Source organism: Fulvimarina manganoxydans, assembly GCF_900176465.1.
GTDB classification, from domain to species: domain Bacteria; phylum Pseudomonadota; class Alphaproteobacteria; order Rhizobiales; family Rhizobiaceae; genus Fulvimarina; species Fulvimarina manganoxydans.
In genome coordinates, this window is record NZ_FWXR01000005.1 from 1 (window position 1) to 57,671 (window position 57,671).

The window sequence follows — 57,671 nt, forward strand, 5'->3', positions numbered from 1 at the left end:
GCGAGCGTCGGCGCCTGGGGCCAGATCGAGGCCGGGCCGAGATCGAGCCCTTCGCCCTGGCCGATGGCAAAGCGGCGTGTCGCCAGAAGCGCGAGGATCAAACCGGCTGCCGCCGCGAGAAGCGCCACCGGGACCGAGGCGGCGGAGGCCACCTGGCCCCACATGATGGAGCCGAGCGCCATCGATCCGAAGAAGGCCATCAGATAGACGGCCAGCCCGCGTGCCCGCACCCAGTCGGGCAGAGCCGTCTGGGCGGACACATTGAAGGCGGTGAGGACGGCAATCCAGCTCAGCCCGACGAGAAAGGTCGCTGTCATCAAGACCGGCGGTGTCGCGGAGATCGCCAGCAGAACAAGCGCCATCGCCGTCCCGAGCGTGCCGGCCTGGGCGACCTGGTCCGACGAAAGCCGCGTCTGCAGCCTCGGCAGCACGAAGGCGCCCGTCACCGCCCCCGCACCGATGAGAGCCATGAGCGTGCCGTAGAGTTCCGATCCGCCGCCTTCGCTCCCCCGGGCGATCAAGGGCAGGAGGGACCAGACCGCCGAGGCGAAAAGGAAGAAGGCCAGCGCCCGCACCAGTGTCGCCAGCATCGCAGCGTTGTGGCGCACATGGCGCAGGCCTGTCGCCATTTCCGAAAGGATGGAGCCTGCCGGCTGTCGCCGGGGGCGCGGCTCCGGCCGCCACATCAACAGGGCGGCGATGATCACGAGGAAGCTTGCGGCATTGAGCGCGAAGGGCGCTGCGAGGCCGATGCCGAACTCGCGGCCCTGGAATCAGGCTCGGACCTCGATCGCCAGCTTCTCGAAGCCGGCATAGGCGGCAAGTCCTCTTCGGCCGACGACGTCCTCGCCCAGATCATGGGCGGCTCCTCGCAGCCCGCGATCGGCTCATCACGTGACCCGCTCTCGATCGAACGCAAGGGCGAGTAATACCGCCGGACGAATGAAATGATCCGTGAGGATAATATTCACGTCCGGCGAGAGGGTCAAACGCCGATCGGCCTTCCGACTTGCCTTTGAAAGCGATGCTTTCAAAGGTCTGTTGGTATTATAGCGAGATGCAAGGGTGGTGATCCATCCGCATATTGAAGCCTTCAAGTGCCATGACGGCTGAACCTCATCACAATGAGTCCGCCTCATTACGGTTTGATATCGGCCCGCCCAATTCGTCGTCGATCGCTCCAGAGCGGCTCAACAGATAGCGGCCCCGGTCTGAGACTGGAGCCGCTATCTTTCGTGTCTAGGACGCGTGGAATGATGGCTCGGACTGACAGTCTTGGCCGCGACCTGCGAATTTCAGGCCCATCACGGGACGAGCTCTGTTCCGGGCATATCCTCAAATTGCGGACGTCGATTCATCCGTTACGCAATCAGGAAGATCCCGTCGTCGACGGCGTTTTCGACGAGTGTATGAAGCTCCGTTGCGTCGGAGAAGGCAGTAAGGAAATCGGCAGTTTCCAGACCGTTCTGGAACGCGTCGAGCCAGAAGGCTTCACCGGCTGGATCAGGCTCTCTGCCGAAGATGTTGGCATAGATTCCGTCGACCAGGGTCTCCGGCGATGGGTCCACCCCATATGTTGTCTGAAATTCGTCCGATTGAGCGAAGCTCGTGGCAATGTCGTGCATTGACAGTCCCTTCTCTGCCTCGTTGAACCAGAACGAAAGGCCATTAATCTCCGCCGCTCTGCCGAAAACCGTTTGATAGAGGGAATAGAGACTGACCGCCTCAGGGTCGTCATGGCGTTCGAGGGTGATGTCGTCGAAACGAATCGCTTCAACATCCGAGAAGAAGATCGATGTTTCCGAATCTGAGGCCTTCGTGAGGGTGAAGCCGCCTGGGGCCGGCGTGAGGATGAAATCAGTGATATTGCCAGGCAGGACGATCGCGTCGAAGCCGTCGCCACCCGCGACATTCGAGGGGAAGGAGAGATCAGAGAACACATCGTCTCCTGCTGTGCCGGTGACGATTTCATCTTCCACATTGTCGCTGCCATTGTCCGTAACGACAGCTCCGCCCGAATATACGGGAACGCGCAGTTCGATCTGGACCGTTCCCTCGCCGTCATAGGAGGCTGTGAAGAGCTTCCCGCCATAATCGCCGTCGAGCTGCAGCGTAGCCTGACAGACATTGTTGGCCGTATCGATCAGTTGGAGGAGATCGCTGGCGTAATCGAAGGAGAGCGCCACATTGGAGCCGATGCCGCAGACTTCGATCACGTCGCCATCATTGGCGAAGTCTGTGATCAGATTGGCGAAGCTATGGTCCTCGTCCTCGCTCAAAGCCAGATGATCGATGCGCAGGGTCTGGGCACCGTCGGTGAACTCGATCGCACCGGTGCCGGCAGCGCCGAGAGCGCCGACTTCGAGCGTCCCGCCTTTCAGAACGGTGCCGCCGCTATAGGTGCTGCCTTCACCCATCAGCGCCAGCGTGCCGTCGCCCATCTTGATCAGGCTGCCCTCATAGACACGGTTCGCGGCCGCCTCGGCCCGGGCGGTGCCGACTTCATAGGCCACCTGATCCTCGATGCTCGAAGCCTCGGTCGGCGGGGTCTCGTCCCACCCCTTGTCGGCGAGCGTCTGCTGCCATGTGGCCTGCTCGGCGATATCCTCGCGATGGCGCTGGATGAGAGCATCTTCGGTGATGGTGTTGTACCAGACGTCGGACTGGGTTTCGTCCATATCGACTGTGAAGGCGCCGAGGAACTGGCCGGGCCCGTTCATGGCGGCTTTGAGATCGATCGCACCCCAGCCCCAGATCTCGTTGGGGGCGTCGTTTCGGGCCAGCCCCGTCGTGTCGTCCGGCGTGCCTTCGACCGCATCCATGTGCTGGGCCGTGGTCAGGAGGACGTCGCGGGCCTCTTGATTGCCCAGATAGGCATAGCGCTGCATGACGAGGCCGAGTGCGCCCGTGGCGTGAGGGGCCGCCATCGACGTGCCGCTGGCCGACGTGTAGTTGGGATCATCCGGATTGATACTCCAATCTTCAGGAGACCATAGGTCATCCGTTCCGGAAGGGGGGACGGCGCTGTAGATCTCGAGACCCGGCGCAAACACCGTCCAGTATTTGGCAACGCCCGCTCTGTCCGAGAAGAAGCCGACGCCTGTGGAGTCCGGGCTGGGTTCGTCCGATCTATGGCTCGCGCCGACACTGATCCAGTGATCTTCGTAGTCGGGCCGGAAATAGGGAATGGAATTGCGAATATCCGGATTGGACGCGAAGTCGTTACCGGCTGCTATGACCTGAAGAACTCCGGTATTCTCGGAGACATCGTACATCGCATCCAAATGCGTGAGGCTTCCGAAGAAATCGCTATAAGCATCGGTCAGGCCTTGCAGGGAATCGTAATCGTGGTCGCCTGGCGCTGTTCCCCACGACGTATTGATCGCTCGCGCGCCTGCCTCGGCATTGGCACCATAGGCGGCAAGGAAGTAATTATAGTCCGAATTGGCACCATACACTTTTCCGTCTGTGCCATGGGTATTCGCCAAGAATAGGTTGGCGTCGAAAGCGACGCCATGCATTCCTTCGCCATCGCGGTTGGCCGCGATGGTTCCGCCCACATGCGTGCCGTGCGGATCATTGTATTCATTGCTGTAGACACCGGGCGTTTCGAACTCATCGCCGGCACTGAAGCGACTTTCCTCTATGGGGCCTTTGAAAATCCATTCCCATTTCCATTCATCATAATTGAATACCCATCCGGCTTCTTCATAGCTGTAGCCGTCATTCAAATAGGTTCCCGAAATATCGAGTGGATGAATGCGATCGCCGGCAAATTCCGGATGAGCGGCATAGATGCCGGAATCGACCTCTCCGAGCTTGATGCCCTCTCCCGTATAGCCGAGCGCATAAGCATAAGACGCGTTCATGCCGGCAAGGCCCCAATCGGCCTCGTATTCCGCGCTCTCCCACGTCTCAGCGGCTTGCGCCCAGAGATCTATGTTGTCGGGGGATCGAAGTGCATCGGAGATTTCGATAGCCTGCAGTTCGATCTGGACCGTTCCCTCGCCGTCATAGGAGGCTGTGAAGAGCTTCCCGCCATAATCGCCGTCGAGCTGCAGCGTGGCCTGACAGACATTGTTGGCCGTATCGATCAGTTGGAGGAGATCGCTGGCGTAATCGAAGGAGAGCGCCACATTGGAGCCGATGCCGCAGACTTCGATCACGTCGCCATCATTGGCGAAGTCCGTGATCAGATTGGCGAAGCTATGGTCCTCGTCCTCGCTCAAAGCCAGATGATCGATGCGCAGGGTCTGGGCACCGTCGGTGAACTCGATCGCACCGGTGCCGGCAGCGCCGAGAGCGCCGACTTCGAGCGTCCCGCCTTTCAGAACGGTGCCGCCGCTATAGGTGCTGCCTTCACCCATCAGCGCCAGCGTGCCGTCGCCCATCTTGATCAGGCTGCCCTCATAGACACGGTTCGCGGCCGCCTCGGCCCGGGCGGTGCCGACTTCATAGGCCACCTGATCCTCGATGCTCGAAGCCTCGGTCGGCGGGGTCTCGTCCCACCCCTTGTCGGCGAGCGTCTGCTGCCATGTGGCCTGCTCGGCGATATCCTCGCGATGGCGCTGGATGAGAGCATCTTCGGTGATGGTGTTGTACCAGACGTCGGACTGGGTTTCGTCCATATCGACTGTGAAGGCGCCGAGGAACTGGCCGGGCCCGTTCATGGCGGCTTTGAGATCGATCGCACCCCAGCCCCAGATCTCGTTGGGGGCGTCGTTTCGGGCCAGCCCCGTCGTGTCGTCCGGCGTGCCTTCGACCGCATCCATGTGCTGGGCCGTGGTCAGGAGGACGTCGCGGGCCTCCTGATTGCCCAGATAGGCATAGCGCTGCATGACGAGGCCGAGTGCGCCCGTGGCGTGAGGGGCCGCCATCGACGTGCCGCTGACCGACGTATATTCAGGATTATTCGGATCTACGCCCCAAGCCTCAGGGGACCAGACGTCACCGTCCTCATGATGCGCAACGGTGCTGTATATGTTAATGCCCGGTGCGAAAACCGTCCAATATTTCGCGACCCCCGCTTTTGTGGACCATGACTCTGCATAAGTGCTATCCGGAGAGTGCCCGCCAGTGTCGCCGGATGCTCCGACGGCGATCCAATTGCGTTCGAGTTCCGGTCGGAAATAGGGTAGAGACGCCTCGACGACCGGTGAGAAGCAACCGTTATTGCCTGCCGCCCAAGTCTGGATTTCACCATATTCCTTCACGACGTCGGCAACGGCATCGATCCAGGTCAATTTGCCGAAATGGGTCGAATAGACCGTCATGAGGCCTTCGAGCGTCGAAAAGTCGTCGGAGGCGGCGTCCTGTCCCCATGACGTATTGATGACACGGGCACCCGCTTCGGCAACGGCCCCATAAGCGGCTTTGAAGTAGTTGTAGTCTTCGCTGGGGCCGCAGACCATGCCGTCCGTACCGCCCGTATTGGCGGTAAACAGATCGGCCAAGTAGGCGACGCCATGCATGCCTTTTCCATCTCGGGCCGCTGCGATCGAACCGCCGACATGGGTTCCGTGCGTGCCATTGATGGAGCCATCATAGACGCCCGGCGTATCGAAGCTCTCATTTGCTTCGAATCGGCTCGGGTCCCACGGTCCCTCGCTCACCAAATGCCAACTATTTCCGTCCCATTCCCAGTGTAAATTTTCGTAACGATATCCGTCGTTCAAGTAAGTGCCGGAAATATCGAGGGGATGGATGCGGCCGTCGGCAAATTCCGGATGAGCGGCATAGATGCCGGAATCGACCTCTCCGAGCTTGATGCCCTCGCCCGTATAGCCGAGCGCATAAGCATAAGATGCATTCATGCCGGCAAGGCCCCAATCGGCCTTGTATTCATCACTTTCCAAAATTGCAGCCGCCTCTGCCCAATCCTGACTTTGAGAAGGCGAGCGAAGATTTGCCGAGTCGTCTGTTCTGTTCTGTTTCAACATGGGAACCCTATGAGGAAGAGGATCGAGGAGGACAGGCATGGGGCGGCCATGCGGGCGCAATACGCGAAAGCGTCCGTTGACCTTCGAAGCAAAAATTTGGAGGAAAACTGGTTTTCTATGCAGAATTGCCGAAGGAGCGATCGGTTGAAGCAGATCGTTTCAAGTCTTCATCATTCGCATAGTCTAAACCAGAAGGCGCTTCTGCTGCGTGAAGCCAATCACGTCTTGGGCGATCGGCCATTTGCAGGATAGCGTCTCGCTGTCTATCCCGGAGCGGAAAACAGACGCCCAAGTAGATCTGGCGGCAATGAGCGCAAAGCTGCATCGAAGGGCGTAAACGCACTTATGAAAAGGCGTGTCAGAAAGCGCATCCGAGACATAGAAGGATCGTTGGGTCGGCCGGATTGTTGGGTCGGTCGATCATCGAGAAGGGTGGTCAACGGCGGAGCAAATGCCCGCAATGACTTTGCAGAAATATCGAAGATTTGCCTTGGCTTGGTCAGTCCCGATTTACACAACATGAACTCAACAGACTCCATACCAGTCACACGCATTTCGTTGCGCGATACAATCGCCTCATTTCCGAACAATAATCATTAGGGAAATTTACATTTTTAAGCACATATTGACGGGGTATTTCTGTCAATTTGCGCTTATAAATTATTGGTTGCATATCCAACGCATCGATATGCGGCCATAACATCGGCGTGAACGAAAATTTACACTTTCTTGACCACTGTGCAAGACTAATTTTTGAGCATTCAGTTGAGATTTTCCGCCCAGGGCCGAATATTCCCAGTAGCTCTCAGTAAATATAATGCGGATAGATATTTATAAATCTAGATAAATATTGTCATCTTGTAGGATAATCTATGTGCGACGTATGAGGTGGGTCTTCCCCATGCATTTCGGATCATGGAGCGCTGTGCAACTGGGCCTCTGCCAATGGAAGGCGTTCATTCGCTCATGATGACCCCGCCTCCCCTTCGCTGTCGCTCTCGCTGTTCAGACCAAAGAAGAGCAGCGACCGGCAGATCCGTAGACTAATACCAACGGGTGCTGATCAGACCCTATGCGCCCAGTCCCGCATTCCGATTGAGATGATAATCCATGGCTGCTCGACGAGCTTGTTCCAGGCATGGCAGCAATGGGTGAGGATGTCTTGGTAGTCGAGGAAGATGCGGTTCGAGAGCCAGTTCTCGCGCATGAACTGCCAGATGTTTTCCTGCGGGTTCAATTCGGGCGCTTTTGAGAGCAGGAACATCAAGGTGATTTTGTCCGGCACCTTCAGCTTCGGCGTGGTATGCCAGCCGGCCTTGTCGACGATGAGAACGGCATGGGCGGCGGGATCGACCATGAGACTGATCTCGCTCAAATGCTCGTTCATGGCAGCGGTATCGCAATAGGGCATGACGAGGCCAGCGCCCTTTCCCTTTTTCGGGCAGATGGCGCCGAAGATGTAGGCTGATGCGGTGCCGAGGTCGCTTGGCGCCGAGGGGCGCGTGCCACGTCGCGCCCAGCGTCGTGTTCGCTTGTTCTTCTGTCCTATCCGAGCTTCGTCGGCCCATCAGAGTTCGATCTCGGTGCCTTTGGGGAGGCTTTGCTGGATCGCCGGCAACTCGGCTGGGAAACTTTCTTAAAATCCTCTACTTCGAACTCGTTCTGGGCGTGGTGGCGCGGCCGGGCCGAGAGCTTGGCAAAGCCCATGGCGCGCAGCTCTCGGCCGACAGTCGTCTCATCGACCGTGATCCGGAATTCCTCGAAGATCGGGAGTGTCAGGAATTCCATGTGTGGGCGGGCGGTCGAACATTGTCAGGCCATGGCCTTGGTGAAGCGCTCGCCGTAGAGGATGGCGAACTGCACCTTGGCCATTGCCCACTCACGCGGCGCCATCTTCCACTCCTTTTCGGCCCGGTTCAAGATGAGAAAGAGCAGCTTCATCGCAGCGTCGTCGTTCGGGAAGTGGCCGCGGGCCCGCACCGCCCGTCGCAGCTTGGAGTTCAGCGCCTCGATCTGGTTCGTGGTGTAAACGATTTTGCGGACTTCCCCCGGGAAGGCAAAGAACGGGATGACCTCGCTCCAGGCCCTTCTCCAGCTTTGCCCTATGGCCTTGTATCTCTTGCCCCATTCGCTGCCCTCGAACGCCGTCAGGGCCTTTTCGGCCGCCTCGGCGTCGGTGGCCCGGTAGATGTCCTTCAACGCGGTCGCGACGGGCTTGCGATCTTTGTAAGAGACGAAGTCGAGGCTGTGGCGCAGAAGATGGACGATGCAGGTCTGGACCGTAGCGTCTGGAAGTGAAGCGGTGAACGTCAACAGTCAAGTGGACTGTTGACCCGCTGAACGCGACGATCGCCTCGGGAAAGCCCTTCAGGCCATCGACGACGGCGAGCAGAACGTCCTCAACACCGCGGGTTTTCATCTCGTTCATGACGCGGAGCCAGAACTTGGCACCTTCGTTCTGCTCCAGCCAAAGGCCGAGAACCTCCTTGGTGCCGTCGGCGCGCACGCCAAGGGCGATGTGAACGGCCTTGTTACGGACGAAGCCTTCATCCCGAATTTTGACCCGGAGGGCATCGAAGAAGACGATCGGATAGACCGGCTCGAGCGGCCGGGCCTGCCAAGCGGCAACCTCGTCCAGAACGGCGTCGGTGACAGCCGAGATCAGGTCGGGCGAGACGTCGACGCCGTAAAGATCATGGAGATGACCGACGATCTCCCGGTTGCTCATGCCCCGGGCGTACATCGAGATCGTTCGCCGGGAAAACAGTCACGGGCCTGTTTTCGTTCACAGGCTCACTCTCGTCGAAACCTGGAAAGCGGCGCTGATATTTGGCATGAGCTGTAGGTCGAAGCTCGATTGCCGGTCCCGGGGAACGGACAGCTCGAACTTGCCGCTATCGCTCGTCACCGTCTTCTTGCCGTAGCCGTTGCGACCGTTTCCCACGCCGTTCTCGCCGGCAAGATGGTGGTCCATCTCGGCGTTCAGGGCGCGCGCGGCCAAAGCCTTCTTCAGGCCATCGAGCAGGCCGCCGGGGTCAAAGGCGTTGTTCGGATCGGCGCCCGACAAAAGCTGGTTGAGCAATGCGTCTGGAATGCTGGGTTCCTTGCGGCGGGCCATGGGTAATCTCCTTCGGGCCCATTATGCCCCGCCCACACACAAAATTCCTGACAGTCCCCGGGGCCGGCTATCATACAAAGCCCAATCTCGTCGTTCCGCCTGGCATGCGTCTCGTCTATCAGCCGGCCTACACGCCAGAAGTCCAGCCCGCAGAACACCTATGGCCGGTCCTCGACGAACCGATCGTCAACAGGTACTTCGAAACGCTCGAGGAGCTTGAACCCGTCCTCGAAAAGCGGTGTCGCGGACTTGATCAACAGCGAAAAGCCGTCGCAGCGAATACAAGCTTTGCAGGGTGGCCAAAACCCGTCGTATTGGATAGGCCGATGGGGGGAACGGGCTGGCCTGTTCGTTCGGCACGCTCCCTTTCTTCTCTTGCGAAGGCTCTGAGCGCAGCAGGTTTGAGGTTGCGCAACCGCGCACTTTGGCTGTGGCGAGGCGGGATCAGGTTGAAGTGGTCACGCAGGGCAGCGATGTCCCTGCGCGCCGCGCGGCGAATGCGATGTCCTCGAGATAGGTGTTCATGCGCTCGATCTCGGCGCGGAAGATCTGTTCGAGCTGCCCCTTCGTCGTCATGCCGGCAGTCGGTCTCACGGTCAGGTCGGCAAGGAGCGTTTTCAGACGCTGCGCCATGTAGTTCGCCTTGCGATGATCGGACAAACGCAAGGGAGAACGACAGGCACGCCCGCCGAGGCATGCGCCTGAAGCGCACGGGCACGCCAATAAAACGTGCGCCCACGCCGTTCGAGATTGGGAATGTCCTACCGCCGAGCTACCGACCGGGTCCCTCTGTCCGAGAGCCCGGACGGTCGGCAATGGCCATCACCTCTGGGCTGCAGGTTTAGGCCCAAGTGCGAGAAACGACGGATGACGGATTCTCAGCTACGAGAAAAAATAATAATAATATTTGGGGAGTGTTGGCTGGGGAACCTGGAACATAATCCAACTCTTTTTAAGCCCCTGTCATCTTTAGAACTATATGGATTTGTTGCCCTTTTCAAACGAAATTGCTACACCGAATTGCTACACTGCACCCTTCCAAATGGTCTTCAAATTGGCGCGAATTTCCTACCTCACCCGGCGCGGCTCCTCCTATTACGCTCGCTTGAGAGTGCCAGCCGAACTGGTCGCGATTGTCGGCCGAAGCGAATTCACAAAGGCGCTCGGCACGAAGGATGAGAATGAGGCCAAGCGGCGGCTATGGCCGGTCATCGAAAGATGGCGGGCGCAACTCGACGACGTGTCGCGGCGGCGGACATTGAGCGAAGACGACCGTGCGGCCGCACCGTGGTCGCACTACGAAGGCACCCCTGATCGTGACGACGCTAGTCGGGCGGCGAGGCCGACGCAAACGGACATAGACGCAGCAACGCGGTCCCTTTTCGCCAATGCCGGCACGATTGACGCCAGCGATCCGCTCGCCATGCTGGACGCCACCATAGAGGTGATGGCGATGCAGAGCGCGGGCGCGCTTGACGCCGCGCGAAGGCAGGCCAAGGCTGCCGATCTCCGCAAGCACCTTGTCTCCGGCGAGCTCGCCCTTGTCCGGCACGAGATCGACGAGTTTGCCCGCAAACATGATCTCATCATCCCGCGTGGATCGCCGGAAGAGGCCGAGTTAGGCCGGCGCATGATCCGTGCCGAGATTGAGGCGCTGGAACGCACCTTTGAACGCGACCGGGGCGATTACGGCGGCACCCCGCGCGACCCGATCGTGAAGCCGGCGACGACGCAGGTTCGCGAGCGGGCCAAGCCCGGCGAGACGATCCCAGAACTCTTCGAAGCCTACGCCCGTGATAATCCCAAGGGGATCGCGGCAGACACGCTGAACCAAGCGCGGCGCGACATCGGCACGTTTCTCGATCTTCACGGCCGGACGCTTCCCGTTCGCCGAATCGACGCAAGGCCATTCGTGAATGGAAGACGCTTCTTCGCGAGTATCCGGTGAAGGCGACCGAGACAAAGGCGTTCGCCGGAATGGGGCTTGCGCAGATCATTCGGGCGAACAAAGAAGTTGGAAAGCCCGTAATCACGCCGCGCACGGTGAACCGATATCTCGCAAGCATGGGCGCCTTTTGCCAATGGCTCGTCGTCAATGGATACCTGGACGCCAACCCCACCGCCGACATGTCGCTTCCAAAGGCCAAGAACTCAAAGAAGGCGATCTTCACGACTGAGGAGCTCCAGCAGCTTCTCGCCTCTCCACTGTTCACCGGGTGCCAGTCTGATGACAAATGGCGCTTCATCGCCAAGCCGGGCAATGTTCGGATCGAGGATCATCGGTATTGGCTGCCGCTCGTAATGCTCTACAGCGCCGCCCGGCCGGCCGAAATCGCGCAACTCAACATCGCGGACGTTCGCAAGCTTCATTGCCATTGGATCATGCACATCATGACCGAGGGTAACGACGACAAGAGCGTGAAAACTAAAGGATCGATGCGCGTCGTGCCAGTTCACCCAGAACTCATCCGGCTTGGCTTTATCGAGTATCGCGATCGCATGGCTGCGGCAGGGAACGTGAGGCTCTTTCCTGCTGCAACCCGTAATAGCCGAGGCCAGATGGTTGCAGACTTCTCGCGCGAATTTCCTCGCTATCTATCCCGGCTAGGCTTGATGAACCGCAAAGGTCTGAGCCTTTACAGCTTTCGCCACGGCGCGACAGATGCATTCCGCCGGGCCGGTTATCTTGACGAGAATTTCGGCTTTATTCTTGGACATGCAAAGGCGAGCATGACCGGACGATACGGCCATCTTCCTGAAGGCATGCTGGACCAACGTGTCGCGCTGATCGAGAGCATCGCCTATCCCGGTCTCGATTTGTCTCATCTTCATGTGGGCAAGGCCTGATCGTTCGAATTTCCGCGCTTGCTGATCCTCGCGATCGTGGCGCGGCTTGCTCCGGTAGCGTTCTGGATCGCCGTATATGACATTCTGTTGGCCAGCATCTGCGCGATGCCTTCGTTGCGCTTCTTGTTCGCCGGCCGGCCGCGATAGCGCCCTTCATCTTTCGCCTTGGCGATCCCCTGCGCCTGACGGCGGCGACGGTCCTCATAGTCCTTCCGGGCGACGGCCGCGAGCATGTCGAGCAACATTCCGTTGATCGCTTCGGCCATGCGGGCGGTGAAGCTCTCCTTATCAGGATCGGCGAGCATGTATGAGGTCGGAAGATCCAGTGCGACGACGCGCACGCCCTTCGCCGCGATCTCGGCTCGAAGCTTGTTCCAGTCCCCTGTCGTGAGCCGTGAAAGGCGATCGACTTGTTCGACGAGAAGCACGTCGCCCGGCCGGCTATCCTTGAGCAACCGGAAGAGCTCGGGCCGTGCCAGGCGCGCACCGCTCTCGTTCTCAACGAAGGTTCCGGCAATCGTCAGGCCGCGCTCGGCAGCAAACGTCTCAAGCTCGGCTTGGGCTCGCCCCGCGTCCTGGTCTTGGGTCGAAGCGCGAAGGTAGAGACGAGCGAGCATGGTGTGAGCCCATTGGTTCGTTTTGAGTGGTTCACACCATATCAGTCTGCTTTAAGTGGTCAATCGAATTTATTGAACCAGGTGTCTGTCCGGTATTTATAGGGCATACTCAAATTGAACCAGATGGTATCATGGAGATCATGAACGCCAGGAGACCATCGTCATGCCCGATCCAGAACGCCCTAAGCGCCGCTACACCCGTCTATCAGATGAGGAGTGGGCGAGTGCACGCGAGGAATGGGCAAGCGGAGAAGTCACCCTCGCTGAGCTCGCCGACCGAACCGGTGCATCAGTCCGGGCGCTCCAACTTCATTTCGACGCTCATGACGTTACCAAGGGCAGCGCTGCACGCGAGAAACTGGCGGCCTACGCTCAGGTGCCGCTTCCTCCTGTTCCTTCATGCGAGGACGACCCGGCAACGAACGCCAAGCTAGTGAAGGAGACAGCCCTTCGAGGCGCATGTGAGGTCGAAGCCGGAATTCTGGAGCAGATCGCCATCGCGCGTGCCGATCCGACACTCGCATATCGCGCCGGTTCAGCGATCAAGGCGCTTGCAGCCGCAGCCGATGCCCTCGGTAAGATCCACACACTGAAGCGAGCTGTGCTCGGGCTCGATGAGATCGCCGGGGCCGAAATGCCCGTGCTGACGTTGCGCGTCCTGACCGACGAGGAGGTGACTCAAATGCGTGATGCGCAGGAGGCCGAAGACGAAGATCTGGGAATGGTTGACGTCGAGGATGATGTCATGACGCTCGCCTGACGCCGCTCGCTTGCTTTGTGCCTCTCCTCGTGAAGGCGCAAATGCAATCGGACCGAAGCCCTAGAAAGATTGGCTTTGGCTGAAGGGGGTCCGCACTGTGCCCGATCCCCATTTTCGAAGGCGCAATCTTTGAAAGAATCGCAAATGGCAATAGCACGCGATCTTATGATGAGTTATACTAAAGGGGCGTTTAGAAAAGGAGAAAGACGTCTATGGTATCCACCACTTTGATGAGAGTGCCGAATGAGATCGGTGCCAAGCTCGGAGAGCTCGCCAAGACCATGGACCGAACGGTCCCTGAAATTCTGGCTCAGTTCCTTCGCAACCAGATCGAAAAGAGGACCGTAGACGCCTCGCTGGAGAACGTGATCATCGAAGCCATTGGGGGCGCTGTTCATTTCGTTGTGGGAGACGACCAGGGTCGGGCGATGGGGCTTAGTCCACTTTCAGCGAAGGGTGCAATAGACCTTGCTGACAGCATTGACGCCGTCGCGACTATGGGAAAGGCTTACCGGGCAACGATCGAAGAATTCGAGCTGACGGTGCATCGTCGTGGTCGAGCAACGATCTTCTTACAGGCCGGACGTCGGCGCACAATGGCATCAAGCGTCATACCTCTTCTGACGCACGCTCTGAGGCAGGCCGCATCTGACCTTCGAGGTCCCAACTCCTGAGGTCGAACCGAAGCCGCCTTCTCCCAAGGGGGCACGAGAATATTTTCCCACGTTAACTGAAAGCTGCGTCTTTCTAAAGGGCCTGCCTGTAGCACCTGAGCTAATTGACTTTGGCGCCTCCGGCTCATCTGAGTATCACTAATTGTAATCGTATAGAAACGAACACGCAGAGACTAGTTTTCAATGCCTAAGCGAAAATCAGCAATTGCTTACATCAGGGTGTCGACAAAAGGCCAGGAGGAGAACGGCGGCGGCCTCAATTTACAGCTCGTGAGCATCGAGGCATACGCAAAGGCGGCGGGCTACGTCATTACTGATACGTTTAGAGATGCTCAGTCTGCAGTTGGCGAAGATAGTGTCAGAAACAGACCTGGGCTTCGCTCGGCTATTGAAGCGTCGCATAAGACGGGCCGGCCGATCATCGTCGATGGTCTCGACCGCTTTGCCCGTAATACGAAAGCGCTGGAGGAGATGGTTGCGAGTGGCCGGCTGGCAGTCATCAGCACTCGATCCGGCGAGGATCCGCGTCATGCTGTAACGATGGCCGAGGCGAGCCGAGCACAAGCCGAAGCCGAGCGCATCAGCCGCACAACCCGCCAAGGGCTGGAGAAGGCTCGGAAGCGCGGTGTGACGCTCGGCAATACCAAGAACCTCCCGGAGGCTCGCGAGAAGGCGGCAGAGGCTCGCACAAGCAAGGCGAGAAAGCTGACCGATGCGATCGCGCCTATCATCAGAGAGCTGAGAGAACAGAAGCCAGCGGCCACGAAGAAGGAAATTGCCGAGGAGCTGAATAGGCGTGGCTATCTCTCTCCTCGGGGAGAGGCTTGGACCGAAACGACAATTCGGCCTCAGCTCAAGCGGCTTGCGGACATGGAAGAGAATGAGCGAGAGGCCTTCTATCAAGATCATCCCCTGTATGGCACGTTCTAAGACATCAGACCGCTTCGGCCAACGTTTCAGCCTGCCTGAGGATCGTTCTTACCGCCTCCGACTGCAGGTCCGGCGGGTAGCCATACTTCTTCAGGATCCGTTTGATGTCCCGGCGCATCCGGGCGCGGACGTTCTCCTTCTTCCACCAGTCCGGGCCAGTGCTCCCTCGTAGGGCCAGGACGAGTTCCGTCGCAATCACGCGGAGGTTCTCATTGCTCATCAGCTCGCGCGCGCTGTCGTTCTTCGCAAGGGCGTCGTAAAAGGCTCGCTCCTCTGGCGAGAGATCGTCCGCAGGCTGTGCCTTCAGATCCTTGGCGAGAGCGATCAGTTCCTGAAGCACCTGCAGCGCGTCGACGCTGCGATCGTGGTAACGCTTGATCGCATCCTGCAGTCGGGCGGAAAAGAGTTCATGCTGCACGACGTTCGTCCGCATTCGGGCTTTGATCTCGCCGTTCAGGAGCTTCTTCAGCGCCTCAACCGCCAGGTTCTTCTATTTCGTCGTTTGAAGGTCGTTCAGGAACTCTTCGGAGAGAACGCTGATGTCCGGCCGATCGAAGCCGCACGCTTCGAGGATGTCGACGATCTCCGTCGAAGCGACAGCTTTGTTGACCAGCTGCTGGATCGCGAAGTCAGGATCGCCACGGCCGCCTTTCGTGCCGCTTGCGTTCAGCTTGTCGAGCGCAATGCGGACGGCGGAGAAGAAGGCGACCTCGATCGCGTGCTGCGTCGCCTCGGGACTGCCAGACGCGAGCTTGTAGGCTTTCGCGAGCGCAGCAACGGCGTCGTTGAAGCGCGTGATCGCCGGGACGTTTGTATTCTCGTCCCGGTCCTTCTGCAGCATGAACTTGATCGCCGCCGGGAAGATCGCGAGACGATCCGCCTTCGTGCCGATGATCGCCTTGCCGTAGTCGAACCCGTGGAACTGCGATCTCGCCACATCGAGCGTGTCGAGGAAGGCTTTCACAGCCTCGCGCTCGTCGATGCCGGTCTGGTTCTGGTCCGCCTTCGAATAATGACCGAGCGCGCTGCGCAGTTCAGCCGCAAGGCCGATATAGTCGACAACGAGGCCGGCCGGCTTGTCGCGGAAGACGCGATTGACGCGCGCGATCGCCTGCATCAGCCCATGGCCGCGCATCGGCTTGTCGACATAGAGCGTGTGCATGACCGGCGCGTCAAAGCCAGTTAGCCACATGTCGCGGACGATGACCAGCTTCAGCGGATCGTCCGGGTTCTTGAACCGGTTGCGGATCGCCTCTTGCCGGCCCTTCGAACGGATATGCGGCTGCAGCGCCTTCGGGTCGCTCGCGCTCCCGGTCATGACGACCTTCACCGCGCCGGCATCGTCCGTCTCGCCGTGCCAGTCCGGCCGCGCGGCGACGATCCGCTCATAGAGCGCTGCGCAGATCCGCCGGCTCATGCACACGATCATCGCCTTGCCGCCAAGCGCAACGAGCCGCGCTTCGAAATGGGTCAGGATATCGTCGACGACTTTATCAAGGCGCTTGTCCGCACCGACCAAAGCCTCAATGCGGGTCCACTTCTTCGCTAGCGCTCCGGCGTCGTCCTCTTCGAGATCCTCGGTGGCGTCTTCGAATGCTTCGTCGATACCTTCCGCCAGCTCCTCGTCGATCTCGACCTTCGCGACACGGCCTTCATAGTAGATCGGCACGGTCGCGCCATCGGTCACAGCCTGGGCCACGTCGTAGACGTCGATATAATCGCCGAAGACCGCGCGCGTGTCGGCGCCGACGAGATCCACCGGCGTTCCAGTAAAGGCGACATAGACCGCGTTCGGTAGCGCTTTCCGCAGATGGTGGGCAAGGCCGTGGCGGATTTCGCCGGTTCCCTTATCGAGCTTCGCCTCGAAGCCGTATTGCGTCCGATGCGCCTCGTCGACGAGGACGACAACGTTGGAGCGCTCGGTCAGTTGGGGAAAGTCCGCTCCCTTCTCCGGCCGGAACTTCTGAATGGTCGAGAAGACGACGCCGCCGACCTTCCGATCGAGCAGCCGCTTCAGATCATCAGTCGAGCCTGCTTGCACCGGATCCTCGCCGAAAAGTGCGCGGCAACGGGAGAAGGTGGCGAAGAGCTGGTTGTCGAGATCGTTCCGATCAGTCAGGACGAGCAAGGTCGGGTTCTCCATCCCTACGTCGTTCATCACCCGGCCGCTCAGAAAGGCCATCAGGAGCGACTTGCCGCTTCCCTGGGTGTGCCACAGCACACCGCCTTTGCCATCGCCTCCACGGGCTTCGGAGATCGTTTCCAGAGCCTTCCGCACGGCGTGAAGCTGGTGGTAGCCAGCGATCTTCTTAATCGGCCCGCGACCCTCGTCCTCGAAGACGGTGAACCAGCGCAGCATGTCCAGCAGCGTCCGGCGGTTCAGCAGTCCCTTTGTCAGCGTCTGGAGCGCGAGTTCGGAGCCGGGCGCGACCAGCGTCTCGCCGTCCACCGTCCGCCAGTTCATGAACCGACCGAGATCGGCGGAGAGCGAGCCGTATTTCGCCTTCAGCCCGTCTGAGACGACGCTCAGAAGCGTCGTGCGGAAGAGATCCGGGATCTGGTCCTGGTAGGTCTGGATCTGGTTGAAGGCCGCCTCGATACCTGCGCCCGTTATGCCCTTCAGTTCGACGACGACCAGGGGCAGACCGTTCAGGAAGAGGACAACGTCCGGCGTTCGGTTCGACTTGCCGGCGACGTCGAACTGGTTGACCGCGTGCCAGACGTTCTCGTCGTCGGTCCAGTCGATAATGGAGAGGTGAAGGTCGCGCTCCTCGCCATCGACGGTGGTCGTCACCAGCACGCCGCCGGCCAGCAGTTCGTGAATGCGGCGATTCTCCTGCACGGCATCGGTGGCGAACACCGTATCGGTCAGCTTGCGCGAAGCCTCTTCGATCGCACAGTCGGGCGCGACGGGGTTGATGCGTCTGAGCGCATCAAGGAGAACCGGCGCGAGGATCGTCTCGCGCCAGGCGCTTCGCAGCTGCGGCTTCGCGTCCGGCGAGGCGTGGATGCCGTCCAAATGGGAAAAGCCGAGCGCGACGAGATCCTCGACGAAGCTCTTCTCCAGCCCGGCCTCGGAGAAATAGCCAATCATGACTCGCCCTTGGCGACCGTCATTCGGCCGCCTCCGCCATCTCCCGCGCTTCGCCGACACGGATATCGCCGGACATTAGCTTCGGCAGGAGCGTGTCGCGAAGTTCGGCGAGGGTTTGGTTTTCGAGCGAAGCCGCAATGGCGCGGTCGAAGGCTGCAGCAACGATCCGTCCGGCCGCCTCCAGTATGCGAGGATCGTCAGGAAGCGCTACCATCGCTTCTCTGAGATGGCGGCGCTGAATATGCCCCATAGTCGTTGCTTTCGATGCGGCGATTTGTCGGAACTCATCCATATGTTGATCCACGGCGTAGTAATGAAACCATTTCGGCACGTGTTCGGAGGTGACTTTAAAAAGGTGCTGGTTCAGTGCGCCTGCCCCTTCCGTCCATACTTTTTGAAGCAGTGATCCTGACCAAGAAAACAAGACGTCGCCATTGTTGATCCGATACTTCGTTGGAAGATTAGCGCTAGCTCGTGCAGTCTTCTCCGTGATGCCCAACCTCAGCTCGGCTATCTTTATAACCGGCAGGCTCTCGCAACCCTCTTCAGGCGGAAATTTCTGAAGCGCCGCACCGTTTAAGAAATCCGCTACTTCCTCTAATGATCGAGAATGCCAGCCCTCAGGCAAACCATCCTCGCCGAACCGATCCGGGAAGAGGGCGGCGGTGGCGCCGTCCATGTGGGCGGGCTCGCGGCCTTCGGCCTTGGCGCGGACGGGATCGAAATCGACGAACCAAGACCGGTAGAGCGCCCGCGCCATCTCCTCCAGCGTCCCCGCTATCCGCCGGTTCAGTTCGATCTTGTCGTCGAGGGCACTTAGGGCTGTTGTGATCTCACGCTGCGTATCAAGGTTAGTCCACCATATCTGTATTGGGTGGACATGGTTGCGATTCAATGTCGGATTTGAAGATCCAACATCTAAGCTCTTCGTATCCAGCGACTTCAGGGCGTAGTAGACAAATCTGCTATCGTTGCCCTTGAAGTCTTTTACCCAAAGCGTAGTGTCGTGTGGCCAGTATGGCTGATTGACCCAGTAAACAGTTCCAAGCGAGCCTTTCCGGCCGATAACGACGCCTGGTCCATTGTCTATTGAAACGTTGTGGTAGAAAGATAAACCGCCGGATGAAATTACAGGCACGGAACCGAAGGAACTTTCCTTCCTTGTGATATCGACTCCTCTCTGGAGCGTTATTTGATCGCCGAGTGAGCACTGCCACCAAGTTGTCATCTTAGTGTCCTCATTCGGGCTTCAATCTCCGCCTCAAGCCGCCGTCCCTCCGCGAACTGCTCCGCCAGAGTCGCAGTCAGCCGCTCGAACTTCTCCTCGAACGGCTCATCGTCTTCCGCCGCCGCACCGGCACCCACATAGCGTCCGGGCGTCAGGACGAAGTTGTGCTTGGCGATCTCCTCGGTCGTCGCCGCCTTGCAGAAGCCCGGCTCGTCTGCGTAGGCGCCAGCCAAGGCTTCACCGCGCCACGCATGATAGGCGTCCGCGATGCGGCTGATCTCGTCCGATGACAGCTGCTTCTGCTTGCGGCTGCCGGGGATCAGCGCGCCCATCTTGCGCGCGTCAATGAACAGGACCTCGCCGCGCCGGTCGCGGAGCTTCGCATCCATCGCGACCCCGTTCGACTTGTCCTTTGCGAGGATCCAGAGGCAGACCGGAATCTGCGAGCCGGCGAAGAGCTGGCCCGGCAGCGCGACGATCGCGTCCACCGCGTTGCCCTCGACCATCGCGCGCCGGATCTCGCCCTCGCCGCCGCTCATCGACGACATCGATCCGTTCGCCATCACCACGCCGCCGACGCCGGTGGCGGACAGGTGCGAATGGATGTGCTGGATCCAGGCGAAGTTGGCATTGCCCGGCGGCGGTGCGCCGAACGTCCAGCGCGCATCCTCCTGCAGCGCCTCGCCCGACCAGTCGGAGATGTTGAAGGGCGGATTGGCGAGAATGAAGTCGAAGCGCTCGTCCGGGAACTCGTCGCGAACAAGCGTGCCCTCCGCGTTCCAGCGGAGATCGGCGAAGATGCCGCGAATAGCGAGGTTCATGCGGGCGAGGCCGAAGGTGGTGTGGTTGCGCTCCTGCCCGTAGATCGCGATCTCGTCCGTGCCATGCGCCTTCCGCCCGGCATGGGCCTCGATGAACGCCTTCGACTGGACGAAGAAGCCGCCCGTGCCGCAGCACGGATCGTAGACGCGGCCGCGCATCGGTTCGATCATCTCGGCGAGCGTCTCGACCACCGATTTCGGCGTGAAGAACTCGCCGCCGCGCTTGCCTTCCGCCGCCGCGAACTCTCCGATGCAGTATTCGTAGACGCGGCCGAGCATATCGAAGTCGCGGCTGTCGCCCTCCATCTTCACGTTGGAGAAGAGGTCGATCAGCCCGGTCAGCATGGTCCGGTCGATCGCCTCGCGGCCGAACCGCTTCGGCAGCGCGCCCTTCAGGCTCTCGTTCTCCTCCTCGATCGCGCGCATGGCGTCGTCGATCATGACGCCGATCTTCGGATCCTTGGCATGAGCGGACAGATGCGACCAACGCGCCTCCTCCGGCACGAAGAAGACGTTCTCGGCGAGATACTCGTCGCGATCTTCGGCATCATAGCCGGCCGCTTCCAGACCCTTCTGAACACGCCGGAACGCCTCCGAGACGTAGCGCAGGAACAGCATACCCAGCGCAATATGCTTATACTCTCCAGCGTCCATCGCGCCGCGCATCTTGTCCGCGGCCGCAAACAGCGACTTTTCGATACTCAAATCTCAATTCCCCGTTGCGCCTTGAGATGCACGGTGATCTTCGAATCCCTTTGAGGTCAAGGAAGAGGACGAGTTTGTGTTTCGGGTTCGCGTTGGGGTGTTGCTCTGTCGCAAAAAATCTTCGGTGGCCACCGAGTTCGTATCACCGCGTCCAGAGATCCAGAATGCCATGTGGACTGCGCACAAAACTGATACACACGAGCTTCTCGCCCGTTCACTAGGTAATTGATTTTGCTGCGGGAAAAATGAATGGCTGGGGAACCTGGATTCGAACCAGGACTAACGGAGTCAGAGTCCGCTGGTCTACCGTTAACCTATTCCCCAACAGGGTCGGCAGTGGCGCCGATGTGGGCTGTCATATAACGGCCAAGAGCGCGCCTGTGAACCCCCGGCAAGGGGAAAAATTCGTCGTTGGGCGTCTTTACGGATTTCGGTCTCATGCGAGGAAAAGAAGTCGATGCACGCGGCTACCGACAGATACCAACGGGGGTATGACACCGATTTCGGTTAATCAGTTCGGCCTGACCGGTTTCGCGCACGTTCGCAAATCGATTCAGCAGAGGGCTCAGGGCTCCTTCAGCTTTGCGCGAAGCGCGCAATCGTCGGCGTCCCCAAAGCCGTTCCCGAATTACGGGGCGAAATTCACTATGAGCTTCATGCTGTGAGTGATTTATTGCCGCATACCGCACACAAGATGTGAGTTCGAAAAGATGCGCCGAACCGGCTTCGTCGAAGACGGAGCGAAGGCATTTGAGGTCCGAAGGGTTCGGGATGAACCTGACGACGGTCAGCCCCGCAAGCCGAGATGATCGGCAAAACAGGTCCCCGAATAGTCTGTCCGGCAGAGGCCCGCTTGAGCGAGGCGGGGGACGAGGTCGCTCAGGAATTGATGCATCGATCCGGTCGAGCCGCCCGGGACGGCGACGAAGCCGTCAATGGCGTCGGCCGCGGCCCAATCGGCGATCTCGCGATAGGCGTCTTCGGGCGTTCCGACGATCCGCCAATGGGCCGATCCGATCACTTCGGGCCGCTCCAAGAGGTCGGCAAGACGGGGCTCGTCCCTTGCGATCAGCCGGCGCAGGAGGTCGGAATGGGTGCGGCTGCGGACAGTGGCGGGTGGCGGCGGAAGATCGCCAGCCTCGATGCGGCGATCCTCTGGCCAATGCTTCAGGTCAAGCCCCGTCATTTCGGCGATGGAGGCAAGCTTGCGTGTGGTATCGATCCGGGCATGGGTTTCGGTGAAAAGGTCTTCGGCTTCCTGGCGGCTATCAGCCAGAAACAGGCTGAGACCAGGCAGGATCCGTACGGCATCAGCGCCCCGGCCTGAGACCTCGGCGCGGCGCCTCAGATCGCTTCGCAGCTCGATCGCCGCCTCGCGGTCCGGCGTTGCGGCAAAGACCGCGTCGGCGACGCTGGCCGCAAAGTCCCGCCCTCGGTCCGAGGCGCCGGCCTGGACGATCGGGATGCGTGCGCCGTCTCTGGCCGGAAGATTGAGCGGCCCGGCGATCTGGTAGAAATCGCCTTCGAAATCGATCGGATGGACGCGCTGCGGATCGGCGAACAGCCCCCGCTCCCGATCGAGGGCGAGCGCCTCGTTCGGAAAGCTCTGCCACAAACGTTTGACCGCCTCGACGGCTTCGCTCGCGCGGGCATAGCGCTCATCGGTCGAGGGCATCTTGTCCAGACCGAAATTGTCATGGCCGTCCAGGGCGGTGACGACATTCCAGCCGGCGCGTCCCTGACTGATCCGGTCGAGCGAGAGAAGCTGCCGGGCGATCAGAAAGGGCGGATAAAAGGTCGTCGATGCGGTGGTCAGAAGACCGATATGGGTCGTTTCTGTAGCGATCGCGGCGAGGAGAATCGTCGGATCGAGGCTGGCAAAGCCCGGGCCTTTTTCAAGAGCGGCCCGGTCCAGATAAAGCGTGTCAGGACGAAAGACGAAGTCGAGCTTCGCCGCTTCCGCCCGCCGGGCGATATCCACGTAAAACGCGGTTTCAAAAAGATTTTCCACTCCGCTATCGGCCCGCCGCCAGGCTTCGCCACTCAGCCAGGTGGGCGAGAGCGACAGGCCGATATGGAGGGGGTTTCGTGCCGGCATGATTTGGTCTGTCCCGTCTCTGGTCGATCGTCTCTTGCATCGCGCTGTATTTATGATGAAAGAAATCGACTTTAAAAGCCCAGCCAAGGGGCTTTGAGTTTCGCCTTGTCCGGTTTCGACCGGCGAGGCGAAAGGCATGGAAACGCAAAGCGGAAAAGGGGTTTCATGATCGAAGCGCGAGGCCTCAGCGCCGCCTATGGCGACACGCCCGTTCTGTTCGACGTCTCGGCCCGTTTCTCCGCCGGCAGGCTGACGGCGCTGGTCGGGCCGAATGGCTGCGGCAAGTCGACCTTTCTCAAGGCGATCATGAATTTCGTGCCCGTGAGCGGCGGCGCCGTCACGCTCGATGGCGAGCCGATCTTAAAGATCGGACGGCGCAAACTTGCCCGGCGCCTTGCCTATCTGCCGCAGGAAAGCCAGTGTCCGGACTATATGACCCTTGGCGAACTCGTCGAGCTCGCCGGCTATTCGCGCTATTCTCTGTTTGGCGGACCGACGGAGGGTGATCGCGAACTCTTTCAAAAGGCCCTTGGCGTCGTCGGTCTCGAGGGTCTCGCCCATCGCCAGGTGAACCGGCTGTCGGGCGGCCAGCGCCAGCGCGCCTTCATCGCGATGATCCTCGCCCAGGACGCCGGGATCGTTTTGATGGACGAGCCGGTGAACCATCTCGACATGACCTATCAATATGCGACGATGAGCCTCGTGAAGGATCTCACCCGCGACCACGGCAAGACCGTTATTACCGTCCTCCACGATCTCAATCTGACCCTCGCCTTTGCCGATGATGTCGTCATGATGCGTGAGGGCCGGATCGTCGCGGCCGGGCCGGTTCGCGAGACGGTGACGCCTGAAACGGTCGGGGCGGTCTTCGATCTCGATGCCGACATCTTCGAGCGCGATGGGCGCCTCGTCTGCCTGCCGCGCATGGACGCGCGGTGCCGGACGCTCGCCGCATGAGACATCGCGGCGCCTTTCTCATCAGTGCGGCGGTGCTTCTGGTCGTGACGCTCTTTCTCAATCTGTCGCTCGGCGCGATTGTTATTCCGACGAGCACGATCCTGTCGGCCTTTCTCAGCTTCGATCGCCAAGACTATGCCCAGAATGTCGTCCTTTATCAGCGATTGCCGCGCGCGCTGATCGCCCTTTATGTGGGTGCGCTCTTCGCCTCCAGCGGCAGCGTGCTGCAGGGACTGACCCGCAATCCCCTCGCCTCGCCCGCAACCCTCGGCATCAGCGCCGGGGCCGCCGCCTTCGTCGTCGGCGGCGTGATGCTCTTCGATTTCGGCCTCGAAGCCCAAGGCTTTGCGGCCCTGGCCGGGGCGATCCTCGGTTTCCTGGCCAGCCTGACGATGGCGCGCTTCGCCGGCCTGTCGCGCGACCCGCGAGGCCTGTCGCTGATCCTGTCCGGTGCGCTCGTCTCAATGCTTTTGATCGGCCTTGCCAATGCGCTTTTGTTGTCCGATCCGTCCCGCCGAGCCGATCTCCTCAGCTGGATCAGCGGCAATATCAACCATGTCTATGCCGACCGGCTTTTTAGCGTCTGGTGGCTTGGGGCGGTGTCGCTTGGGCTGCTTTTCGCCCTGGCGCGGCCGCTGACGCTGATGTCGCTCGGGCGCGAGCAGGCCGCCTCGGCCGGTGTGAATGTGGACCTTGTGACGCGCCTGTCGCTCGCCGCCGTGATGGTCGGCTCGGGCTCGGCGGTGGCGATCTGCGGGCCGATCGGCTTTGTTGGTCTCGTCGTGCCCCATCTCGTACGCCCCTTTGTCGGCCAGGACCAGAGGCTGGGCCTGCCGGCCTGCGCGCTGACGGGCGCGATCGCCTGTCTCCTCGCCGATATGGTCGCACGGGAGGCCTTTCAGCCCTTCGTCCTCAATACCGGGGTGCTGCTCGATCTCCTCGGCGGGCTCGCCTTCCTTCTCATCGTCAAGCGCTTCTATCTGGCGGGTGGGGAAGCGGCCCGATGATCCGGCGCGCGCGAGCCCTCGACGGGCGCTCCGTCCTGCGGCTGGGCAATGGCTTCCAGATTCGCCTGCACAATCTCGCAGCCGCCCTGGCGCTCGGTCTTGCTTGTCTCGCACTCGCCGCTCTGGCGGTGAGCATCGGAGCGCAAGAGGTTGGCCTTGCCGATCTCCTGCGCTCGCTGACCGGTGAGCCGCTCGATCCGGCGAGCGCCTATGCCCTCTGGACGGTGCGCCTGCCCCGGATCGTCGTCGGCTTTCTCGCCGGCTGGGCGGTGGCCTTGTCCGGCGCGGTGCTCCAGTCGCTTGCCCGCAATCCGCTCGCCGATCCGGGGCTCTTCGGCCTCAATCAGGGCTCGATGGTGGCGATCATGCTGCTTCTGGTCTTCCTGCCAGCCGCGCCGCGCGAGATTGTGCCGCTCGCCGCGCTTCTCGGCGGTCTTGGCGTCGGTCTCCTGTTGATCTGGCTTGTCGGCGGGGCCCGCTCCGGCGGCCTTGCGATCCTTCTCATGGGGCTCGCGGTCGAAACGGTGCTCTCCGCGATCACCTCGATCCTCATTCTCTATACGCCGCCTGAGACCTCCTATGGTCTGTCGGCCTGGCTCGCAGGATCGCTGTTTCAGGCGAGCTGGTCGGGCGCTGCGGCCTTTGCGCCCTGGTTCGCGGTCGGCGTGATCGGCATTGCGGTCTTCGGCCGAAGCCTTGCCGTCTATGATCTTGGAACTGATATGGCCCGCGCGATCGGAGAGCCGGTCACCCGCTCCCGGCCGGTGATCTTCGTCTTTGCCGTTCTGATGAGTTCGACCGCCGTCAGCGCCGTTGGTCCGCTGACCTTTCTTGGCGTTCTGGCGCCGCATCTGGCGGCTTTCGTCTCCCCCGCCACGGGTCGCGCGCGGCTGGTCCTGTCGAGCCTGATGGGCGGCGCTCTTGTCATTGCTGCCGACGGCCTCTTGCGCGGCCTGCCATCGACGATGGCCCTGCCGATCGGCCTCGCCATTACCCTTGTCGGCGTCCCGCTCTTCATGATCACGTTGCGGCTTCGAACCTTACGCCGGCTGCAGGCGCCGTGAGATGACCGCCGCTTTCCGTCACCGGCCTTTTTCGAAGGCTTCGATCGCATCCAGCGTGTGGAGCGCGCTGGCGATGGTGGGGGTCGCGACCTTTGCGGAATCGAGATAGAGGACGCGCCCTTCCCGCGCCGGCTTCAGGAAGGACCGCCAGCCCGGCATGATCGTGTCAAGCCGGGCTTGGGTCGCTTGGGGCGAGCGGTCCGCGACCGCGTAGCTGTTCATGACGACGAGAAGATCGGGATCGGCCATTCCGAGAGTTTCCGGGCTGAGCGGAACGGAAAAGAGGGTGCCGGGACCGGCGCCGGCTTCCGTGCCGCTAAGATCGGCACGGCGAAAGCCCAGATCCTCGATCGCCTGAATGGCGCCCGACATGTCGCCGACGAGATTGAGCTGGTCGTTGGTGATGATGGCGAGATAGATCTTGTCCGCTCCGCCCGGTACGCGCTTTGCGACCTCCGCGAGCCGCGTCTCGTAGGTCTTCAGCCTTTCGGCATAGGCGTCTTGCCGCCCGACGAGATCGGCGAGATCCTTCTCGACGCCGAAGCCATGAACCCGGCCAGTGCTGACGGTTTGCAGATAGGTCGGCGCGATGGTCGAGAGCTGCTCGGCCTTGTCGACATCGCGTTCGGTGCCGATGATCAGGTCCGGGTCGAGCGCCCGCAGCCTTTCCAGATCGATCCGGCCGAAGGGGCCGAAGCCTTTCGGCTTGGCGCCGCTTTGCCCCATGACGGTGTCGATGAAATCCACCGCCGAAAGGGGCGAGCCGTCATCGGCCCGGCCATAGCTGCCGACGGGTTCGAGGCCGAGATCGATGAGAGGCAGGCCGAGAAGCGGCTCATGCATGACGACGACGCGCTTCGGCTCGACAGGAATCTCCACCACCCGTCCGGTATCGTCCGTGACCTGCCGGTCGGCTCCCCGTGCCGCGAAAGGAGCGGCCAGCAGCGCGAGCAGAACGGCGGCAAGAGGAACAAGCTTCGAAGGTCGCAATGCTTGGGTCTCCCATTCGGTCATCGTTCGAAAAAGGGGAGCGCCGCACTGGCCCTGAAAGACCCGTGCGGCGCGCTGACAGGCTGGAGGCCCGATCGATGATTTTGTTAGGAAAGGACCAAGTTGCCCTTTCCTAAAAGGCCAGAGAAACCAGAGGCCTGCTAATATCCGGCCGGTCCTCACCGAACCGGCTGAACCCAAAGGATCAGAAGGAAACCTTCAGGCCACCGCCGAATTCGCGCGGCGGGACGACCGGGCCTTCGTAGCCCAGAATGGTGCGGCTATAGCGAAGGAAGGTCGGGCCCTCTTCGTCGAAGATGTTCTTCACATAGCCGAACAGCTCGACCTCCTCGCGCGGCCGGAACTGAACCCTTGCATTGGCCACGGTGAAGCTGTCGATGAAGGCGTCCTCGTCGTTCACATCGTCGGAGAAGTAGCCGTCGGTGTGGCGCACATCGCCGCTGAGGGAGAGATTATCGAGAATGTCCCAGCGGGCCCCGAAGGCGAGCGTGTAGTCGGGCGCGCGGCCGAACTCCTTACCCTTGAGACTGACCGCCGCCGGATCGGAGATTTCGTCGATCTCGGTCTTCAAGAGGCCGATCGATCCGTTGAGGGTTAGGACGTCGAGAGGCTTATATTCGGCGCCGAGTTCAAGGCCGTAGGAATGGGCTTTGTCGGCATTGACGGTCTGCGCGAAGAAGCGGTCGACATCGCTGACGAGATAACGCTGGGCGTCGTGGAGATCGGTGTAGAAGAGGTTGGCGTTCACCGAGAGCGTATCGTCGAGGAATTTCGCTCGGGTGAAGAGCTCGTAATTCCAGGCCGTTTCCTTCTCGTAAGGCGCGAAGGTGTTGGTGACGAGATTCAAGGTGACGCCGCCCGGATTGTAACCCCGGCTGATCAGACCGCCCACCGTGACCGTGTCGGTGACGTCGTAGGCGAGGGAGATCTTCGGGAGGAAGGCGTCGAAACTGTCGTCGTAATCGACCGGCGTCAGGACGCTGCCAACGCGCCCGGCGAGCTCGGCAAAGCCCTCACGCTGCAAGGCGTCGCGCTGATAGCGCAGGCCGCCGGTAAGCACCCAGCGCTCCAGGAATCGATAGTTCAACTCACCGAAGACGCCGAGACTGTCGCGCTTATCTTCGAACCGGCTGACATAGGTCGGTCGCGAAGACCGGTCGGAGAGATAGAGCGTGTCGGTCTCGTCGGTGTTGCGATAGTAGATGCCGCCGACGCCGCTCCAGACGGACTCCTCGGTGCCGAAGGTCAGACGGGCTTCGTTGGAGAAATCCTGCGATTCGATTTCGGCCGACCCGCTGTTGAAGGGCGCGCTGAGCCGGTCCGTCTCAAGATCCGAATATTGGATCTGATTGGTGAAGACGAGGTCGTTGCCGAAATCATAGGTGAGATCGCCGATGACCGTATGGGTCTTCTGGTCCCAGATCGGATTGGTCAGCGTGTCGCTGTCGCGCTCGTCGAAAGGCTCCGTCGCCGCTTCCCAGGTGGGCCGGTCCGAGCCGACATATTGATAGGTCAGCTTGGCTTCGAGACCGGGGATCTCCGCCGGTTGCCAGAGGAGCTTGGCCCTTGCGTTGCGGGTCTCCAGATCCTGGTCGCCGGCGCTGGCGAAGGCCGGATTGGTGTAGTCGATGAAGTTGTCGCGGGCGTAGTAGTCGATCGCCACGCGTCCGGCCAGATCCTCAAGCAGCGGCGAATTCAGCATGATCGAGGCACGGCGGGTCTCCAGGCTGCCATATTCGACCTGCGCAGCGGCCTGGCGCTCGAAGACCGGGTCCTTGGTGTTGATGACGATGGCGCCGGCGATGCTGTTGGCGCCCTGGCTGATCGTCTGCGGACCCCGGAAGACCTCGATCGAGTCAACATCCCAGATCGGCGTCGAGGAATAGACGAGTTCGTAATAGCTGAGATTGTGGCCGTCGAGGCTGACCGTGGCGCGCGGCGTGGTGCCGCCGAAAAAGGCGTTGGCGCCGGAATTCGGACCCTCGCTGTCCTGGCCGCGGATCGTCGGGGCCGAGCCCTGGCCATAGTCGGCCGGGATGACGACATTCGGCACGCCGGCAATGATCTCGTCGACGCTCGCCGCGTCGACCCGGGCGTCGATCTCGTCTTCGCCGAGCACCGTCACCGAAGAGGCTGTCGTCTTCAGACTGCGCTCGAAATTCTCGCCGGTGACGATCACCGTGTCGAGATCGATCACCTCCTGGCCCGACGCGCTTAGCGGCGCCAGAGCGCCGATCACCCCTAGGCTTGCGCCGATGAGCAGGCGCGCCCTCAATCCGTTTGACATCATGTCCCCCTACGCATTGGCGACATGTGATGGCCGCCATAAAACTAGACAGGATGAGTCATGATTCAGTTCGGAGAATCAAGAGCAATTGTGCCTTTTGCGTGGCAGCGCCGCGCTCCCTGTGTTGCATTTGCAACTTTCATGCTCCGCTTAAGCAACAGTTTAGAATTGGAATAAAGCAAGACTGGTTTCGTGAAGAGACTGGGCGACGATGCTCGAGTTCCCACTGATAAAAATGGATATATGATATCATATTATCTTGCCGGACTGCGATCCGACTGATACGCAGCGTCGAAAAACGCCCGCGCCGCTTGGCCGTGCAAGGGACCTTTTGCAGATTGCGTCTGGCCGGCGAGGCCGGTTCGCGGCTCGATCTCAAGCATGAAGGAGAGGAGCACCGATGAGCGGGACAGCAACCCTTGAAGCCCCCCATTTTCCCACGCGTCATCGCCACGAGGTGCGGCTGCGCCGCTTGACCCTCCGCCGTCTGATCGACCTCACCCCGACGATGCGCCGGCTCACCTTCGGCGGCGACGCGATGGAGGGCTTTGTCAGCCTCGGCTTCGACGATCACGTGAAGATGTTCTTCCCCGCGCCGGGCGAGAGCGAGCCGCGCCTGCCGAGCGTCGGCCCGGACGGTCTCGAAATGCCGAAGGATCCGCCCAAGCCGATCGCGCGGGACTATACGGTTCGCAGCCATGATCTGTCGCGCGGCGAGCTCGATATCGACTTCGTCCTCCACGACCATGGGCCGGCGAGCGACTGGGCCCGGTCGGTTCGCATTGGCGATCCCGCATGGATCGCCGGCCCGCGCGGCTCCTTCGTCCTTCCAACCGATTTCGACGCCTATCTCCTCATTGCCGACGAGCCAGGCTTTCCGGCGGTCGCGAGGCGACTGGAGGAGCTTCCCGCCGGCGCCCAAGTTACGGTGCTTCTCGAATGCGCGGGGCCGGAGGGCAAGATCGGCCTTCGCACCGATGCGGATGCGCGTATCGTTTGGGCCCATCGCGGCGGCGCCGAGGCTGGCGACAGCGACGCGCTGATCGAGCAGGTGAGAGGCCTCGATCTTCCCGCGGGCGACGTCTCGGTCTGGATCGCCTGCGAGTCGGCGATCGCCAAGCGCCTGCGCAGCCACCTCGTCGCCGAGCGCGGCCTGAACCCGAAATGGGTCCGCGCCTCAGGCTATTGGCGCCGCGGCGACAGCGGCGTTCATGACCATTTCGACGATTAGGGCGTGCTGCGGAAAATCCGCATGATTTTCCGCTGAAAGAATCTTGAAAAACAAAGGCTTCGAGAAGAATTGCGATCCCGATTCATCGCATTTCGCACTCAAGGCCTGAAGCAGGACCGTTGGCGGTCGAGCCGGGACACGGAAGGGAGCAAGCTGTGACGACGGAATTCGATCGATGGGCCATGAACGACCTCGCGCTGGTCGAGGATCGGCAGGAGACCGGAGGCGAACGGTTCGAGGATGGCGGCGCGCCGCAGATTGCGGACGCGGACGAATCAGTGCCAAGCGCCGATGAGGAGCGCGTCTGGCTCGCCCAGATGCAGGAGCCCGATCGCGTGATGAAGGCGGCGCGGGCGGTCCATCTGACGGGCGCGATCGATTCCCTGCGACTGGTCGAGGCCGCTTCGGCCCTGTTTCGAGCCGAGCCAAAGCTTGGGGCGCGCTACCATTTCGAGGATATCGGGCTGGTCCGCCGGTTTCATGCCGAGCCCGCCGAGGGCGCCGTCGAGATCTTAAGAGCGGACGCTATTGATGAGGCCTGCGGGCTGATCTGCGAACGGCAGAACCGCGCCTTCGATGCCGAGCGCGAACCGGCGCTGGCGGTTCTCGTGATCCTTCTTCCCGATGCGGTCGTCGTCGGTGCTCTCTTGCACCGGATCGCCTTCGAAACCGCCTCGGTCGATACGGTGCTCGCCAATATCGCCCGGATCATGGATGGCCGGGCGCCGACATGGCCCGAGGCCCGCGCGGGCCTCGATCTCGCCGCGCCGCTCGAGCGTCCGGCGCCGATTGCCGGCATCCGAACCCCATGCCCCGCCCCCCTCATCCGCTCCGGGGAAGGCGAACTCGATCCTCGGCCTCGCGCGCAGGTCTTCCAAACGACCCTCGACGAGAGCGCGTTGGGCGCGGCGCGGGATCCCGTGGCGGTGTTTTCCGTCACCGCCGCCGCCTTTGCCCGGCTTGTCCTCGATCTCGGCGGGCGGGAGGCGATCGATCTGCGCCTGCCGGCGGGGCTTCAATCGGAGGACGCAGCCGATCCCAAAACGGTGGGCGTCGTGATCGAGCAAGGACACTCGCAAGCCGAGATCGCCGACAAGGTCAGCGCGGTCCTCTCCGGCCGGGCGGGGGAGACGCGACGCGATGACGGCGCAATCCGCCCCCTCGTCGCCGTTGCTCATCGTCCGTCCGCCTCCGATTGTTTTACCGTCAAGGGCATCACGGCCCGCCGCCTTTCGCTGCCCCATCCGGATGATCCGGGCGAGCTGCGGCTTTCCATCGGCTTCGACGCGGATCGCCCCGGCGCGATCGACATCGAGCTTGCCACCGATCCTCTCGTCTCTCGCTTTGCCGGCGGGTTCCTGATCGAGCGTCTCGTTGACCGGCTCATCGGGCAAGAGGCGACCGGCCTTTCGCTGGAGTGGGCGGGTGCCCCACCGTCTGCCGAGGAAGCCCCGAAAATTGCAGCATCGCCGCTCGCGGAGAGACCGACGTTCCTTTCGAGCACCTCGATCGAAAGCCTGATCCTCGCCGAATTCCGCGAGGCGCTCGGCGCGGCTTCCATGGGGCCAGACGATGATTTCTTCGATTTCGGCGGTCATTCGCTGATCGCAACGCGGATCATCGGCCGCCTTCAGGGCGAACACGGGATCGAACTGCGCTTCAACGATCTGTTCTCGCATCCGACAGCGGCGGGTCTTGCCCGTCAGGCGACGGTGATGGTTGTCGCCGAGCCTGAAACGGCATCACAGCCTCGGCCATCGACCATGGCGGCGCCCCTCTCCCTCGCCCAGGCCTCGCTCTGGAAAGCTTATGCGGCCTTCGGCTTTGGCGAGATCTTCAACCTGCCTTTCGCACTCGATTTCCTGCAACCCGTCGACGAACGGGTCTTCGAGCGCGCCTTTCTCGACATTCTCGAACGCCATACAGGCTTGCGCACGCTGTTCCGGTCCGAAGGCGAAGAGGTTCGCCAGCATGTCGTCCCGATGGCGGAGCTTTCCCATTACAGATGGTTCTGGACGAGCGAAGACAGCGCTGGCATCGACAGGCACGATGAGGCGGGGCATCATTTCGACCTGTCGCGCGAGTTGCCCCTTCGCCTGCGCTTCCTCAGAGATCCCGGGACCGGCCGGCAGACCCTCTCCTTTCTCTTCCATCACATCGTTCTCGACGAATGGTCGGTGAATCTGATGATGGACGAGCTGACCATCGCCTATCGCGCGAGGGCCGAAGGCAGGGCGCCGCATTTTGCGACGACGCCCCGGCCCTTCCACGAATTTGCCGAAGCGCAGGCGGCGGCGGGCATCGACGAGCGGGATGTGCGCTACTGGACCGACAGGCTGAACGACGCCCCCCAAGGCCCGCCGCTCGCCAGGCTGAACACCGCCGAGGATCAGACCGGGGATAGCTCGCCTGCCGGCGGCTGGGTCGAGATCAAGCCGTCGCAAACCGTCTGCGAAGGGCTCTATGCCGTTTCGAAGGAAAACAGCGCCTCGCTCTTCAACACCGTCTATGCGGCGATCGCGGCGGCCCTTGCCAAGCTCGGCGATCTGGACGACCTCGTCATCGGCACCTCCGCGTCGGGGCGCACCGACCACAGCTTCTTCGACACGGTCGGCTATTTCACCACCGTCGTCGCCCATCGCTTGCACTTCGACGCGGATCTGACCATCGGCGCGCTGATCGAACAGGCCAAGCTGACGGTCAATGAATCGATGCCCCATACCCATATTCCGATCGACATCGTCGAAGAAGCGCTCGGCATGGCGCCGGGGCGGGACCATCTCTTCGGCGTCTTCATTCAGATCCACGCCAAGAACAAGCTGAACGGAGCGCTTCGTGCCGCCGACGGCGGCGAAATCGAATTCCGGCAGGTCGATCCCGAACGCCACGAATCCCTTCTCGGCCTGCAATTCGAGGTGATGGAGGAGACGATCGGCGGGAGACGCTCGATCCGCGTCCTGATGAGCTATCGCGCCGACCAGTATGGCCCCGATCTGGTCGAGGCCGTCAGCCGGACGACCGGAGAAATGTTCGAGCGCTTTGCCGGGCCGGACGCGTCGGGTGTGAGGTTGCAGGATTCTTAAGCGGGATCAGCCCGGTCGGCATCATGGACTAGCGATCAGGCGCAGCCTTCAGACCTTTTTCGAATCGCTCCGCCGCCCTCGTCGCCTCTTTCATCCGTGTGTCGAAATTCTCCGGCGGATTGCCATCATCCAGCATTCCCTTGAAGGTCGCATAAGCATCGGTCCTGCTGCCATATGCCCGCAAGGTCTTCTCGTCGTTCACCCATGCAAGCACGATGACCTTTGCCTCGCCGCTGAACCGGTAGAACAAGCGATATTGTTGAAAGAATTTTGCTCGGAACCAATGCTTCCGGTCATCGCCTAGCGTGCCCCCCTGCCGAAAGGCGGGAGCGCCCGGATCCGTTGGTATGACCTCGGTCGCGAGTTTGACGATGGCCGCCAGCCGCTTCGTGCAATTCTTCCGGCTCCAGTTTTGGGGATCGCGCAGCTTACGTTCTTCGACCTCCTCGATCAGCCCTTCGAGCTGGTCGAGAAAGACCGGATGCGCATAGATCGACCATCCATTGACGACGAGCGGCGCTTTCACTCGCGCGGCATCGCTCGTCATTCATCCTCGATCGACAGCGGCTCATCGAGATCGACGGCCGTGTCTGCGACTAACGATTTGAGACGGTTGTACAAAGCACCGTCGAACGCCTGGAGTTGTTCCGGATGCGCCTTGATGTCGGCTTCGAGAAAAGCGAGGAATGAACCGAGCGCAGGATCGTCCTCCTCGGCCCGTACGGGCTCGATATAGACCCGGCCATTGGCGTCGGTGCAGTAGCGAATCCGATCGCCTTTGCCGAGATTGAGCTGCTTGCGCACCCCACTCGGCACGGTCGTCTGATACCGATCGGTGAGTGTCGAAATATCTTGAGAGACGGTGCTCATCGCGGTCTCCTTGGGAGGGCCCGTTGGCGAGACGCTCAAGGTAATGCATTTGCATTACCCCATCAAGCCGGATGGAAAGGCGTGCCTTTTTGGCCGAACGTCAATCCCCTCGCCAAATCGCTGATCCGACAGGCCCGTCCAGCGCTTCGACCGTCAGCATCTCGGCCAGAAACTCCGGCAATTCGCGCTGCCAGCGCTCGAAGGTCTCTGTGTCGGCCGTGGCTATATCGGCTTCCATTTCGAAGGTGAGGCCGGTGCCGTCCTCCTGGCCCCGGAAGGTGAGCGCGAAGCCTTCGGGAAGTCCGGCGGCCTGGACGTTGCGTGTCACATCGCAGCCGGGAAATATCGGCGGATCGAAGGGCAGGATATTGATCAGCGGCGAAAAGAAGAAGCGGCTGCCGGCGGGCACGCCGCGATCGAGGGCGATCTGTTCGACCCGGTAGCGTCCATGGCTGCGCAGCGTCTTGAGGAGACCTGCAGAGCGCGCGAGAAACCGACGAAGGCCCTCGCCGGGCTCGGCCGTCAGGAAGACCGGCAGGATATTGACCAGCATGGCCGGCATGTGGGCGCCGACGCTGCCCCAACGGCTCATCAGGGGCAGCCAGATCATGAAGGCCTCGCTCCGGTGCCGGGTTTCGGGCTGCGGCAGTTCATGGCGGAGATAAAGACCCGACAGAAGCGTCAGGAGATCCGGCCAGGCCATCGTGAGTTCGCCCGCGATGCGCCGAAGCTGCGCCGCCGTTTCCGGCACCAGCTCGTGGCAGCCATAATGGGCGCCGCCCGACAGATAGTCCTCGGCGCCCTTGTGAAGCACACGGAAATTCACCGCGCCCGCCAAGGACTTTACCCAGTGCTCGCGGTCGGCCTGAAAGCGCCGGCTCGCCCGATAGGCCTCCTCCTCGGCGATGAAACGCTTAAAGGGATGAAACGGATCGCCCGCCGGCAGGCCGGCGCTGAAATGGCCGTAGAGTTCCCCGAGCCGCTTTTCGATGAGGGCGATCCCATAGCCGTCGAGAACGGCGTGATGGGTCCGCAGATACCAGACGAGATGGTGGGGCGAGAGCCGGAACAGCGCCTGAGCCGAGATGCTGCGCCCCTTCAGATCGATGCCCCGCCCGATATCGGCCTCGATCAAGCGCTGGGCCTCGGCCGCCGGATCGTCGGCGCCGCTTAGATCGTGGACGACAAGTTCGGGGCGAAGCTCAGGGTTCACCCGCTGGAGCGGCGGTAAGTTCGGGCCGCGATCGCGAAATTCGAGCGAGAGCACGTCCGATTCCGCGACCACCTGCGCGATCGCCCGTTTGAGGGCATCTTCATCGATCGGGCCGGTGATGTCGAGAGAATGGGCGACCGTCGAGACGACTTCGTTCGGATGGAAGGTATATTCCTCCCACAGGTCGATCTGCGGCAGAGTCAGCGGCATCCAGCCGTCTGCGCTCGGATGGGTCATCGGTCTATCCTGTGAATGGCGTCAGGCGAGGCTTTTCCGGCCCGCCCGGGCGGCGCTGAGAAGCGCTTCGGCTTCGGCGAGCGTCCGGCACGTCAAAAGATCGCGCGGCGCGATCTCGATGCCGAAGCGCTGGGCGATCGCCTCGCTCAAGGGTTTCAGGTGGGAGGGAAGAAGCCCGGCCGAGAGGAGATTGGTCGAGGCCTCGAGCGGCTGTTTGGGCTTCAGAACCGCGCGGTAGATGGCCGAAAGACAGGCCTTGCCCTCGAGGGGAGGCGTGTCGGTTCGCTCGATCGAGGCAGATGGATGTCCGCACCCGCCTTGTTGCTCCAGCCAGTCCCGCGCGCGCTTGCGATCAAGCTTGCCATTGGCCGATAGCGGCAGATCGCTCACCGCCAGATAGCGGGTCGGGACATGGGTTTCGGGCAGGCGGCTTCGGGCAAAGGCGCGCAGATCCGGCACCTGCGGCTCCGCGCCGGGACGAGCGACATAAAGAAGGCCGAGGGCGCTCGCGCCGCTGCGCTCGTCGCCAAAGTCGATCGCGGCGGCGCGTGTAATGTCCGCATGCGCCAGCATCTCGTTTTCGATGTCGGGCAGCGACACGCGAACGCCCCGGATCTTCACATAGCCGGCGATGCGCCCGGCGAATTGGATCGAGCCGTCGGCCAGAAGCCGCCCGGTGTCGCTCGTGCGAAAGGCCCGTATCGGCTGACCGGCCTCGTCGACGATCCCGACGAAATCGCTTTCGTCGAGTTTCCCGTCTCGAAAATAGCCGAGGGCCAGATTGACGCCCGCCGTATGAATGCGCCCCGCGACACCCGGCGGGACGGGCTCGCCGGCCTCGTCCAGGAGATCATAGCGATTGCCGGGCAGAGGCCGGCCATAGGGGATCGGCCCCCAATCGCCCGGCCCGATCTCGTGCCAGATGCTCCAGATCGTCGTCTCGGTCGGCCCGCCGAGCGAGATCAGTCTCGCATCGGCAAGGAGTGAGCGAAGCTCCGCGATGGTGGCGGGTTTGATGTAGTCGCCGCCCTGGGCGACGAGCCGCAGCGAGGCGAGCTGGCGCGCGTCTTTCCGGCAGGAGAGCAGCATTTCCAGGATCGCCGGCACCGAGCACCAGAGCGTCACGCCATGTTCGGCAACGAGCTCGCACCAGCGCACGGCGTCCTTTTCCGCGCCGGGCTCGGGCAGCACCAGCACCGCCCCGGCGCAAAGGCAGCCGAAGACATCGAAGACCGACATGTCGTGGTGGAACGGCGTCACCGAGATGAAGACGTCATCCGGGCCGACGCGCCAGTTGTCGAGCGTCGAGCCGATGACATTGGCGGTCGCCCGGTTGCAAAGGGTCACGCATTTCGGCGCGCCGGTCGTCCCCGAGGTGAAGAGATGATAGGCCGGCCCTTCGCCGAGGGACAGAGAGGCGAGCCGCGAGCGGATTTCGCCGAGGTCGCCCGCCGCATCGGCCGCGCCAAGGCTCTCGGGCAAGACCGTCGTAAAGCCCTCGATTGGCGCGGAGGCGATCACCAACGCAGGATTGCAGGTCTCAAGGAGCTGCTGCAGCCGCTGGTCCGGCGATGCCGCATCGATCGGCACCCAGACCGCGCCGAGAAAGGCCGAGGCGAGAACGCTGGCAATATGATCCGGGCTTCGCGCCAGGACGATCGCAACCCTGTCGCCGGGCGTAACACCCCGGGCGCGAAGACCCGATATCATCCGCGCGACCCGCGCGCCCAAGGCGCCATAGGTGACGCGCTCGCGGCCAGAAATCAGCGCGACGCGATCCTTCGGGGCCGAAAAGAGATTGTCCGCGATCCGTTCCAGAAACGGCAGCTTGGACGGTGCAATCTCGGGATCGGCGGGCAGGATCGGATGAAGCGGCACCCCATCGCGGGGGAAAAGCGCGAATTCGCCTTTCTCCGCAATCGCCGTGAAGGCCCGGTCGACCGCCCGCAGAATGTCGTCGATCATGCTCCCCTCGACGGCCGCCACCGCATGGTCGATGTCGAGGCGCAGATCGCCTTCCGGCTCCAGGGCAAAACGGATGTCGATGGCAACTTGCGGCGTCGAGGTGAGGCCCGAGCAAAGCCGCATCGGCGCCTCAGGTGGAAGCACCGGCCAGCCGAGCCCGTTGGTGATGACGATCGGCAGCGGCGGCTGGCCCTTGCCGGCATTCATTAAAAGCCGAGCGATATCGACGCCGGAAAAGGCGAGATGGTCGAGACCTTCCAGAATATCGGCCTGGAGACGCCCTCCCCTTTCCGCAAGCGCCATGGTGCCGCTCGGCCAGTGGGCAGCGATGAAGCTCGATCGGTTGGCGAAAGCGCCGCCGGTTTCGGGCGCGACGGGAATGGCGACGACACAGTCGCCGGCCTCGATCCAGCGCGACACGACATCGAGCACGATCGCCGTCAGCACCGTATTCTTGAAGAGCCCCCTTTTCGCGCCGAGCCGGGCGACCCGTCTGAACCGATCCTTCTCGATCGTCAGCGTGCGGCGTTCAAAAGGCGACGAGGCGATGGTTTCGAGCGACTTCAACCAGGGCAGGCTGGGCGCGCTCTCGATGCCGGCGAGCTTTTCGGCCCAATAGGCGGCATCGGCCTCGCGCCGTCCCGGCTCTGTCGGCACGCCGATCGGATGCCCGCCTCCCCGTCCCGTCTTCGCGGCCGGGCCCTCCAGCGCCAAGGCTTCGTCATCTGGCGAAAAAAGCTCCACCATCAGCGCGGCTATGGCATGCCCGTCGAGGATCAGCGCATCGAAGCGGGCGAAGACGGCGACGGGCTCCGTTCGTCGGTCTTGGCTCTCCTTCGCCGCATCCGCATCCTCCGGCAAGCGGAACAGGGCGATCTCCCAGGGCGAGCGTTCGAGAGAACAGATCGACCTTGCGAAGGTCTCGCGCCGTCTGTCCAACTCGGCCATCGCCTCGACTGGCCCATGATCCCGCAGATCGACGATGTTCAGATTGAGCTCGGCCGCTTCGCGCACCCGCGCTGTCAGCTTTACCGGATCGATCAGCGTGCGCAGCGCCGGGTGGCGCTCGACAAGGATGCGAAGCCGCTCGCGCAAGGCCTCGACGTCCCAGCGTCCGCGATAGTCGCGGAACTCCTGCATGGCGACGCCGCCAAGCGGCAGCTGTTCGCTGCGCCCGAGAATATAGGCCTTCTGAAGCGAAGACAGCTTGGATTCCATGACGCCTTCCCCGTGATCCACGCCGGTCCCGCTCCCACCGCCCGCGCGGGGCCGGCGGTCGATCGGTTCCTCCACCGCGGCGGGCGCGCGGGCGATCCGGCGAAGCATTGCGCAATAATCCTCGAACAGGGCCTCGACAGGCGCGCGCTTCAGGACGTCGAAACGGATGTCCCAATTGATCAGGAGCCCCGCGCCGGTCTCGGCGATCTGGGCATCGAGGGCGACCTGCGGCCCTTGCGAGGTCGCATAGGCGAGTGTTCCGAAAACGCGGGCGACACGATCCGAAAAGAGTGCGCCGGACGAAAGCCCGAGGCCGGAGGTGAAGACGACGGGCGAGACGTCCATCCGCCCCGACCGGCGCGAAAGATCCCGCATGACGGCAACGCCCGGATAAGCCGAATGCTCGATCGCGCTCAGCAATTCTCCTGAGACCTGACGGGCGAGATCGGCAAGCGTCGCAGCCTGCATCGTGTCGATTGCGACGAGGAGGACGTTGGAGAACTCGCCCACGATCCGTTCGACAGCCGGAAGACAGTGCTCGCGCCAAAAGCTCGGTACGCTCAGGCGAAATCGACTTTGCCCGGTCATCCTGGCGAGCGCGAGAGCGAAGACGGCCAAGGCCAGCGATGTCGCCGTCACGCCGATCCCGCGAGCCGCCTGCCGGATCGACGCATAGTCGTTCCGGCTCAATTCGGCGGCAAGGCGGTCGGTTTTAACAGGATTTAAAGTGTCATGTTTTATCGCGGAAAGATCGACGATTGGAGGCAGGGTCTCGCGCCGCTCCGCCCACCATTCCCGATCGCGATTCCGCTTCGCCCGATGCTGTTCGTCGCTCGACATGGCATCCAGAACGTCGAAAAATCCCGGGGTCTCCGGCAGCGCTCCGCTATCCGGCTCTTCGACGAAATAAGCCAGATCGTCCATCAGGATACGAAGGCTCGGCGGGTCGATCGCGGCCATGTCGGTATCAATGTGGAAGCGCGTTCGCTTCTCGGCAAGACGCGTAAGGGACACCGCACAGGCCTCACCGTTTGAGAGGTTGGCCCGGCGGTTCGTCCAGGCAATGCGCTTATCGATCAGATGCTTGGCGGCCTCAGCCGGGCCAAGGTCCCGCCAGTCGTCGAGCGTCAAGACGGACGGTCCCTTCGGCTCGGCGCAGCATTGCCGGCCATCCTCCGTGATTCGAAGGCGCGTCATCTCATGGCGCTCGAACAGTCGTTCAAGGGCGCTTTCGAGGCGCTCGGCGGTCAAGCCGGCGCCGTCGAATTCCACATAAAGATGGGGCGAGACCCGCCCGAGGGCGGACCGATCCTGACGGCTAACCCACTGCGCCGCCTGCATTTCCGATAATTCTCGCATTGCACCCTTGGCAAGGTATTTAACTTGAGTATTTTGGTCATATAACAAATCACCAGACATGACCACCACGAGGTAAGCAGTCCATGAGCGTCGCATCGAAGACCCTGGTGCCGGCTCCCGCCCGGCATCCGGCCGCGCCGGGATTTGCCCTGACGACCGGGGGCAGACGGCTGATCGCTCGCGGTCTGGGAAGCCGGGTTCTGACGCCGGCGGCAGGCGGCGAGCATCCGGACAGCACCTTCCAGAGCGCTGTTCGCGACGCCTTCGCGCAGGCCCACGCCGCCGGGCAAGACCGCCCGATCCTCGTCGGCGCGATCCCCTTCGATCTCTCCCAGCCCTCATCGCTTTACGTCCCAGCCGAGTATGAATGGCAGGATATTGGCGAGGATACCTCGCCCGACCATGAGGCGCCGCCCGTCCCGGCGCTGCTGTCGCAGAGCAGCCAGCCAAGCGAGGCCGACTATCAGCGCATGGTCGAGCAGGCTCTGTCCCAGTTCGGCCGAAGCCCGCTTCGAAAGGTCGTGCTCTCGGTCATTCGGGAACTGCGCTTCGATGGCCCGATCGATGTCGACGCGTTGGCCGCGCGCCTGAAGCGCCTCAACGCCACCGGTTACCATTACCGCGTTCCGCTGCCCGGCGGCGGAGATCTCGTGGGCGTCACGCCCGAATTGCTCCTTCGCAAGCGGGGCGATGCGATCGAGACCAATCCGCTAGCGGGGTCTGCGCGGCGCGACCCCGCCGACCCCCTTCAGGACAAGGCGATCGGCGCGGCGCTGGAGCGCTCGAAGAAGGATCTCTACGAGCATCGCCTCGTCGTGGAGGCGATCGGCGCGGCGCTCGCGCCTCATTGCCGCGAACTCGACATTCCAGCGGGGCCCTCGCTGATCCAAACCGCCAAGCTCTGGCATCTGTCCACCCGCATCGCGGGCCGCGTCACCGATCCTTCGATGAACGCGCTTCAACTGGCCTGTCTGCTGCACCCGACCCCGGCCGTCTGTGGACACCCACGGCAGGAGGCGGTCAATCTCCTGCGCTTCGTCGAGCGTTTCGATCGCGGCCCCTTCGCCGGCATGGTCGGCTGGTGCGACGAGAGCGGGGACGGCGAATGGCTGGTGACGCTCCGATGCGGCGTCGTCGATCGCGACCGGGTGCGGCTCTTCGCCGGCGCCGGCATCGTGGAGGGTTCCGAACCCGCCAAGGAGTGGTCCGAGATCGAGACCAAACTTTCGACCATGCTCACCGCCTTCGGCCTTGACGACGGCAACCGCCCGGAGAGACCGTGATGTCCGTTCCGTTTCAGCGCTGGCCGGACGAGCTCGCCGCCCATTATCGCGCTCGCGGCTATTGGCTCGACCTACCGCTCACGCGCATCCTCGACGCGCAGGTCCTACGGCGGCCCGAGGCGCCGGCGATCTTTTGCGGCGAGCGGATGTTTACCTATGGCGATGTCGAGCGGCTTTCGTCGAATCTCGCCGCTCGCCTTGCGGAACGCGGCCTCGGAGCCGGCGATACGGCCCTCGTTCACCTTCCGAACGTCGCCGAATTCTATGTCGTCTTCTTCGCGCTCCTGAAGGCGGGCATCGCGCCGCTCAACGCGCTCTTCAGCCACCGCCGGCTGGAGATGACGGCCTATGCCGAACAAATCCGGCCCAGGCTTCTGATCGGCGCGCGGCAGAACCCGCTTTTCGGCGACGACCGCTTTGTCGATATGTTGAAGGCGGCATCGCCCGGCCTTGAAACGGTGCTTTTCCTCGGCGGCGAAGACGCGCCGACCAGCCTCGAAGCCTGGACCGGCGAGCCGGCGGGCGAGGATCTCTCGTTTCGCCCGACGGCGGCGGACGAGGTCGCTTTCTTCCAGCTGTCCGGCGGCAGCACGGGAACGCCCAAGCTGATCCCGCGCACCCATAATGATTACGACTATAGCGTCCGGGCAAGCGCCGAAATCTGCGGCCTCGACGAGACCACGCGCTTTCTCTGCGCCCTGCCCGCTCCGCACAATTTTCCGCTGAGTTCGCCGGGCACGCTTGGCGTCTTTCATGCCGGCGGCTCCGTGGTGATGGCGCCGAACCCTGATCCCGCCATCTGCTTCGATCTTATCGAGCGCCACGGCGTCGACATGGCGGCGCTCGTCCCCTCGGCGGTCACCCTCTGGCTGCAGGCGGCGAAGGCGGATGCCGGCAAGCTCAAGAGCCTGAAGCTCGTTCAGGTCGGCGGGGCGAATTTCTCCGAAAGCCATGCGCGGCAGGTGCCCGATGCGTTCGGCTGCCGGCTTCAGCAGGTCTTCGGCATGGCCGAGGGCCTCGTCAATTACACCCGCCTCGACGACGCGGACGAACGGGTCTTCACCACCCAGGGACGTCCGATCAGCGAAGACGACGAGATCAGAATCCTCAGCGAGGACGGCAGGCCCGTTCCGAATGGCTCGCCGGGCATGCTCGCAACGCGCGGCCCCTACACGGTTCGAGGCTATTTCGAAGCGCCCGAGCACAATGCCACGGTCTTCGACGCCGAGGGCTTCTATTATTCCGGCGATCTCGTGATCCGCGACGCGGCAGGCTATCTGAAGGTGGTCGGACGGGTGAAGGATCAGATCAATCGCGGCGGCGAAAAGATCGCGACGGAAGAGATCGAAAACCTCATCCAGCGCCATCCCGGCGTTCGCCTCGCCGCGCTTGTCGCCATCGACGATCCGCTGCTCGGCGAGAAGAGTTGCGCCTTCGTCGTGGCGAGTGACCCGGCGCTCAAACCGCTGGCACTGAGACGCCATCTCGCCGCTCTTGGGGTCGCCGACTACAAGCTGCCGGACCGGTTCCGCTTCGTCGACGCGCTACCGCTGACGCCGATCGGCAAGACCGACAAGAAGGCGCTGCGCGCCGCGCTCGCCGAACCGGCCTGAGCGCCCGGCAAGCCGCCAATCCACCTCGCAAAGACCTAAAAGGTGCCCCGATGACGATCCCGACGATCGCCACTTATGCCATGCCGCAACCAGCGGAATTTCCCAAGAACAAGACCGCCTGGCAGCCCGAGCCGGATCGTGCCGTCTTTCTCATCCACGACATGCAGCGCTATTTCCTGCGCTTCTACGATGCCGATTGCGATCTCGTGCGGAACTTGATCGCCAATCTTGCCGCCGTAAAGGGCTGGTGCGCCGCGAACGGCGTTCCCGTCGTCTATACGGCGCAGCCGCACGACCAGCCGGCCTCGGACCGCGCCCTGCTCAACGACATGTGGGGGCCGGGCCTGACCAAGGCCGATCCGGCGCTGCAAAGCGTCGTTGCGGGGCTCGAACCTGGCGACGGCGATATCGTTTTGACGAAATGGCGCTACAGCGCCTTCCAGCGCTCCAATCTCAAAGCCATGATGGCCGAATGGGGCCGCGACCAGCTTCTGATCGGCGGCGTCTACGCTCATATCGGCTGCATGGTGACGGCGCTCGATGCCTTCATGAACGATATCCAGCCCTTTGTGATCGGCGATGCGCTCGCCGATTTCTCACGCGCCGAACACGAGATGGCCCTGACCTATGTGGCGACGCGTTGTGGCGCGCTCGTCGACACCGCGGCGCTGGTCGGGGCGGGCGAGGAGAAGACGCTCGGAGACTGGCTTGAGGCCCGCATTCTCTCGCTGATCGAAGACGAGACCGATGCGATCGACGAAACCGAGAATCTCATCATGTACGGCCTCGACTCCATCGCCGTCATGACGATTGCGGCCGAACTCAAGGCGCGCGGCGTCTCGGTCGGCTTCGACGAACTCGCCCGTATTCCGACTCTCGCCGCCTGGCGCGAGCTGATCGACAAGAAGCGGACGCAGAGCCTTGCAGCCTAAGCTCGAGGCGCCGATGACCGCGCGGGAAAGCATGGGATTTGCGCAAAAGCGCGTCCTGGTGACGGGCGCCGCGCGCGGCATAGGCCGGCGGATCGCCGAACGCTTCATCGAAGAAGGCGCAACCGTCATCGGCCTCGATCGGGTGGTCGGGGACGAAGCGCCCTTTCCGCTCATTGAACTCGACGTGGCCGATGCCAGCGCCGTAGAGCGTGTCTGCGATCGCCTGAAGGGCGAGGACGAGAGGCTCGACATACTCGTCAACGCCGCCGGCATCCTGCGTCTTGGATCGGCGGAGGCGCTGTCGCCGGACGATTTCTCGACGACGATGGCCGTCAACGCCGCCGGGCCGTTCCATCTGATGCGCCAGTGGATTGCGGTCTTCAAAGCCCAGCGTTCCGGGGCGATCGTCAACATCGCCTCCAACGCCGCCCATACGCCGCGAATCGGCATGACCGCCTATTGCGCCTCCAAGGCGGCGCTTGCCAGCCTGTCGCGCTGCATCGGCCTCGAACTCGCCAGCTACGGTGTGCGCGTCAATCTGGTTTCCCCAGGCTCGACCGACACGCCCATGCTGGCCGGCATGATCGCCGATGAGGCGGACCGCCAAAGGCTCATTGAAGGTCTGCCCGACCAGTACAAGCTCGGCATTCCCTTGCAGAAGATCGGGACGGTCGACGAGATCGCCGAAGCCGTGCTGTTTCTGGCCTCGGACGCCGCCTCCCACATCACCTTGCAGGACATCGTCGTCGATGGCGGCGCGACATTGGGCGCGTGAACCACCGCTCCAAAAATGCTCGCGATCGGTAGAAGCGCCTCGACCACATTCGTGCGCCCCGATTGCCGCGAGTGACGGAGATTTATGAATTCGCGTTCAAAATCATGGCAAGGCTCTGCGTCATCGAGAACCAGAAATCGATCGGCAAGGTCATTGGAGCCTTGACCGGCGAAACTCTGCGACAAGCCCAGAGCGCGGGCCAGGTCGTTCACGATGTCTGGGGACCTGAACGACCTGAACGTTGACCTTGATAGGGATTGGCCTCTTCGAGCTCCTTGACCATCCCCGTCAGCTTTGATGGCGGTTCACTATGCAGCTTTTGCCCGTTCGTGCGCCCCAGAATGGAAGGACGTCGTCCGCGCCCCCGTCCACATCGAACTGGGCCACGAGCGTGGTCAACTGCTGCATTTCACCGGCGAGATTGCGGGCGGCGGCGGTCGATTCTTCCACCATCGCCGCGTTCTGCTGGGTGAACTGATCCATCGGGGTGACAGCCCTGTTCACCTCTTCCAGGCCGCTTGCCTGTTCCTGAGCGGGATTCGCAATGTCATGGACGATCGAGTGGATCTCACCGATCTGCGCGATGATCCGAGACAGCGCCTCTTCAGTCTTTCCGACCAACTCCAGTGTGGACTTGCCTCGGAAAACTGGAGAGCTCTTCTAAGAGCAAAGAGGAGCATTTCCTGGGCAAACAATCAGGTTCGCCAAACGCTCTCCAAACGTTTGTTAATGCGCCGGGTTATGGAAAAATCGGCATCTATTTTCTTGCCCGGCGTTTGAGAGCGAATTGCGATCGATCTGAATCGCCAATCCGCTCTCATCTCTTATTGTGCCGCATGATGTCGCCGGAAAAGTCGTGCAACCTTTCCGGATCATGCTTTAGCGCAGATCGTCGGGCAGAACGCCCTCGGGCATGTTCTGATAGCAGACCGGGCGCAGGAAGCGGCGGATCGACAAGGTGCCGACCGAGGTCGCCCCAAAATTGGTCGAGGCGGGATATGGGCCGCCATGGACCATGGCGTCGGCCACTTCGACACCCGTCGGGAAGCCATTGGCGAGAAGCCGGCCGGCCTTGCGTTCCAGGATCGGCAGGAGCGTCTTCGTCGCCTCCGCGTCACCACCATCCATGTGGAGCGTCACGGTCAGCTGGCCATGGAGCCCCTTGGCGAGTTCGGCCATCTCCTCGACGCTTTTAACGCGAACGACGATGCCGAGCGGCCCGAAGACCTCTTCGCCGAGGCTCTCGTCACGAGCCCAAACCTCGCCGGTCGTCTCGAAGAGATAGGGCGAGGCGTGGCGGGAGGCGTTCGCTTCGCCGATCAGTTCCTTGACGCCTTCGGTCTTGGAAACACGCTCGGCGCCCTTGCGATAGGCCTCGGCGATGCCGTCTGTGAGCATGGCCTGTTTGGAGACGTCCTTGGCCGCCTCGACCGCGGCTGAGACGAATGCACCCGACTCCGTCGTGTCGAGTACGATCGCAACACCCGGATTGGTGCAGAATTGGCCGGCGCCCATGGTCAGCGAGCCGACCCAAGCCTTGCCGAGTTCGGCGCCACGAGCCTTCACGGCTTCCGGCATCACGAACATCGGATTGATCGAGCCAAGCTCGCCGAAGAAGGGGATCGGCTCGGGCCGCGCGGCGCAGAGATTGTAGAGCGCGCGTCCGCCACCCAGCGAGCCGGTGAAGCCGACCGCCTTGATCATCGGATGGGTGACGAGCGCCTCGCCGACCTTGCGGTCGCCGCCTTGGACCAGCGAGAACACGCCGGGGTGAAGATTGTGCGCTTTGATGGCCGCATCGATCGCCTGGGCGACGATCTCGCCGGTGCCGGGATGGGCGCCATGGCCCTTGACGACAACCGGGCAGCCGGCCGCGAGAGCCGCAGCGGTGTCGCCGCCGGCGGTTGAGAAGGCGAGCGGGAAGTTGGAGGCGCCAAAGACGGCGACCGGGCCGATCGGCCGCTGGATCATGCGAAGATCCGGGCGCGGCATCGGCTGGCGGTCGGGCATCGCCTCGTCATGGCGCCGGTCGAGATAGGCGCCTTCGCGGATATGCTTGGCAAACAGCTTCAGCTGACCGGTCGTGCGCCCGCGCTCGCCGTTGAGACGCGCCTCGGGCAGACCTGTCTCCTGCGTGCCGATCTCGGTGATTTCGGCGCCGCGCTTCTCGATCTCCTCTGCGATCGTCTCCAAAAAGGCGGCGCGCGCCTCGCGGCTCGTATAGCCATAGGTCCAGAAGGCCTCTTCGGCGGCCTTGGCGGCCTCGTCGACGAGGTCCGGCGTACCGGTGGAGAATTCGCGTGCCTCGCCGGTCGCGGGCTCGGACTTGAAGGTCGAGCCGGACGATTTCCATGTCCCGGCGATGAGATGTTTGCCGGTCAGGTCGAGTGCCATGGATTACTCCTCATGAATGGGTTCAGCGGTGAATAGACCGCCCTGATAGACCGCGTCCGGCGCATCCCGTCCGGGAGGCGCCATGGCCGCGTCGATTTTCGCGCGGTAAACTTCGGAATTGTCTGTCGGCCGCCAGCCGAGATAAGCGACAGCCGAGTTGTCCCACCATTTCGTGTCGTTGTCGGACACGCCCCATATAATAGGACAGCCCAATCGGGGAACCGCAAAAATACTATTAATCAGCGAAACGAAATCGCCCGCGCTGAGCCAGGTCGACAACATGCGATGGTTCTTGGGTTCGGGAAAGCAGGAGCCGATCCTGACGATCGCCGTCTCCTGGCCGAACTTGTCATGATACATCGAGGCCATCGCCTCGCCGAAGCATTTCGATACGCCATAGAGGCCATCAGGCCGCAAGGGCACGTCATTCGTCAGATAGGTGTCCTGGGTGTAATAGCCAATCGTGTGGTTCGAACTGGCGAAGACGATGCGCGGTTGGCCGGCGGCTCTTGCGGCTTCATAAAGATTGTAGACGCCGATGATATTGGCTTCGAGGATCGGACCAAAGGGCTTTTCCACCGACACGCCACCGAAATGGATAATGCCGTCGCAACCAGCGACGAGATCGCGGACGGCCGCCGCATCGGCAAGATCGCAAGGAACGACCTCTTCCCCCTGCTTCGCGGGCTCCATGTCGGCAATATCGGACAGGCGCAAGGTCTTGGCGAGCGGACGCAGCTTTTCGCGCGCCATCTGGCCGAGCCCTCCGGCGGCGCCAGTGATGAGAAGTCGGTCGAGCATCAACAGTCCTTAGTGAGTGATCGCCGCGAAGTCCGGTCGGCGATGTTGGCGCAACAAGGCGGCAGGTAGCACCGCACGACCTACCCCCATGGCCGGTGCCCTCCCCGTCTTTTGCGACACGATCTCGCGTGACGGGATCGGGAGAGCCGCCGATCTGATGGAGAGCGCTCATCATGCGGCCATGGCTCCGACGCACTCCGCGACACATGGCGTCTTGTCTTCGCTTGTTCAAGGCGGCATGATGCAGTTGTCAGACAAGCTGTCAAGCGCGATCCGCGGGCTTCGATGGAACGGAAGTCGCAGATGGGAGGGGATGACGACCCGACTGCAGGAAGGATGGAATTCTTGAAGACGCCCGAAACCAAACCACCACCTTCCCTCGCGCCGACGGCGCCAGCCCGGCGCTCGGGGCTCTCGGCGCGGGTTGCCGAGGAGTTGCGCCGCGCGATCCTATCCGGTGTCGTGCCGATCGGGGGCAAGCTTCCGAGCGAGGCCGCCTTGACCGCAAGCCACGGCGTGTCGCGCACCGTGGTGCGTGAGGCGATCGCGGAATTGCGGGCCGACGGCCTGGTCGAACCGCGCCAGGGCGCCGGGGTTTTCGTGACCGCCATCGCGGCCGGTCCGCCCCAGCCCTTTCAATCGGTCGATCCGATGCGCCTGTCCTCAGCGATCGAGCTTCTGGAGTTGCGCTATGCGGTGGAGATCGAGGCAGCCGGCCTTGCCGCTCTTCGTCGCTCGCCAGCCCAGGACGAGGCGATCTTCGAGCATTGCGCCGTGATCGAGCGCCTGATGCGGGAGGGCGCTTCCACGGTCGAGGCCGATTTCGCGCTGCATCTGACGATCGCCGACGCAACCAACAATATGCGCTTTCGGGAATTTCTGGAGATGCTGGGCGAGAAGGCAATACCGCGCCGCGCCGTCCAGCGCAGCGAAAGCGGCGAAGAGACGCCGAGCGATTATCTCCGGCAGATTCAGGCCGAGCACCGGGCGATCGCCGATGCGATCTCGCGCCAGGAGGACGAAGCGGCGCGCGAGGCGATGCGTATCCATCTGAAGGGCGGCCAGATGCGCTATCGCAAGCTTCTGCGCAAAGCGCTCGATCCAACTTATCAGACAAGTTGTTGACAAGCGGATGCCATCCCGTATTCTCCGCCGTCTGACGCAGCGGATGGAGAGGATCGCCCCGTGATGGACCCGCAAGAGCTCAAGGCCGCCCTCGGGGCAGGCCTGTTGTCCTTTCCAGTGACCGCCTTTGGGCCGGACGGTGCCTTTGCGGAGGCGCCCTATCGCTCGCATATCGAATGGCTGTCGGGCTTTCCCGCGACCGTGCTCTTTGCCGCCGGCGGCACCGGGGAGTTCTTCTCGCTCGCGCCCGGCGAAGTGCCGGCGATCGTCGCGGCGGCGAAAGCAGCGGCCGGAAATACACCGATCGTCGCCGGTTGCGGCTATGGCACCGCGATCGCCGTCGATCTGGCGAAAGCCGCAGAGAAGGCCGGAGCGGACGGCATTCTTCTCCTACCCCATTACCTGATCGACGCCCCGCAGGCCGGCCTCTTCGCCCATGTGAAGGCGGTCTGCGACGCCGTCTCGATCGGCGTGATGGTTTATAATCGCGACAATGCGATCTTGCAGGCCGACACGCTCGCCCGGCTCTGCGAGGCCTGCCCCAATCTCGTCGGCTTCAAGGACGGCTCGGGCGATATCGGCCTCGTGCGCCAGATCACCGCGACGATGGGTGATCGGCTGACCTATCTCGGCGGCATGCCCACGGCCGAACTTTTCGCCGATGCCTATCTCGGCGCCGGCTTCACCACCTATTCCTCGGCCGTCTTCAATTTCGTGCCGGCCCTCGCGATCGACTTCTACGACAATCTGCGCGCCGGAAATCGCGCCCGCACCGAGGCGATCCTGAAGGGCTTCTTTTATCCCTTCATGGCGCTGCGCGGCCGTCAGAAGGGCTATGCCGTTTCCGCGATCAAGGCTGGTGTACGCCTGGCCGGTTTCGATGCGGGAGGCGTGAGGCCGCCCTTGACCGATCTGACGGGCGAAGAGGAAGCGATTTTGAAAGAGCTAATGGAGACGGCGAAGCGGCTTTGAGCCGCTCGGCAGCTGTTCAGCCGAAGCCCGTCTCATGCTCGCAGCCGGACGATCATGACAGGACCGTTCGCGAAGAAAGACCCGCTTATGAAGATCGCCGCCGTCCATACCCATATTCTCGACCATCGGCTGGAGACGCCCTTCGAAAGCGCCTCGATGCGCTTCGATCGGCGCCAGCATTGTCTGGTCGAGATCGTCTGCGACGACGGAACGACCGGCTGGGGCGAGTGTCTGGGCCCCGCACGCCTCAATGCGGCGGTGGTCGAGGCCTATGGGGCGAGGCTTCTCGGCCGCGATCCGCTGGAAACCGAAAAGCTCTGGCAGGAGCTCTATAATCTTTTCCGCGATCAAGGCCAGCGAGGCCTGGCCGTCACCGCTTTGTCGGGGATCGACGTTGCGCTTTGGGACATCAAGGGCAAGCGCTTCGGTGTATCGGTCTCGGCGCTTCTCGGCGGGCGCATGCGCGAGAGCGTCAAGGCCTATGCCACCGGCTCCTTCCGCCGTGACGGGGTCGACCGGGTTCGGGACAATGCGGAGGAATGCGCCGCCCATATCGCGGCGGGCTTTCATGCGGTGAAGATCAAGATCGGGTTCGGCGTCGCCGAAGATCTCGCCGTCATTAAAGCCGTGCGCGAGGCGATCGGCCCAGCGGCGCGGCTGATGATCGATGCCAATCACGGCTATGACGTCCTGGAAGCGATCGAGCTGGGCAAAGGCGCGGCCGATTGCGACATCGACTGGTTCGAAGAGCCAGTGATCCCCGAACAGCTCGGCGCCTATCGCGCTGTGCGCCAAGGCCAGCCGATCCCGGTTGCCGGCGGCGAGACCTGGCATGGCCGCTTTGCCTTCAAGGAGCCGCTCGAGACGCGCGCCATCGACATCGCCCAGCCCGATCTTTGCGGTGTCGGCGGCTTTACCGAGATGCGCCGCGTCGCCGATATGGCGGCGCTGCATGGCGTGCGACTCGTGCCCCATGTCTGGGGAACCGCGGTGCAGATCGCGGCCTCGCTTCAGTTCATCGCCGCCCTTCTGCCCGATCCGCCGCGCCGAAGACCGATCGAGCCGATCCTCGAATTCGACCGCACACACAACCCCTTCCGCCAGTCGATCGCCGCCGAGCCTTTCGAGCATGAAGATGGGATCGTTGTGATCCCCGATCGGCCCGGCATCGGCTTTACGCCGAATAGAGACGCCATCGAGGAATTCAGGTTGCGGGATTGAGAGGGCGTAGGCAGAGGGATCGAGGTCAAGCGTCGAGAGCCCCTCGCCGTCAGTCCTTCTTGCGTCATTTCGCAAATTATCGCGGGTCTGCAGAGTTCGAAGGTCAGACCAATCATTCGACGCTTCGTCAGCTGTTTCCATCCGACGCAGCAGGACTAGACCCGATACCGCTTGGGCCGAGGGAATTTAAGGACGCGGGCTTCGGTGCCCCACCTATCCGATTACGACCTTCGGCGGATGTTTGCCGGCGACGCCCGGCTCCAGGACGAAGGTGCGGCCGGCATTCGCATCGTCGGCCCGCGCGCCCGGCGTCATGCCCTGATGGGCGGTCGTGACCAGAATCTTGTCGGCCGTCTCCCCGATGAAGGCGGGGCAGGTCGGCTGGCTCGCCGGCACTTCGATGCGCCGCAGGACCTTGCCTTCAGGCGAGAGAACCATGAGGCATTTGCCACCCCAACAGGCAATCCAGATCGTCCCGTCGCGCGCGACAAGCGCTCCATCCAGGGCGCCCGGCCCACCTGCCTGATCGTGGAGTTCGGTCGGCTCGCCGGTCGGCAGGCCAGTCGCCGGATCGCAGTCGACGCGCATCAGCTTGTTGATGGCAGTATCGGCAAAATAGGCAAGACGCCCATCGTCCGAAAAGCAGATGGCGTTGGGGATCGAGACATTGGCGTAGAGGCTGGTGATCGTGCCGGCGCGATAATGGTAGATGGCGCCCGCTTCCCGCTCGGCACGCTTACCCATCGTCCCGATCCACAGCGCGCCCGAGGGATGGACGCCGCCATCATTGGAGCGGGTGTCTGGGCGGTCCGCTTCCAGCGGTTTATGAAGTGTCAGCCGTCCGGTGTCCCGCTCGCGCAGGTAAAGCCCGTCCTCCCCGGCGACAATCTGGGTGGCCTCGTCGACCACCGCGATCTCGCTCGCCATCACCGGCATGTCATGTCGGGTGACGTTGCCGCTTGCCAGCGGCATCTCGTAGAGCCCCTTGCCGATGATATCGAACCAGAAGGCCGTGTTGGTCTCAGGGTCGTAGGTCGGCCCTTCGCCGAGTTCGAGAAGCTCGTCATGTACGATGCGCGTCGGTACCGATTCCAGCATTTCTATTCTCCTTCCTCCCCAGAGCGGATGGCTCTACAACGAAATCGCCGGCCTGCTCTAAGTCCAAGTTGCGAAGCACAATATTGTCGGACGCCTCGCGCGACTCCTTTGTGTAATGCGCTGATCTGGACGGCAATCGGCACGCTCGTGCCCTCGCCTTTCTTGACCTATGCTGGCGGCAACATCGAGGATGGGAAGCAAGAGAGCCGACCGTCAGGACGGATAGGCCGCATCCCACCCCGTCACGGCCGCTTCGGCCCGGCGCTTGACCTCCCCTGCCGACAATCCCGGCTTATAGAGCGAGGAGCCGAGGCCGAAGGCGGTGACGCCCACGCTTGCGTAATCGCTAAAATCGCTCTCGCTGACACCGCCGACCGCACCAACGATCGTGCCCTTCGGCAGAACGGCCACAACGGCACCAATGCCCTTGGAGCCAAGGACGGAAGCGGGGAAGAATTTCAGGGCCGATGCTCCGGCTTTCAGTGCCGTGAAAGCTTCTGTCGGCGTGAAGACACCGGGCATGGTGACAAGCGAGCGCCTTCCGGCTTCGGCCAAGATCCCTGTGTCAACATTGGGCGAGACGAGGAGCCTGCCGCCAACATCGGCAAGGCGCGTCACATCGCCAGTATCGACGACGGTGCCGGCTCCGATAAGCACGCCGTCTGGCGCCAAGCGCGCGGCAGTTTCGATCGAGCGGAACGGGTCCGGCGAATTGAGCGGGATCTCGATCGCCTCGAAACCGGCTTCGATTAATCCACCAACGATCGGCTCAACTTCGTCGGGTTTTATGCCGCGCAAGATCGCCACGAGATTGCGCTTCAGACGTGGCCAGGGCGTCGAGGAAGTGAGTGGCGAAGACATGGATCAGCCTTTCAGAAAGAGGTGCCCTGCAGCGGCATGAAGGCCGCGCCGGGCGAGATCGTCGGCGTCCACGGTTCGTGCCTCGATGCCGGCGGCTTGGAAGGCGGCGCCATAGAGCGTCGCGAGCCGACCGGCGCCTGCGAGGACGACCGATTGCAGGCCGGCATTTCCCGCAAAAGCCTTGGCCCCGGCGATTTCGAGCCCGATCAGATGGCCCGAAAGACGCGCAGCAAGCCGCTCTTTCGACGTGTCGGCCAGAAGGTCTTCGGCGCGCAGCGAGAAGAGTTGGGCGGTCGCCTGTTCGGGCTTCTCGATCGCTTGAGCGACCGCAGAGCGGACCTCGTCCGCGACCTGATCGAAATCCTCAGGGAGCGCGAGGGAGTAGCGCAGAACCGAATGGCCGGACAGAAGCGCGTAGAGTTCTCCGGTCATGAAGGTGCGAAAGGCGGCGATGCGTCCCTCTTCCAGCCGCACCCATTTGGAATGGGTGCCGGGCAGGCACACGATGCCATCTTCAAGGCCAGAGAGGACCAGACCGAGAAGCTGGGTTTCCTCCCCGCGCATCACGTCATAGGCGCCCTCGGCGCGCTGGCATACGCCGGGGAGAAGGTGGACTTCGCGTCTGGCGTCCTTTGGCGAAACGGCGTTGGCCGCGATTTCAGACAAGGTGGCGGGCGTCTCCACATAGGGCGCCTCGACCCAGCCCTGTCGTGCGCCCGCCATGCCGCAGACAATGACGGGCGTCAGCGCGGACAATCCGTCACGGTCGAGATGGCTTTCGAGGACTGCGCTGAAGCCGATCTCGGCGGCAACGCTCATGCCCTCGTCCGTGCGCTCCTCATGCAGCACGTCACCGTTCTTTGAGACCAGCCAGAGCCGGAAGCTGGAGGTTCCCCAGTCGACGGCCACATAGGCGATATCTTCAGAAGTCATGGCGCCCTTTTCTCCTTCGATGCCGACGCTCTTCGCTTCAAAGCGTTCCGAAACGATAGACCGAAACCTGGGAGAAGGTCTCGCCCGGATCGAGACGCGCGGTGGGAAAGTCCGGCTGGTTGGGACTGTCGGGGAAAAGCTGCGGCTCGATACAGAGCCCATCTCCCTGGCGGATCATCCGGCCTTTCTTGCCGGCCGCCGTCCCGTCGAGAAAATTACCGCTATAGAATTGCACGCCCGGCGCCGTCGTCAGAAAATCGAGGCAGCGCCCGGATCGCCGATCCGTCAAACGCACTGCGCCGACCGGCTCTTTCCGGTGCTTGTCAGCGAGGCAGTAGCAATGGTCGAAGCCTCGGCCGATGCGGATCTGCTCGTCGCTCCCATCGCGGACACCCTCTGCGATCGAACGAGGCGCACGAAAATCGAATGGCGTTCCAAGGACGGGTCGTCGCTCGCCGGTCGGGATCGCGGTCTTGTCGGTCGGAAGATAGGTTTCGGCCGCGATCGTCACCTCATGGTCGAGAACGTCGCCCGCGGCGGGACCGCCGAGATTGAAATAGACATGGTTCGTCAGATTGACGATCGTCGGAGCGTCGGTCGTCGCCTCATAGGTGAGGGTCAGCTCGCCTGTCGCCGTCAGATCATAGCGGGCGCGTGCTTCGACCTTGCCGGGATAGCCCGCGTCGCCGTCCGGGCTCGTCAGCGCGAAGACCACGAAGGGATTCGGCGCCTCGCCATGGCCGTCCACGCGCCAATTGCGCATGCCGAAACCCGACGAGCCGCCATGAAGATGGTTCGGCCCGTTATTCGTCTCCAACTCGTAGGTCTTGCCGTCGAGAGTGAAGCGCCCCTTGGCGATGCGATTGGCAAAGCGCCCGACGCTGACGCCGAAATGCTGCGGCACGCGCTCATATTGGAAGAGATCGTCATAGCCGAGGGTCACGTCTTCGCTCCGGCCTTGCGCATCGGGCACCCGAACCGCCTGCAGCGCCGCGCCGAAACTCATGACGGTGATGGAGATTCCGTCGCGTGACAGATCGAAGGCGGCGACGTCCTCGCCTGTCGAAAGCTGGCCGAAGGAGCGACGAGTGAGGCTGACGGCCATCAGGCCTTTCCTCCATCGTCGAAGAACGGCTCGGTGATCTGCCTATGGCCGAGCATGAAGGCGTCCGCCACATGGCGGAGCGGCGAGACATCCACATCCGAGCGCTGGGAGCCGACGAGATCGACGAAATGGGCATAGATCCCGCGATATTCGGCATCCGGCGCATCGACGGTCGGCTGATCATTGAGAATGAGCTTCTTCCCGCCCTCCGACAGGGCCAGACGTCCGCCATCGTCGGTCTCGATCGTAATATCCCAGGTCTGCGGGCCTTCCTGGCGCCAGTCGAATTCGGCGGTAAAATCGACACCGGTGGCGTCGGTGAAGGCGAGATCGGCGGCGATCGGCGCCTGCCGGTTCTCGGGGAAAGTGAGCGCCGCCTTCGTCAGGAAGAAAGGCTGGGGCAGAATGGCCGTCGCGATCGACAGGGCATTGATCCCTGGATCGAAGACGCCGAGCCCCCCGGGCTCCCAGATCCAGTCCTGGCCCGGATGCCAGCGCCGCACATCCTCCTTCCAGACGATCCGGACCTTTTTGGCACGGCGGGCCGAAAGCCATTCGGTCGCCGGTTCGACGGCCGGCGAGAAGCGCGAATGCCAAGTGGCAAAAAGTGATACGCCTTCGGCCTTGGCCGCTGCGACGAGATCGTCCATTTCGCTCAAAGTCGCGCCGGGCGGCTTTTCCAGGATCACATGCTTGCCGGCTTTAAGAGCTTCGAGCGCCAACTCATGGCGCACCTGGGGCGGTGTGCAGAGCGCGACGGCGTCGATTTCCGCGCCGGCTAGCATCTCACTCTGGGAGGCGAAGCTCGGCACCTCCTCAAGCGAGGCGGAGCGGCTGGCGACGGCGGCCAGTTCAATCCCCTCGGTTGCCGCAATGGCCGGAAAATGCTGATCGCGGGCAATCTTGCCGACACCGACGAGGCCGAGACGAATGGGGGGCATGGAGAGGCGATCCCTTATCAAGAATGGAATTCGGCCCGCCGAGGCGGGCCGAGACGACTTTAAGAGGCCGACGCGATGCGTCAGGCGGCGCGCGAGCGGTTCACCACGTCGAAGATGACGGCGAGCAGCAGGACGAGGCCCTTGATGACCTGCTGATAGTCAATGCCGATGCCGAGGATCGACATGCCGTTGTTCATCACGCCCATGATGAAGGCACCGATGACCGCGCCGACCACTGTGCCGACACCGCCGGCCATGGAGGCGCCGCCAATGAAGACGGCCGCGATGACATCGAGCTCGAAGGCTAGGCCCGCCTTCGGAGTCGCCGTGTTGAGACGCGCGGCGAAGACGAGGCCGGCCAGTGCGGCGAGGACGCCCATATTGACGAAGGTCAGGAAGGTCAGCCGCTCGGTGTTGATGCCGGAAAGCTTGGCCGCCTTCTCATTGCCGCCGATGGCGTAAATGCGCCGGCCGATGGTCGTCCGCGACGTGATGAAAGCGTAGATGCCCATCAGAAGCGCCATGACGATCATCACATTCGGGAAGCCGCGGAAGGTCGCCAGAACCCAGGTGAGGTAGAGCACCGCGATGACGATCAGCAGCGTGCGGGCGATGAAGAAGGCGAAGGGCTCGTCGTCATGGGACGTGCCGCGAGCGCGGAAGCGATTGCGCAGCGAGAAGAACAGGATCATCGCCGCGATGAAGGCGCCGAGCAGCGTCGAGACGAGGTGGAAGCCCCGCACATTGATGACGTCCGGCAGGAAGCCCGAGGACAAAAGCTGGAAATTCGCCGGGAACGGGCCGACCGATTGGCCCGCAAGAAGCCACAAGGTCAGCCCCTTGAAAACGAGCATGCCGGCGAGCGTCACGATGAAGGACGGGATTTTCCAATAGGCGACCCAATAGCCCTGCGCCGCGCCAATGATGCCGCCGACGGCAAGGCAGACGATGCTGGCCAACACATAGTTGACGTCCCACTCGACGATCATGACGGCCGCCAGGGCGCCCACGAAACCGAGCACCGAGCCAACCGACAGGTCGATATTGCCGGAGACGATGACCAGCAGCATGCCGACCGCCATGATGACGATATAGCTGTTCTGGAGCACCAGATTGGTCACGTTGATGGGCTTCAACAAGATGCCGTCCGTGGCGATCTGGAAGAAGGCCATGATCACCACAAGGGCGATCAGAATGCCGTATTCGCGCATATGGCGGCGCAGGAAGGCGAGACTGCTCGACCCGCCCCCGCTTGCACCGGCCATGGCGACGTCGTTGGTGGCT

Annotated in this window: 40 protein-coding genes, 1 tRNA gene and 4 pseudogenes; 18 read left to right on the plus strand and 27 right to left on the minus strand. The window is 62.4% G+C overall.

Annotation, left to right across the window (positions count from 1 at the left end):
• The coding region (locus B9A15_RS07585; protein ID WP_244556836.1) for an MFS transporter at window positions 1-707 on the minus strand (707 nt) is incomplete at its 3' end.
• A 27-nt stretch (window positions 708-734) separates the two neighbouring features.
• Here B9A15_RS07585 and B9A15_RS07590 point away from each other — a divergent pair.
• Window positions 735-929: pseudogene (locus B9A15_RS07590) on the plus strand (PspA/IM30 family protein); the annotation flags it as partial.
• Between the two features lie 432 nt (window positions 930-1,361).
• On the opposite strand, the gene B9A15_RS07595 reads toward B9A15_RS07590, so the two are convergent.
• From B9A15_RS07595 to B9A15_RS07615, 5 genes and pseudogenes are all read right to left on the minus strand, one after another.
• Window positions 1,362-5,855, minus strand: a complete 4,494-nt coding sequence (locus B9A15_RS07595; protein ID WP_170923202.1) for a S8 family serine peptidase — start codon at window positions 5,853-5,855, stop codon at window positions 1,362-1,364.
• Window positions 5,856-7,002: 1,147 nt separating this feature from the next.
• Window positions 7,003-7,706: pseudogene (locus B9A15_RS07600) on the minus strand (IS630 family transposase); the annotation flags it as partial.
• Window positions 7,707-7,751: 45 nt separating this feature from the next.
• A complete protein-coding gene (locus B9A15_RS23790; RefSeq protein WP_425292950.1) occupies window positions 7,752-8,138 on the minus strand; it encodes a transposase in 387 nt (128 codons plus the stop codon).
• A 163-nt stretch (window positions 8,139-8,301) separates the two neighbouring features.
• Window positions 8,302-9,057: pseudogene (locus B9A15_RS23795) on the minus strand (IS256 family transposase); the annotation flags it as partial.
• Between the two features lie 444 nt (window positions 9,058-9,501).
• Window positions 9,502-9,690, minus strand: a complete 189-nt coding sequence (locus B9A15_RS07615) for a hypothetical protein (protein ID WP_084409456.1) — start codon at window positions 9,688-9,690, stop codon at window positions 9,502-9,504.
• A gap of 421 nt (window positions 9,691-10,111) precedes the next feature.
• On the opposite strand from B9A15_RS07615, the gene B9A15_RS23325 reads away from it, so the two are divergent.
• Together B9A15_RS23325 and B9A15_RS23330 are read left to right on the plus strand one after the other, a co-directional pair.
• Window positions 10,112-11,005, plus strand: a complete 894-nt coding sequence (locus B9A15_RS23325; RefSeq protein WP_244556837.1) for a DUF6538 domain-containing protein — start codon at window positions 10,112-10,114, stop codon at window positions 11,003-11,005.
• Window positions 11,002-11,904 carry a site-specific integrase gene (locus B9A15_RS23330; RefSeq protein WP_244556838.1) on the plus strand — a complete coding sequence of 301 codons (903 nt, stop codon included), beginning with the start codon at window positions 11,002-11,004 and terminating at the stop codon, window positions 11,902-11,904. The genes B9A15_RS23325 and B9A15_RS23330 overlap by 4 nt, the downstream gene beginning before the upstream one ends.
• Here the strand turns inward: B9A15_RS23330 and B9A15_RS07625 are convergent.
• Window positions 11,886-12,521, minus strand: a complete 636-nt coding sequence (locus B9A15_RS07625; protein WP_084409457.1) for a recombinase family protein — start codon at window positions 12,519-12,521, stop codon at window positions 11,886-11,888. The two genes, B9A15_RS23330 and B9A15_RS07625, sit on opposite strands and share 19 nt — an antisense overlap.
• A gap of 163 nt (window positions 12,522-12,684) precedes the next feature.
• On the opposite strand from B9A15_RS07625, the gene B9A15_RS22490 reads away from it, so the two are divergent.
• The 3 genes from B9A15_RS22490 to B9A15_RS07640 all read left to right on the plus strand — a co-directional run bounded on the left by B9A15_RS22490 (window position 12,685) and on the right by B9A15_RS07640 (window position 14,885).
• Window positions 12,685-13,281, plus strand: a complete 597-nt coding sequence (locus tag B9A15_RS22490; protein ID WP_139798266.1) for a hypothetical protein — start codon at window positions 12,685-12,687, stop codon at window positions 13,279-13,281.
• Window positions 13,282-13,493: 212 nt separating this feature from the next.
• Window positions 13,494-13,955 carry a hypothetical protein gene (locus tag B9A15_RS07635; RefSeq protein ID WP_084409459.1) on the plus strand — a complete coding sequence of 154 codons (462 nt, stop codon included), beginning with the start codon at window positions 13,494-13,496 and terminating at the stop codon, window positions 13,953-13,955.
• Between the two features lie 183 nt (window positions 13,956-14,138).
• A complete protein-coding gene (locus tag B9A15_RS07640) occupies window positions 14,139-14,885 on the plus strand; it encodes a recombinase family protein (protein ID WP_084409460.1) in 747 nt (248 codons plus the stop codon).
• 4 nt (window positions 14,886-14,889) lie between these two features.
• Here the strand turns inward: B9A15_RS07640 and B9A15_RS07645 are convergent.
• The 5 genes and pseudogenes from B9A15_RS07645 to B9A15_RS07665 form a co-directional block, all read right to left on the minus strand.
• A pseudogene (locus B9A15_RS07645) lies at window positions 14,890-17,979 on the minus strand (type I restriction endonuclease subunit R).
• Window positions 17,980-17,998: 19 nt separating this feature from the next.
• On the minus strand, window positions 17,999-19,207 hold the full coding sequence (locus B9A15_RS07650) for a restriction endonuclease subunit S (RefSeq protein WP_084409461.1): 1,209 nt from the start codon (window positions 19,205-19,207) through the stop codon (window positions 17,999-18,001).
• Window positions 19,204-20,733, minus strand: coding sequence for a type I restriction-modification system subunit M (locus B9A15_RS07655; protein ID WP_084409462.1), 1,530 nt, complete (start codon window positions 20,731-20,733; stop codon window positions 19,204-19,206). Before B9A15_RS07655 ends, B9A15_RS07650 begins: the two co-directional genes overlap by 4 nt.
• A gap of 250 nt (window positions 20,734-20,983) precedes the next feature.
• A tRNA-Gln gene (locus B9A15_RS07660) sits at window positions 20,984-21,057 on the minus strand.
• Window positions 21,058-21,520: 463 nt separating this feature from the next.
• On the minus strand, window positions 21,521-22,831 hold the full coding sequence (locus B9A15_RS07665) for an NtaA/DmoA family FMN-dependent monooxygenase (protein ID WP_084409463.1): 1,311 nt from the start codon (window positions 22,829-22,831) through the stop codon (window positions 21,521-21,523).
• 165 nt (window positions 22,832-22,996) lie between these two features.
• Between B9A15_RS07665 and B9A15_RS07670 the strand changes: the two genes are divergently transcribed.
• Genes B9A15_RS07670 through B9A15_RS07680 form a run of 3 tightly spaced genes read left to right on the plus strand, consistent with a single transcriptional unit; the run spans window position 22,997 to window position 25,859 of the window.
• The gene (locus B9A15_RS07670) at window positions 22,997-23,788 is read left to right on the plus strand and encodes an ABC transporter ATP-binding protein (RefSeq protein WP_084409464.1); all 792 of its coding nucleotides are present in this window, start codon (window positions 22,997-22,999) and stop codon (window positions 23,786-23,788) included.
• The gene (locus B9A15_RS07675) at window positions 23,785-24,795 is read left to right on the plus strand and encodes a FecCD family ABC transporter permease (RefSeq protein ID WP_084409642.1); all 1,011 of its coding nucleotides are present in this window, start codon (window positions 23,785-23,787) and stop codon (window positions 24,793-24,795) included. Before B9A15_RS07670 ends, B9A15_RS07675 begins: the two co-directional genes overlap by 4 nt.
• Window positions 24,795-25,859: a FecCD family ABC transporter permease gene (locus B9A15_RS07680; RefSeq protein ID WP_084409643.1), complete on the plus strand. Its 1,065-nt coding sequence runs from the start codon at window positions 24,795-24,797 to the stop codon at window positions 25,857-25,859. Before B9A15_RS07675 ends, B9A15_RS07680 begins: the two co-directional genes overlap by 1 nt.
• Before the next feature lie 18 nt (window positions 25,860-25,877).
• On the opposite strand, the gene B9A15_RS07685 is transcribed toward B9A15_RS07680, so the two are convergent.
• Window positions 25,878-26,849, minus strand: coding sequence for an ABC transporter substrate-binding protein (locus B9A15_RS07685; RefSeq protein WP_244556839.1), 972 nt, complete (start codon window positions 26,847-26,849; stop codon window positions 25,878-25,880).
• A gap of 205 nt (window positions 26,850-27,054) precedes the next feature.
• Entirely contained in the window at window positions 27,055-29,160 is a 2,106-nt protein-coding gene (locus B9A15_RS07690) for a TonB-dependent receptor (RefSeq protein WP_084409466.1), read from the minus strand.
• A 397-nt stretch (window positions 29,161-29,557) separates the two neighbouring features.
• Here B9A15_RS07690 and B9A15_RS07695 point away from each other — a divergent pair, with 397 nt between their 5' ends.
• On the plus strand, window positions 29,558-30,388 hold the full coding sequence (locus B9A15_RS07695; RefSeq protein ID WP_084409467.1) for a siderophore-interacting protein: 831 nt from the start codon (window positions 29,558-29,560) through the stop codon (window positions 30,386-30,388).
• A gap of 155 nt (window positions 30,389-30,543) precedes the next feature.
• Complete coding sequence (locus B9A15_RS07700; protein WP_244556840.1) at window positions 30,544-33,471, plus strand: condensation domain-containing protein; 2,928 nt, start codon at window positions 30,544-30,546, stop codon at window positions 33,469-33,471.
• Window positions 33,472-33,499: 28 nt separating this feature from the next.
• On the opposite strand, the gene B9A15_RS07705 is transcribed toward B9A15_RS07700, so the two are convergent.
• From B9A15_RS07705 to B9A15_RS07720, 4 genes are all read right to left on the minus strand, one after another.
• Entirely contained in the window at window positions 33,500-34,018 is a 519-nt protein-coding gene (locus tag B9A15_RS07705; RefSeq protein ID WP_084409468.1) for a type II toxin-antitoxin system YhaV family toxin, read from the minus strand.
• Entirely contained in the window at window positions 34,015-34,341 is a 327-nt protein-coding gene (locus B9A15_RS07710; RefSeq protein ID WP_084409469.1) for a type II toxin-antitoxin system PrlF family antitoxin, read from the minus strand. Before B9A15_RS07710 ends, B9A15_RS07705 begins: the two co-directional genes overlap by 4 nt.
• A 100-nt stretch (window positions 34,342-34,441) precedes the next feature.
• Window positions 34,442-35,791, minus strand: coding sequence for a condensation domain-containing protein (locus tag B9A15_RS07715; RefSeq protein ID WP_084409470.1), 1,350 nt, complete (start codon window positions 35,789-35,791; stop codon window positions 34,442-34,444).
• 21 nt (window positions 35,792-35,812) lie between these two features.
• Window positions 35,813-40,333, minus strand: coding sequence for an amino acid adenylation domain-containing protein (locus B9A15_RS07720; protein WP_244556841.1), 4,521 nt, complete (start codon window positions 40,331-40,333; stop codon window positions 35,813-35,815).
• Between the two features lie 83 nt (window positions 40,334-40,416).
• Here B9A15_RS07720 and B9A15_RS07725 point away from each other — a divergent pair, with 83 nt between their 5' ends.
• Genes B9A15_RS07725 through dhbA form a run of 4 tightly spaced genes read left to right on the plus strand, consistent with a single transcriptional unit; the run spans window position 40,417 to window position 44,936 of the window.
• Complete coding sequence (locus tag B9A15_RS07725; protein ID WP_084409472.1) at window positions 40,417-41,616, plus strand: isochorismate synthase; 1,200 nt, start codon at window positions 40,417-40,419, stop codon at window positions 41,614-41,616.
• On the plus strand, window positions 41,616-43,229 hold the full coding sequence (locus B9A15_RS07730; RefSeq protein ID WP_084409473.1) for a (2,3-dihydroxybenzoyl)adenylate synthase: 1,614 nt from the start codon (window positions 41,616-41,618) through the stop codon (window positions 43,227-43,229). Before B9A15_RS07725 ends, B9A15_RS07730 begins: the two co-directional genes overlap by 1 nt.
• Window positions 43,230-43,279: 50 nt before the next feature.
• Window positions 43,280-44,161, plus strand: a complete 882-nt coding sequence (locus B9A15_RS07735) for an isochorismatase (RefSeq protein ID WP_084409474.1) — start codon at window positions 43,280-43,282, stop codon at window positions 44,159-44,161.
• A 13-nt stretch (window positions 44,162-44,174) separates the two neighbouring features.
• Window positions 44,175-44,936: a 2,3-dihydro-2,3-dihydroxybenzoate dehydrogenase gene (gene dhbA, locus B9A15_RS07740; protein WP_084409645.1), complete on the plus strand. Its 762-nt coding sequence runs from the start codon at window positions 44,175-44,177 to the stop codon at window positions 44,934-44,936.
• A 288-nt stretch (window positions 44,937-45,224) separates the two neighbouring features.
• Here the strand turns inward: dhbA and B9A15_RS23800 are convergent, their stop codons facing one another.
• The 3 genes from B9A15_RS23800 to B9A15_RS07755 all read right to left on the minus strand — a co-directional run bounded on the left by B9A15_RS23800 (window position 45,225) and on the right by B9A15_RS07755 (window position 48,131).
• The gene (locus tag B9A15_RS23800; RefSeq protein WP_210190486.1) at window positions 45,225-45,557 is read right to left on the minus strand and encodes a methyl-accepting chemotaxis protein; all 333 of its coding nucleotides are present in this window, start codon (window positions 45,555-45,557) and stop codon (window positions 45,225-45,227) included.
• A 258-nt stretch (window positions 45,558-45,815) separates the two neighbouring features.
• Entirely contained in the window at window positions 45,816-47,330 is a 1,515-nt protein-coding gene (locus B9A15_RS07750) for an aldehyde dehydrogenase (NADP(+)) (RefSeq protein ID WP_084409476.1), read from the minus strand.
• Between the two features lie 3 nt (window positions 47,331-47,333).
• The gene (locus tag B9A15_RS07755; RefSeq protein WP_084409477.1) at window positions 47,334-48,131 is read right to left on the minus strand and encodes an NAD-dependent epimerase/dehydratase family protein; all 798 of its coding nucleotides are present in this window, start codon (window positions 48,129-48,131) and stop codon (window positions 47,334-47,336) included.
• Window positions 48,132-48,476: 345 nt separating this feature from the next.
• On the opposite strand from B9A15_RS07755, the gene B9A15_RS07765 reads away from it, so the two are divergent.
• The 3 genes from B9A15_RS07765 (at window position 48,477) to B9A15_RS07775 (ending at window position 51,449) form a co-directional block, all read left to right on the plus strand.
• On the plus strand, window positions 48,477-49,256 hold the full coding sequence (locus B9A15_RS07765) for a FadR/GntR family transcriptional regulator (RefSeq protein WP_244556843.1): 780 nt from the start codon (window positions 48,477-48,479) through the stop codon (window positions 49,254-49,256).
• A 63-nt stretch (window positions 49,257-49,319) separates the two neighbouring features.
• The gene (kdgD, locus tag B9A15_RS07770; RefSeq protein ID WP_084409480.1) at window positions 49,320-50,228 is read left to right on the plus strand and encodes a 5-dehydro-4-deoxyglucarate dehydratase; all 909 of its coding nucleotides are present in this window, start codon (window positions 49,320-49,322) and stop codon (window positions 50,226-50,228) included.
• 87 nt (window positions 50,229-50,315) lie between these two features.
• A complete protein-coding gene (locus B9A15_RS07775; RefSeq protein WP_084409481.1) occupies window positions 50,316-51,449 on the plus strand; it encodes a mandelate racemase/muconate lactonizing enzyme family protein in 1,134 nt (377 codons plus the stop codon).
• A 213-nt stretch (window positions 51,450-51,662) separates the two neighbouring features.
• Here B9A15_RS07775 and B9A15_RS07780 read toward each other — a convergent pair whose 3' ends face one another.
• The 6 genes from B9A15_RS07780 to mmsB all read right to left on the minus strand — a co-directional run bounded on the left by B9A15_RS07780 (window position 51,663) and on the right by mmsB (window position 57,652).
• A complete protein-coding gene (locus B9A15_RS07780; RefSeq protein WP_170923203.1) occupies window positions 51,663-52,547 on the minus strand; it encodes an SMP-30/gluconolactonase/LRE family protein in 885 nt (294 codons plus the stop codon).
• 213 nt (window positions 52,548-52,760) lie between these two features.
• Window positions 52,761-53,408, minus strand: a complete 648-nt coding sequence (locus B9A15_RS07785) for a 2-dehydro-3-deoxy-6-phosphogalactonate aldolase (protein ID WP_084409482.1) — start codon at window positions 53,406-53,408, stop codon at window positions 52,761-52,763.
• Between the two features lie 3 nt (window positions 53,409-53,411).
• On the minus strand, window positions 53,412-54,341 hold the full coding sequence (locus B9A15_RS07790) for a 2-dehydro-3-deoxygalactonokinase (protein WP_084409483.1): 930 nt from the start codon (window positions 54,339-54,341) through the stop codon (window positions 53,412-53,414).
• A gap of 37 nt (window positions 54,342-54,378) precedes the next feature.
• Window positions 54,379-55,446 (minus strand): aldose epimerase family protein, encoded by a 1,068-nt coding sequence (locus B9A15_RS07795; protein ID WP_084409484.1) that lies wholly within the window; start codon window positions 55,444-55,446, stop codon window positions 54,379-54,381.
• Window positions 55,446-56,387 carry a Gfo/Idh/MocA family protein gene (locus tag B9A15_RS07800; protein WP_084409485.1) on the minus strand — a complete coding sequence of 314 codons (942 nt, stop codon included), beginning with the start codon at window positions 56,385-56,387 and terminating at the stop codon, window positions 55,446-55,448. The genes B9A15_RS07795 and B9A15_RS07800 overlap by 1 nt, the downstream gene beginning before the upstream one ends.
• Before the next feature lie 80 nt (window positions 56,388-56,467).
• Complete coding sequence (gene mmsB / locus B9A15_RS07805; RefSeq protein ID WP_244556856.1) at window positions 56,468-57,652, minus strand: multiple monosaccharide ABC transporter permease; 1,185 nt, start codon at window positions 57,650-57,652, stop codon at window positions 56,468-56,470.
• Window positions 57,653-57,671: the final 19 nt, after the last annotated feature.

What these genes read in the sequence shown, in the direction of transcription:
- B9A15_RS07615 (WP_084409456.1), bottom strand. Translation starts at nt 9,690, where the DNA reads ATGGCGCAGCGTCTGAAAACGCTCCTTGCCGACCTGACCGTGAGACCG.
- B9A15_RS07625 (WP_084409457.1), bottom strand. Translation starts at nt 12,521, where the DNA reads ATGCTCGCTCGTCTCTACCTTCGCGCTTCGACCCAAGACCAGGACGCG.
- B9A15_RS22490 (WP_139798266.1), top strand. Translation starts at nt 12,685, where the DNA reads ATGCCCGATCCAGAACGCCCTAAGCGCCGCTACACCCGTCTATCAGAT.
- B9A15_RS07635 (WP_084409459.1), top strand. Translation starts at nt 13,494, where the DNA reads ATGGTATCCACCACTTTGATGAGAGTGCCGAATGAGATCGGTGCCAAG.
- B9A15_RS07640 (WP_084409460.1), top strand. Translation starts at nt 14,139, where the DNA reads ATGCCTAAGCGAAAATCAGCAATTGCTTACATCAGGGTGTCGACAAAA.
- B9A15_RS07650 (WP_084409461.1), bottom strand. Translation starts at nt 19,207, where the DNA reads ATGACAACTTGGTGGCAGTGCTCACTCGGCGATCAAATAACGCTCCAG.
- B9A15_RS07665 (WP_084409463.1), bottom strand. Translation starts at nt 22,831, where the DNA reads ATGCCGGCACGAAACCCCCTCCATATCGGCCTGTCGCTCTCGCCCACC.
- B9A15_RS07670 (WP_084409464.1), top strand. Translation starts at nt 22,997, where the DNA reads ATGATCGAAGCGCGAGGCCTCAGCGCCGCCTATGGCGACACGCCCGTT.
- B9A15_RS07675 (WP_084409642.1), top strand. Translation starts at nt 23,785, where the DNA reads ATGAGACATCGCGGCGCCTTTCTCATCAGTGCGGCGGTGCTTCTGGTC.
- B9A15_RS07690 (WP_084409466.1), bottom strand. Translation starts at nt 29,160, where the DNA reads ATGATGTCAAACGGATTGAGGGCGCGCCTGCTCATCGGCGCAAGCCTA.
- B9A15_RS07695 (WP_084409467.1), top strand. Translation starts at nt 29,558, where the DNA reads ATGAGCGGGACAGCAACCCTTGAAGCCCCCCATTTTCCCACGCGTCAT.
- B9A15_RS07705 (WP_084409468.1), bottom strand. Translation starts at nt 34,018, where the DNA reads ATGACGAGCGATGCCGCGCGAGTGAAAGCGCCGCTCGTCGTCAATGGA.
- B9A15_RS07710 (WP_084409469.1), bottom strand. Translation starts at nt 34,341, where the DNA reads ATGAGCACCGTCTCTCAAGATATTTCGACACTCACCGATCGGTATCAG.
- B9A15_RS07715 (WP_084409470.1), bottom strand. Translation starts at nt 35,791, where the DNA reads ATGACCCATCCGAGCGCAGACGGCTGGATGCCGCTGACTCTGCCGCAG.
- B9A15_RS07720 (WP_244556841.1), bottom strand. Translation starts at nt 40,333, where the DNA reads ATGCGAGAATTATCGGAAATGCAGGCGGCGCAGTGGGTTAGCCGTCAG.
- B9A15_RS07725 (WP_084409472.1), top strand. Translation starts at nt 40,417, where the DNA reads ATGAGCGTCGCATCGAAGACCCTGGTGCCGGCTCCCGCCCGGCATCCG.
- B9A15_RS07730 (WP_084409473.1), top strand. Translation starts at nt 41,616, where the DNA reads ATGTCCGTTCCGTTTCAGCGCTGGCCGGACGAGCTCGCCGCCCATTAT.
- B9A15_RS07735 (WP_084409474.1), top strand. Translation starts at nt 43,280, where the DNA reads ATGACGATCCCGACGATCGCCACTTATGCCATGCCGCAACCAGCGGAA.
- dhbA (WP_084409645.1), top strand. Translation starts at nt 44,175, where the DNA reads ATGACCGCGCGGGAAAGCATGGGATTTGCGCAAAAGCGCGTCCTGGTG.
- B9A15_RS07750 (WP_084409476.1), bottom strand. Translation starts at nt 47,330, where the DNA reads ATGGCACTCGACCTGACCGGCAAACATCTCATCGCCGGGACATGGAAA.
- B9A15_RS07755 (WP_084409477.1), bottom strand. Translation starts at nt 48,131, where the DNA reads ATGCTCGACCGACTTCTCATCACTGGCGCCGCCGGAGGGCTCGGCCAG.
- kdgD (WP_084409480.1), top strand. Translation starts at nt 49,320, where the DNA reads ATGGACCCGCAAGAGCTCAAGGCCGCCCTCGGGGCAGGCCTGTTGTCC.
- B9A15_RS07775 (WP_084409481.1), top strand. Translation starts at nt 50,316, where the DNA reads ATGAAGATCGCCGCCGTCCATACCCATATTCTCGACCATCGGCTGGAG.
- B9A15_RS07780 (WP_170923203.1), bottom strand. Translation starts at nt 52,547, where the DNA reads ATGCTGGAATCGGTACCGACGCGCATCGTACATGACGAGCTTCTCGAA.
- B9A15_RS07785 (WP_084409482.1), bottom strand. Translation starts at nt 53,408, where the DNA reads ATGTCTTCGCCACTCACTTCCTCGACGCCCTGGCCACGTCTGAAGCGC.
- B9A15_RS07790 (WP_084409483.1), bottom strand. Translation starts at nt 54,341, where the DNA reads ATGACTTCTGAAGATATCGCCTATGTGGCCGTCGACTGGGGAACCTCC.
- B9A15_RS07795 (WP_084409484.1), bottom strand. Translation starts at nt 55,446, where the DNA reads ATGGCCGTCAGCCTCACTCGTCGCTCCTTCGGCCAGCTTTCGACAGGC.
- B9A15_RS07800 (WP_084409485.1), bottom strand. Translation starts at nt 56,387, where the DNA reads ATGCCCCCCATTCGTCTCGGCCTCGTCGGTGTCGGCAAGATTGCCCGC.
- mmsB (WP_244556856.1), bottom strand. Translation starts at nt 57,652, where the DNA reads ATGGCCGGTGCAAGCGGGGGCGGGTCGAGCAGTCTCGCCTTCCTGCGC.